This is a genomic window from Bacillus sp. CPT56D-587-MTF, from assembly GCF_058792335.1.
The window spans coordinates 1,235,202-1,292,286 of the sequence record NZ_JBYTEF010000001.1; the positions used below are offsets into that span (position 1 = coordinate 1,235,202).

A 57,085-nucleotide genomic window follows, 5' to 3' on the forward strand; every position below is an offset into this window, starting at 1 on the left:
TTCTTTATGCATGCTGCGTGTGCTATTTTATTATTCATTTTAGGTGGGAGTATACTTTGTTACAGCTTATATAGATATCTCGTAAAAAAGAAAAGGATGTCACAGAAAAAATTCTCTGCTTAAAGAGAATTTTTTTCTTTGTAAAACGATAATATATTTTTCGGTCTAGTTCTGTTCTATTCTTGTCCAAATTAACATATTTTGTACTAGTAGTTAAGGGGGGACCGGGATGAAGAGAACATTAATTGGATTGATAGCATTTCTAATTATAATGTTTCCGTTACGTATATATGCTGAAGAGTGGAATGAGCTAACAGGGTTGTTAGACGACTCGTTACAGTTAGTGAAGCGTAATGAAGATGAAAAAGCGGTACAAGTATTACAACATTTCTCGGAGCAGTTTTTAATAAAGGGGAATGAAAAGAAGCAGGAAGTAACACCAGATCAAGTTAGAGTTATTTCTTTAGCTTACGATAAGGCGCAACAATCGCTCTCTGAAGAAGGTTTAGGTAAGCAAGCTAAAATTGATAATGTGCTGGCATTACAACTTGCTGTTGATGCACAAGTATCGAAATATCAACCACTTTGGATGGAAAGAGAAAGGAAAGTAATGGATGCCTTTTCTCAAATGGAAAAAGCGATGGAAAAAGAAGATGCTGGGCAGTTTCAACAAACGTTAAATACGTTTTTAAATGAATTCAATATTATTTATCCAAGCTTAATGATTGCTTTGCCAGAAAACGAGGTCCAGCGTGTAAATGTTCATTTATCTTATTTAGATGAATTTCGTAACGTTATGTTAAAAACGAAAGGCGGCCAAATGCAATTAGGGATTATTAAAGGGGATTTGCAAAAGATATTTCACACAGTAAAAAAAGATGAAATTGCACCCTCTCTCATTTGGTTTATGACAATTACTGGGGGACTTATTTTATTCACATTAACTTATGTTGGATGGAGAAAGTATAAAGGAGAGAGAGAAAAAAGAAAAAGTAATGTACATTCTAAAAATAGATAATGCAATAAATAAAGATATGGATTGTAAGGTTTATTCATTGACAATAGTGGCAGAAGAAAATAGAATGAGAAGTACTATAATTAAAACTTCAATGGAGGTTCATGATGTTTTATTTAATTTACTTCGCGATCATAATGATCATACCGTTGTATGCACAGTCAAGAGTACGTAGTGCCTATAGCAAGTATTCACAAGTTTATTCAACATCAGGTATGACAGGAGCGGAAGTGGCTCGAAAAATTTTAGATGAAAATGGATTATACAACGTAGCTGTAGAAGAAACACCAGGTCATTTATCAGACCATTATGATCCAACCGCTAAGACGGTTCGATTATCAACAGATAACTATTATGGACATTCAGTTGCTGGTACAGCAGTTGCAGCACACGAAGTAGGACACGCAATTCAAGATGCACAAGATTATAACTTTATGCGTATTCGTCATTCGTTAGTTCCTGTGGCTAATTTTGGATCGAATATATCATGGGTATTTATTATGATTGGTATATTTGCGACAATGTCAAAACTATTGTTATTAGGTATCATTTTAATGGCAGCAGGTGTTGTGTTCCAGCTCGTTACATTGCCAGTTGAGTTTGATGCGTCAAAGCGCGCAATGCAACAAATTGAAGCGTTAGGTATTGTATCAACAGATGAATATGGGCAAGCTCGTAAAGTATTAAATGCGGCAGCATTAACATATGTAGCAGCTGCAGCTGTAGCGGTATTTGAATTATTACGTCTCGTATTAATGTATACTGGTATGCAGCGTAGCGACGACTAAAGACTATCAATTTTGATAGTCTTTTTTTGTTGTGTGGATTGAATTATATAATGTATTGCAAATAGAAATAATAGAAGTAATGCGGAAAGGTGGTGGGGGAAATGAAATATCCAGACCATTTAGTAAAACAAGTACAAGAGCGTAGTGCTCCTTATCAACTAGAAGGTTTTTTAAGTGGACAAGGTCCTGAAAATCCCAAATTTATGTTGTTAGGAGAAGCACCTGGTGAAACAGAAATTCATAATGGGATTCCGTTTAGCGGGAGGGCGGGAAAACAATTAATGGTTTTTTTAGAGCGTATCCACGTTACAAGGGAAGAAGTATATATTACGAGCGCTGTTCGGAGTAGACCTTATAAATGGCGAGAGAAAAAAGAACGAAATGGTGAAATCATACAAAAAAAGTATAATAGAACGCCAAATCAGGGAGAAATAGTTGCCCATGCGCCTTTGTTAGATTATGAATTAGAGAAAATACATCCGAAGCTTATCGTCACGCTTGGAAATATCGGTCTTCAACGTTTAACAGGAAAAAATAAAAAAATCACAGATGTACACGGGCAATTATTAAAACAGCCCATTCAAAAATTAAAGGATATGCAAAGTGCAGAGTTTACATGGTCAGAGAAAGAATATCATGTTTTTCCGACTTTTCATCCAGCTTCCATTTTTTATAATCGGAGTTTATTGGAGCTTATTCATGAGGATTTTGAGAAGCTTAAAAGACTTGTAATAAAAAACTAGAAAAGCTAAGGCGCTTTTCTAGTTATATTTAATTATGTAAAGGGTTTTTATTTTCATCTAACGTAAACCCTTCACCAACTACATCATGTACATCACTTACAGCGACAAAAGCATGAGGATCTACAGAAGTAATGATATTCTTTAATTTCACGATTTCATTTTTAGCAACAACGCAATACAATACATTACGTTCCACTTTTGTATACGATCCAACAGCTTTTAAAAAGGTTGCTCCGCGCTCCATTTCAGATAAAATTTTGGCAGCAATTTCATCGTTTTTTTCTGAGATAATAGTCGCTCCTTTGGCAGCATAAGCTCCTTCTTGCATAAAATCAATGACTTTAGCACCGATAAAAACAGCAACTAGCGTATACATGCCCTCACGGTATGATAAATAGGTAAGAATAGAGACGACGATAACGACAGCATCAAACATAAACATTGTTTTCCCCATACTCCAGCCAACATATTTGTGCGCTAGTCGTGCGATAATATCTACACCGCCAGTAGTCCCGCCATATTTAAATATTATTCCAAGGCCGATACCGATAAATGCCCCGGCGAATAAAGCTGCGAGTGTCATATCATTTTGCAAGTTTAAATGTAAGTTGAGTACTTCGTAACGCTGGAAAATCCATAGAAATAAAGATACGCTAAAGGTTCCAATTAATGTATATAAAAATGTCGTTCTGCCAAGTAACCTCCAGCCAATAAAAAATATAGGGATATTTAAAATTAAGTTTGAGTAGGAAGGATCAAACTTAAATAAAAAATACAATAATAGTGTAATACCAGTAAACCCACCCTCTGCAAGGTGGTTTTCAATATTGATATTGACAATACCGAAAGAAAATATAGCGGAACCAATTAAAATAAAAATAATATTTCGCATCTTCAATTTTGATGTCATATAGAAATCCCCCTAATTATGTAATGATTGCATTGCTCCGCTGAAACGGTAAAACATAATAATAAGTAATTTCTAGTTGCTAGTGAAAATAGTAAGAACCTGATTGATGTGGGCTGATTTTTTGTGAAAAGTGCAAAAGAAAGTTTCACTTTATCCCGCTCTAAAGGCTGATAGGAGATGAAGCAAAGAAGAGGGGCAAACCAGCCGTAGAAACCCGATTGGTGTGGGCTGATCTTTTGCAAAAATCGCAAAAGAAGTTTCACTTTACCCCGTACCAACGGCTGGTAGGAGATAAACCTCTGAAGAAAGGCAAACCAGCCGTAGGAACCCGATTAGTTCAACTAATCTTTTGCAAAAAAATCACAAAAGAAGTTTCACTTTATTATAGTCTATCCAAAAATGGGTCGCAAATAGGTGTTTGGCGGGGAATAATATTTGTCAAATCGCGATGAATTGGCTAACATGAAAGAGGAAGGATTAGAGGTGAATAGTATGGAAGCAAAAACGATGAAAGATATGCAGAAAGAAGTAGATGCATATATTGGTCAGTTTAAAGAAGGTTATTTCAGTCCGCTTGCAATGATGGCTCGTTTAACGGAAGAAATGGGAGAGCTTGCAAGAGAGGTAAATCATTATTATGGTGAGAAACCGAAGAAAACAACTGAAAAAGAAAGAAGTATTGAAGAAGAGCTTGGAGATGTATTATTTGTTATGATTTGTATGGCAAATAGTTTAAATATTGATTTAGAGACAGCACATAACATTGTAATGAATAAATTTAATACACGTGATAAAGATCGCTGGACACGTATTGATGAGGGAGAGAAAGAATAATGAAAGAAATTAAAGTAATTATCGCCGGACCAAGAGGACGTATGGGACATGAAGCAGTCCTTCTTATGGAAAGAACGGAACATTTTAATTTAGTAGCAGCAGTGGATTATAAGCATGGTGGTGAGAAGATTTCTGATTTACCTGGCATGCCAGCATTACATGCGCCGATTTACGCTGATTTACATACTTGTTTAGATGAAGTAGAAGCAGATGTGTTGTTAGATTTAACAACACCAGAAGTGGGGAAACAACACGTTACACTTGCAGTTGAGCGTGGACTTCGTTCGGTTATTGGTACAACTGGATTTACAGAAGAAGAATTGACACGTTTAACAGAGAATGCAAAAGAAAAAGCAGTAGGAACAATTATTGCTCCAAACTTTGCAATTGGTGCAGTTCTTATGATGAAATTCTCACAAATGGCAGCGAAATATTTCCAAGATGTTGAGGTAATTGAATTACATCATGATCAAAAATTAGACGCACCATCTGGTACAGCTGTAAAAACGGTAGAGTTAATTCGCCAAAATCGTGAATCAAAGCAGCAAGGTCATCCAAATGAAGTAGAGCAACTAGCAGGTGCACGAGGTGCAAATGTAGACGGTATTCACATTCATAGTGTACGTTTGCCAGGGCTTATTGCACACCAAGAAGTAATGTTTGGTGGAGATGGACAAATGTTAACAGTTCGTCATGATTCATTCAATCGTGCATCATTTATGTCAGGTGTAAAACTATCAATTGAGACAGTAATGAACCTTGATCATCTTGTGTACGGTTTAGAAAATATTATCGACTAAAGGGGAGACAACGGATGAAAATTGCCTTAATCGCACATGACAAAAAGAAAAATGATATGGTTTCGTTTGCATACGCATATAAACCAATTTTTGAACAACATGAATTATTTGCAACAGGAACGACAGGGCTTCGCATTATGGAAGCGACTGGATTAGTTGTAACAAGATATCAATCTGGCCCTCTTGGTGGAGATCAAGAAATTGGTGCAATGATTGCAAAGAACGATTTAGATATGGTGATTTTCTTCCGCGATCCATTAACAGCACAGCCGCATGAACCGGATGTGAATGCATTACTTCGTTTATGTGATGTATATGCGATTCCACTTGCAACGAATATGGCAAGTGCTGAAATGTTAATGCACGCATTAGAGCGAGGAGATTTAGATTATCGTAAGTTAAGAAAATGAGGGGAACAATTATGAGTGGATTACATATATTAGCGTTTGGTGCTCATGCCGATGATGTTGAAATCGGCATGGCTGGTACCATCGCTAAATATACAAAGCAAGGGTATGAAGTAGGTATTTGTGATTTAACAGAAGCTGATCTTTCTTCAAATGGAACGATAGAGTTGAGAAAAGAAGAAGCGAAGGTCGCAGCTCGTATAATGGGAGTAAAAACGAGGCTGAATTTAGCGATGCCAGACCGTGGTTTGTATATGAAAGAAGAGTATATACGTGAAATTGTCAAGGTGATCCGTACATATAAACCAAAACTAGTTTTTGCGCCGTACTATGAAGATCGCCATCCAGATCATGCAAATTGTGCAAAGCTTGTGGAAGAGGCTATTTTTTCAGCAGGAATCCGTAAATATATGCCGGAACTTTCACCACATCGTGTGGAGTCTTTTTATAATTATATGATTAATGGTTTTCATAAACCGAATTTTTGTATAGATATAAGTGAGTACCTCTCTATAAAGGTGGAAGCATTAGAAGCGTATGAAAGTCAGTTTTCAACAGGGAGTGATGGTGTTAAGACACCGTTAACAGAAGGTTACGTTGAAACTGTGATTGCTCGTGAGAAGATGTTTGGAAAAGAAGTTGGAGTCTTGTATGCCGAAGGATTTATGAGTAAGAAACCGGTTTTATTACATGCTGATTTATTAGGGGGATGTAAATGAAATTAAAAATAGGTATTACATGTTATCCTTCTGTAGGTGGTTCTGGAGTTGTTGGAACAGAATTAGGAAAGCAATTGGCGGAACGTGGGCATGAAATTCACTTTATTACATCGGGTTTACCATTCCGGTTAAATAAAGTATATCCAAACATTTATTTTCATGAAGTGACGGTAAATCAATACTCTGTATTTCAATATCCACCATACGATTTAGCGTTAGCAAGTAAAATGGCCGAGGTTGCACAAAGAGAAAACTTAGACATTTTACATGTGCATTACGCAATACCACATGCAATTTGTGCATATTTAGCAAAACAAATGATCGGAGAGCGTATTAAAATTGTTACAACCTTACATGGAACAGATATTACTGTGTTAGGTTCCGACCCTTCGTTAAATAATTTAATTCGTTTTGGTATTGAGCAATCGGATGTTGTTACTGCTGTCTCGCATTCATTAATTAACGAAACACATGAGCTTGTAAAACCAAGTAAAGAAATTCAAACGGTATATAACTTTATAGACGAACGTGTATATTTCAAGCGTAATATGTCTCAATTAAAGAAAGAATATGGTATAAGTGAGAGTGAAAAAGTACTTATTCATATTTCGAATTTCCGTAAAGTGAAACGTGTGCAGGATGTTGTTCAGGCATTTGCTAAAATTGTTAAAGAAGTAGATGCGAAGTTGCTTCTTGTTGGAGACGGACCAGAATTCTGTACGATTTTACAGATAGTGAAGAATTTACATATTGAAGATCGCGTTTTATTCCTAGGGAAGCAAGATAATGTTGCAGAACTACTTGCGATGAGTGATTTAATGTTGCTTCTATCAGAGAAGGAAAGTTTTGGTCTTGTTTTATTAGAAGCAATGGCGTGTGGTGTACCTTGTATCGGAACACGGGTTGGAGGTATTCCAGAGGTTATTCAACACGGGGAAACAGGATATTTATGTGAAGTTGGCGATACAACAGGAGTGGCAAATCAAGCTATTCAGCTATTAAAGGACGAGGAACTTCACCGTAATATGGGAGAACGAGCAAGAGAAAGTGTTTATGAGCAATTTCGCTCAGAAAAAATTGTTTCACAATATGAAACGATTTACTATGACGTACTAAGGGATGACAAAAATGGAAAGATTTAAAAAAGCTAGTTCTATTATTGAGACATTAAAGCAACAAGGACATGAGGCTTACTTTGTTGGTGGGAGCGTACGAGATCTTATTATCGATAGGCCGATTGGAGATATTGATATTGCGACATCTGCTCTACCAGAAGAAGTGATGGCTATATTCCCAAGAAATGTTCCTGTTGGTCTTGAGCATGGAACTGTAATTGTTGTAGAAAATGGTGAGCCCTATGAGGTAACTACTTTTCGAACAGAAAGCGAATATGAAGATTTTCGAAGACCTAGTAGTGTTCAATTTGTTCGTTCATTAGAAGAGGATTTAAAACGTCGTGATTTCACGATGAATGCAATTGCTATGACAGAAGAAGGCAAAATGGTCGATTTATTTGCTGGACAGGAAGCCATTCAACAGAGAGAAATTGTGACAGTTGGAAATGCTGCGGATCGTTTTCAAGAAGATGCCCTGCGAATGATGCGTGGTATTCGGTTTGTAAGCACGTTAGGTTTTTCATTAGAAATGAAAACGAAGCAAGCGATTGAAACGTATGGGCATTTGCTAGAACATATAGCAATTGAGCGTATTACAGTAGAGTTTGAGAAACTGTTAACTGGTACATATTGTGTGAAAGGTCTCAAAGAATTAGTAGAGACGAAGCTATTTTCTCATTTGCCATATTTACAAATGTCAGAAGAGAGACTGTTAAAAGCTACGCAGTATAAATGGGATTCTTTCGAAACGGATATTGAGGCGTGGGCATTTTTCTTATATTGTATCGGAGAAGAACATCCATCTGTCTTTTTACGTCAATGGAAGTTTTCGAATAAAAAAATAAAAGATATTGTTGCAGTTTTATTGACAATCCGTACTAGAAAGGAGAAGGATTGGGATACAGTCCTTCTTTATAAAACGGGAATTCATATCGCTGAAATGGCAGAGAGAGTATATGAAGCGATGATTGAACGCTATGACCCTACATCTGTTGAACGAGTACAATCAATGTTTCATGCATTGCCAATCCAGGAGCGTCAAGAAATGAATGTGACTGGTAATGATTTATTAAACTGGGCAAACAAAAAGCCTGGTCCGTGGGTTGCTGAGATGCTTCAGAAAATCGAAGAAGCAATCGTACAAGGAAACGTAGTTAATGAGAAAGAGCGTATAAGGGAGTGGCTACAAGGATGCAATCTACTATAAGAAAGCAGTTATTGCAAGTTTTTTCTGAAGCGGATGGCGAGTTTGTATCCGGCCAAACAATTAGTGATAAACTTGGTTGTTCAAGAACTGCTGTGTGGAAACATATGGAGGATCTGCGGAGTGAGGGATATGAACTTGAAGCTGTGCGTCGATTAGGTTACCGAATTGCAAGTAAGCCAGACAAAGTGACCGCTAATGAAATTCAGTTAGGGCTACAAACGAAGCGGATTGGTAGAACAGTGTATTTTGAAGAAACTGTTGAATCAACGCAGCACATTGCAGCAAAACTTGCTTATGAAGGTGCAGAAGAAGGAACAGTCGTTGTAGCAGAAGAACAAACAGCGGGAAGAGGTCGTTTAAGCAGAAAATGGCATTCACCAAAAGGAACAGGGATTTGGATGAGTATTATTTTACGCCCATCAATCCCAGTTCATCATGCACCGCAACTTACTTTGTTAGCGGCCGTTAGTGTTGCACAGGCAATTGAAAAATGCACGGGTGTAAACGTAGGAATAAAATGGCCAAATGATATTTTAATTCAAGGTAAAAAGGCTGTAGGTATATTAACAGAAATGCAAGCGGATCCTGATAAAATTAATGCTGTCATTATGGGCATCGGTATTAATGCGAATCAAAAGCAAGAACATTTTGATGAAGAAATTCAGCACATTGCTACTTCATTAGCGATTGAATCAGGTAAGCCGATTGTTCGTGCAGAACTTATGCAACAAATCTATTTACAACTAGAAAAATTATATGAAGAGTATTTACAAAATGGTTTCTCTGTCATTAAAATTCTTTGGGAAAGTTACGCTGTGAGCATCGGGAAAGAAATTACCGCTCGAACGATGAGAGAGACAATTACGGGGTTAGCAAAAGGAATCACAGAGGATGGTGTATTACTTCTGGAGGATCATGAGGGGAAAGTACATCATATTCATTCTGCAGATATTGAAATTAAGTAAAAGAAGTTCCTCTTTTGGAACTTCTTTTTATTTCAATAGTTTTGAGTTGAATTTGTAACATGATAATAAATTTTTTTCATATTTAAAGATCATTTCAAAATATCTTCCGCCTAGTTGGCAGGGCATGTTATTTGACGATTACTTTGCCTGCCATTCCTTTAAGAAGATGGTATCGACATATTAATTCATATGTACCAGTATTTTTAGGTTTCACGGTAATATGCTTTTCTTTTCCTGACTCGATTACGACGTCAATGCCGAGTTTTTTCACTGTAAAGGTGTGCTCGTTTTTACCTTTATTTTTCAATAGTAATGTTGTTGATCCTTCAAGCGGAATCGTGATAACATTTGGATTAAAGTAATCATCATTTAGTTCAACCTCAATCACTTTCGTTAAATCGGTGGGGGGTGTTACGACAGTAACTGAGGCAAATACATGGGAGGATCCTAAAGACATCCACCATACAATCATTACAAGCAAACTGCTGAATCGAAATAACCACCTGTTCATAGACATCTGCAATTCTCCTTTGTTAAGTACTTTCCTCAATTAACCTGCATCATTAGTTTAAGAGTTATACTATACAGTTAAATGGATTACAGAAAAAATTAACTTGGACTTTTTTAGCATGCGTTGAAAAAACATGTATCTTTTCAGGATTGAATTCTCCATAAAAACTGTATAGCATATATACTCTCGTGTTAAATTTTATATACCGTAATAAGAATAAAAAATTATTTTTTCAAAAAAATGTAGTAATTCCTTTTTGTAGTTTGCTATAATTAGTTCGAATGTGGGCAGTATCAGAGCGAACTGCACCATGATTCGAAGTCATACGAAAAATAATAACTTGGATTCTGCCTTGATCCAATAACGGACTGGGACAGAGGGATGAATAATGCCGACTAACACACAACCCTTCTGCCCTTTTATGGTCAGAGGGGTTTTTTATATGATTTCGGCCATCTCCTCTCTCCTGCATAAAGGAGGAGTAGTTTTTGAAAACAAAAACAGATTTTTTGAAGATGAAAGAGCAAGGTGAGCCGATTACAATGCTAACGGCGTATGATTATCCATCTGCTAAATTAGCAGAAGAAGCTGAAGTTGATATGATTCTAGTTGGAGATTCTCTTGGAATGGTTGTACTCGGATACGATTCAACAGTACCTGTAACAGTAGAGGATATGATTCATCATACGAAAGCTGTACGCCGTGGAGCGAAAGAGACGTTTATTGTAACTGATATGCCATTTATGTCGTATCACGTATCATTACAAGAAACGATGGTGAATGCACGTCGCATCGTTCAAGAGAGCGGGGCACACGCACTGAAGGTAGAAGGTGCTGGAGAAGTTATATCGACGATTCAATATTTGACGAACGCAGGAATTCCTGTTGTAGCGCATTTAGGTTTAACCCCTCAATCTGTAGGAGTGTTGGGTGGATATAAAGTGCAAGGAAAAGATGCGGAGAGTGCAAAAAAATTAATAGAAGATGCAAAGAAATGTGAAGAAGCTGGTGCAATAGCGCTTGTGTTAGAATGTGTACCAATGCAGTTAGCAGAACTTATTTCAGAGCAACTAACAATACCAACAATTGGGATTGGTGCAGGACAAAAAGTAGATGGGCAAGTGCTTGTTTATCATGATCTTATCTCATACGGCGTAAATCGTGTTCCGAAATTTGTGAAGCAATATACGTCTGTTCAAGAGGAGATTGTGCGTGGGATTTCACAATATGTTACTGAAGTAAAGACAAGGCAATTTCCTGAAGAAAAACATTCGTTCACAATGAAAGAGGAAGAATGCTTAGCGTTATACGGAGGAAAACAATAATGAAAATCGTAACTACAGTGCAAGAGATGCAGCAAATTACAAGCGAACTTCGTGCAAGTGGAAAGAGTATTGGTTTTGTTCCAACAATGGGTTATTTACATGAAGGCCATGCTACTTTATTACGTAAGGCAAGAGAAGAAAATGAAATTGTAGTTTTAAGTGTATTTGTAAACCCGCTACAATTCGGCCCAAATGAAGATTTAGATCGATATCCTCGTGATATTGATAGAGATGAAAATGTAGCAAAAGAAAACGGTGTAGATTATTTATTTTATCCGAGTGTAGAAGAAATGTATCCAGCAGAACAAACAACAACAGTAGAAGTTGTGAAGCGCACGGACGTATTATGCGGTCAACAAAGACCTGGTCATTTCGCTGGTGTTGCAACTGTACTGATGAAACTATTTAATATTACGGTGCCAACGCGTGCTTATTTCGGTATGAAAGATGCTCAACAAGTTGCAGTAATTGAAGGATTTGTAACTGATTTCAATATTCCAGTTACAATCGTACCAGTTGATATTGTAAGGGAAGAAGATGGTTTAGCGAAAAGTTCTCGTAACGTGTACCTATCACAAGATGAACGTGAAGAAGCTCTTCATTTATACCGCAGCCTATGTATAGCGAAAGAAAGAATTGAGGCAGGTGAACGTAATCCGGAAATCATTACAAATCTTGTGAAAGATTATATTGAGACGCATACGAAAGGCACTGTAGATTATGCGGATTTATATGCATATCCGTCATTAACAATGGTAGAGAAAGTCGAAGGAAGAATCATTTTAGCTATTGCAGTTAAGTTTGAAAATGTAAGATTAATTGACAATATAACATTAACGGTTAAATAAGGGGGAGCATCTATGTTTCGCACAATGATGAGAGCAAAGTTACATCGTGCAACTGTAACGGAGGCAAATTTAAATTATGTAGGTAGTATTACAATTGATGAAGACTTAATGGATGCAGTAAATATTGTAGAAAACGAAAAAGTCCAAATTGTAAATAATAATAATGGTGCTCGCTTAGAGACATACGTTATTAAAGGGGAACGCGGTAGTGGTGTTGTTTGTTTAAACGGTGCGGCGGCAAGACTTGTACAACCAGGGGACAAAGTAATTATTATTTGTTATGGGCTAGTTACGGAAGAAGAGATTCATACACAAGAACCAAAAATTGCAGTACTAGACGATAATAATCAAATTATTGAAATGTTAGGTGCTGAAAAAGCGGGTACGATATTATAAGTAGAAAGGCTATCTCCATTGCGGAGATAGCTTTTTTGTGCATCTTTTCATTAAGATGAGATAAAACGTGGTATAGTAACATTATATAAATTATTGTTGTTTGAAAGGTAAGAAATTGAGGTGTTACATATATGAGTAAGCGTTATGTCGTTGTTGATTTAGAGACGACAGGGAACTCCTGGAAAGATGGGAAGGATAAAATTACCCAAATTGCAGCTGTTGTAGTAGAAGATGGAGAGATATTGGAGATTTTTTCGTCTTTTGTTAATCCAAAGAGAGAGATCCCACCATTTATTACAGAATTAACAGGGATTGATGAAAGTCTTGTAAAACAAGCCCCGTTATTTCAAGATGTAGCCCCGATGATTGTTGAGCTATTACAAGGTGCGGCTTTCGTTGCGCATAATGTTCACTTTGATTGGAATTTTTTAAATGAAGAATTAAGGCAAGCTGGATATACAGAAATACATTGTCCGAAAATCGACACGGTTGAATTGGCTCAAATTCTTTTGCCGACAGCCGATAGTTATAAATTACGTGATTTAGCTAAAAAGCATGAACTAGAGCACGATCAACCACATCGTGCGGATAGTGATGCTCTTGCAACAGCGGAATTATTTTTACAATTTTTAAATGAAATTGAAAAGTTACCACTTGTCACGTTGCAATCGCTTTATGAATTAAGTGATGTGTTCCAAAGCGATATAGCTGATGTGCTTTCTGAAAATATTTTAAAGAAAGTAATGCACGGTAAAGAAGATATAGCGGAGTATGAAATACATCGAAATATTGCGCTGAAAAAGCGGAACTATTCCTTAAACCTTGGAGAAACGTGTTCATCAAAGTTTGATGCTTTCTTGAATAAAACGATGGATAAATTGGAATCACATATGCCAAAGTTTGAAAGAAGAGAAAGTCAACAACTGATGATGAAAGAGATATATACGGCGTTAAGAGATTCTCGTTTTTCACTAATTGAAGCCGGTACAGGAACAGGAAAGACTCTCGCTTATTTGCTTCCTAGTCTTTATTTTGCAAAGAGAAAAGAAGAACCTGTCATTATAAGTACACAAACGGTACAACTCCAACAACAAATATTAGAAAAAGAAATTCCGTTATTACAAAAAATAATGCCATTTTCATTTGAGGCAGCTCTTCTAAAAGGAAGAAAGCATTATTTATGCTTACATAAATTTGAGTATGCTTTGCAAGAGGAAGAAAAAAATTATGATATGGCACTTACAAAGGCGAAGATTTTAGTTTGGCTATTGCAAACTGAAACAGGTGATCGAGACGAATTAAATATTCCTGAGGGCGGAAAGTTACTTTGGAATCGTATTTGTAGCGATGCGTATAGTCCAGGCGGTATGCAAAGTAATTGGTTTAGTCGTTGTTTTTACCAGCGAGCGAAGAATAAAGCTTTATTTGCAGATATCGTTATTACAAATCATGCGTTATTATTTCAAGATTTTTCAAGTGAAGAACCGTTGTTTGCTTCATGCGAACATATTATTTTTGATGAAGCTCACCATATTGAAGAAGCCGCGAGTAGAACATTGGGTGAACAGTTCTCTTGTATGTATTTTCAATTGGTTATATCTCGTCTTGGGACACTAGAAACAGAAGATGTACTCTCCAAAGTATATAAAATGATGAAAAAATCAGAGCAAGCATCTCGTTCAACTTTCCGTATGATAAGTTATAGTTTGAAGGAACTTAAGTTTGATGCGGATGAACTCTTCCAAATGTTACGTACTTTTATATTTAAACAAACAAAGCAAGAGCAAGGAACGAATAATATGCCGCTCATCTATAGGTATAACGCAGAACTAGAAAAAGGTAAGTTGTGGGATAGTATCGTCGAATTAACAAATCGTTTTATATATGAATTAAGAAGGGTAGTAACTGCTCTTGAGAAGCAAGTGGATATATTGCAAAGTAAGTTAGAATGGGAGATGCATGTTGTAACAGGTGAATTTATGCATTTAATTGAGTTGCTGAGAAAGATGGCAGAATCATTACAGTTACTCGTATTAGAAAAGAATTCGTATGTAACTTGGATGGAGACTGAAACGAAAGGGACGATTCATTCAACAGTTCTATATGCACAGCCTGTTCATATTGGTGAAAGATTTGCTGATGAATTTTTAACAGAAAAAAAGAGTGTTATTTTTACATCCGCAACACTAACAGTTAACGATACGTTTGATTATATAAAAGAGGAACTTGGTTTACATGATTTCGCTCCAAATACTTTAAAGGTTCCGTCGCCATTTCGTTATGATGAACAGATGAAATTAATGGTGTCAACGGATGTACCTTTTATTAAGCAAGTAAGTAATGAGCGATATATTGAATCTATATCGGAACATATTGCAAAGATAGCGAAAGCCACAAAAGGCAGAATGCTCGTTTTATTCACTTCGTATGAAATGTTAAAAGAAGCGTATGCGAATTTAAAAAATAATGATGAATTAGAGGGGTATTTATTACTGACCCAAAGTGTGAATAATAGAAGTCGAAGCCGCTTAATTCGAAAGTTTCAAGAATTCGACAAATCAATTTTATTAGGGACGAGCAGTTTCTGGGAAGGAATAGATATTCCAGGAGATGCCTTAAGTTGTCTTGTTATAGTCCGTCTACCATTTACACCTCCTCATCAGCCGATGATGGAAGCGAAAGGTGAGTGGCTAAAAAATCAAGGTGAAGATGTATTTGCTAAATTAGCGCTTCCACAAGCAATATTACGTTTCAAACAAGGATTCGGCCGCTTAATTCGAACGAATACAGATACAGGAACGGTAGTAGTGTTAGATCGTCGTTTAACGAGTTCTTCCTATGGAAAACGATTTCTACAATCGATTCCTAACGTACCTCTTTATGAAGGGCCATTAGAAGAATTGTTAGTACAATTAGAAGAACCACCAAATGAATAAAAATGGAAGAAAAATACGCCTGAAGTACTTATAAACTTCAGGCGTAAAAAATGTGGGTAGGAGGAATTTTATTTTTCTTACTTCTTGTATACAAAATGTGTTGGTTTTCGACTTGAAACCTTTTTTTGCTGTACATGTCCTGCTATAATAGATGGGTGATGAAGCAGGGGTTGTAAAGAATGTACTCTTATTGTAACCGCATTGCGTTCTTCTATAATTAGAAATTTTTGTGTAACGGAGGAGTTTTTTCATGGAGAAGAAAATCGAAGTACTATCAACGACGCGTATTAAATATTCGTCGGATTTGTATAAAATTGTTGATAGTTTAAATCGTACGTTAAAAGAGCAGGACCTCATGTTCGGACTAGCATTAGACGAAAAAGATAAAGAAACAGCTGTATTTACGATTTACAGAACGTAGTGATACAATGAAAAAGTGGATCTTTGCAATCATTATTGTTATCGTTGCTAGCGGAATATATGGGGCGTATGTTTATAATAAAGCGATGGGAAAGAAAATTCCAAAAGAGTCGAAATTTGTAGAAATTGCTAAAGAAAAAGCAAAGCTTACAAAGGTGAAATCTGTTGATTATTACAACGGAAAATCTGCATATATAGTCGTGCAAGGTACAGATGAAAAGGGAGAACAACTTATCGTTTGGGTGCCTGAGAAAAAAGGGGATACTGTAGTAAGGAAAAAGAGCGAAGGTATTTCTGAAAAAGAGGCTATACAAAGAACAGTAGAGCAAGTCGGCAATGAAAGTAAGGAATCAAAAAGTAAGCCGAAAGAGATTATGAAAGTGAAATTAGGCTTTGAAAATGATGTACCACTATGGGAAGTTACATATATTGATGATGACAATCGTTATAGTTATTACTATCTTGAATTTAAAGATGGAAAATTTTTAAGACGATATAGCATTGAAAAATAGATGTAGGGGGAACTACAAATGAAATTAGCAAAGCGAGTAGCTGCTTTAACACCGTCTTCAACTTTAGAAATTACAGCAAAGGCACAAGCATTAAAAGCAGAGGGTCATGATGTAATTGGATTAGGGGCAGGGGAACCTGACTTTAATACACCAGAGCATATTATGGATGCTGCACATAAAGCGATGTTAGAAGGGCATACGAAGTATACACCAACAGGTGGATTACAATCGTTAAAACAAGAAATTGTGAAGAAATTTACTCGCGATCAAGGTATTGCGTATGATCCATCTGAAATTATTGTATGTAATGGTGCAAAGCATGCATTATATACATTATTCCAAGTATTACTTGATGAGGGAGATGAAGTTATCATCCCAACTCCTTACTGGGTAAGCTATCCAGAGCAAGTAAAGCTTGCTGGCGGTAAGCCGGTTTATGTAGAAGGTTTAGAAGACAATGAGTACAAAATTACAGCAAAGCAGCTGCGTGAGGCAATTACAGAGAAAACGAAAGCAGTTATTATTAATTCACCGAGCAATCCAACAGGAATGATTTATAGCAAAGAAGAATTACAACAGCTTGGAGAAGTATGTTTAGAACATGATATTTTAATCGTTTCTGATGAAATTTATGAAAAATTAATTTATGGTGGCGTAGAATATACTTCAATTGCCCAGCTTTCTAATGCATTAAAAGAACAAACACTTATTATTAATGGTGTATCTAAATCTCATTCTATGACAGGATGGCGTATTGGATATGCTGCAGGAAATAAGCAGCTTATTAAAGCGATGACGAACTTAGCGAGTCATAGTACGTCAAACCCTACTTCAATCGCTCAATACGGCGCAATTGCGGCATATGCAGGCTCACAAGAACCTGTGGAAACAATGCGTCAAGCCTTTGAAGAGAGATTAAACATCATTTATGATAAATTAATTCAAATCCCTGGCTTTACTTGCATTAAACCGCAAGGGGCATTTTACTTATTCCCTAACGTAAAAGAAGCTGTAGCTTTATCAGGATATGCAACAGTTGATGATTGGGCAAAAGCTCTATTAGAAGAGGAAAAAGTGGCTCTTGTACCAGGTACAGGATTTGGTGCTCCAAATAATGTTCGCTTATCATATGCGACATCTCTTGAACAAGTAGAGAAAGCATTAGAGCGTATCCATACATTTATGAAAAGTAAAGTGCAAGCTTAATTTTATATTTCATTCATGTAATATAAAAAACCTCCCCATTAATAGGGAGGTTTTTTTGACGAATTGTGGCAAAAAGAAATAGCTAAAGGTGTGTTATACTAGAGAGCGAGGTGTTTGGTGATGAAAAAGAAAATGATGTTACAGTGGTTTGAGCAGGGAAGCATTGCAATTCCAAAATTACTTATGATGCATTATAAAAAATTAGGTTTAAATGAGACGGAATTTATGGTCGTACTTCATGTACACACATTTTTAGAATCAGGTAATTCGTTTCCGACTCCATCAGAGATTTCTGAACGGATGACGATAACGGAAATGAAATGTATGGAAGTAATTCAAGCATTGATTCAAAAAGGGTTTTTATCACTAGAAGGTGGACAAAGATCAGAAGCGATGATGTGCGAAAGTTATTCTTTACAACCGTTATGGGAAAAAATATTACATTTCTTAATGGATGAATCAATAGAGGAAGAGCAAAAAGAAAAAAAACAGCTGCAAGTAAATTTATATACAGTATTTGAAAAAGAATTTGGAAGACCACTTTCGCCGTTCGAATGTGAAACGTTAGGAATGTGGGAGGACCAAGATCAACATCATCCAAATTTAATTCAAGCGGCTCTTAGAGAAGCTGTAATGAGTGGAAAACTAAATTTCCGATATATTGATCGTATTTTATTTGAGTGGAAAAAGAATGGAATTAAAACGGTAGATCAGGCTCAAAATCAAGGTCAAAAATTTAGAGCGAATCAACAAAGAGCACAACAAATGACAAAACAAGAGACGAAATTTACTGGAAAAGTGCCTTTTTATAATTGGTTGGAGCAGTAATATAGGAGGAAGTATATGTTAAATAAAACGCAAATTCGCTATTGTTTAGACACAATGGCGGATATGTATCCAGAAGCACATTGTGAATTAATTCATGAGAATCCTTTTGAATTAGTAATCGCGGTGGCACTATCTGCACAATGTACAGATGCACTTGTAAATAAAGTGACGAAAAATTTATTTCAAAAATATAAAACACCAGAAGATTATTTAAGTGTATCTTTGGAAGAGTTACAACAAGATATACGTTCTATTGGGTTGTATAGAAATAAAGCAAAAAACATTCAAAAATTGTGTCAGATGTTGCTGGATGATTACAATGGAAAAGTTCCAGAAGACCGTGACGAGTTGACGAAATTACCAGGAGTAGGGAGAAAAACAGCAAATGTAGTTGTTTCGGTAGCGTATGGCATCCCGGCAATTGCTGTTGATACGCATGTAGAAAGAGTGAGTAAACGGTTAGCGATTTGTAGATGGAAAGATTCGGTGTTAGAAGTAGAAAAAACATTAATGAAGAAAGTACCGATGGATGAGTGGGGAGTTACACATCATCGTATGATTTTCTTTGGACGTTATCACTGTAAAGCACAACGACCGCAATGTGAGGAGTGCAGACTGTTAGAAGTATGTCGTGAAGGAAAGAAGCGAATGAAGGTGAAATAAAGGATGGAGCGAGTTATAGAAATACCGAAAGAATTTCACTGTTTACCATTTTTTAAAGAAAGTGTAAATTTAATTAAGTATCATACAGACAATTCTTTTGAAGAGATAATACAAAATACTTACTTTATATTTGATATTGAAAGACAGTATGAGCCGTGGAAGGAAATTGAAAACAGCATTCCAGCGATGTTGAATGTATGGAAAAATAAGCATGAAGACATTGCTATACTGTTTCGAAATAGAAATAAGCAAGAGGCTGAGGGACCAATGATTCTTTTTGCAGCTCACTTGTTATCGGTTGTCTATTGGCTAAATGAACAACCTGTTCATAGTTTGAATGAAATGCAAATAAATACGAATAAATTAAAAGTGCAACCTGTTAATTTTATGGAAAGATATTCATTCATTATAAAGAAACCGAGTAATTATCATTCTTATATTCAATTAGCGCAGTTGTATATCGAAATAGAAAAGCTGTATGTAAAGAAAATGATAACAAAAAAGAAGTCCGCTTCTCGTTAAGAGAAACGGACTTCTTTTTTTGTATATTAGGACTCTGTTGTAACAACAGCACCGTCTGCGTGAGGTGTATCTCCTCCGGTATTTTGGTGTTGCTGTTCTTGTTGTTTCTTAGCCTCTTCTTCAGCTTTTTTCTTGGCCTCTTCTTCAGCTTTCTTCTTAGCTTCTTCTTCAGCTTTTTTCTTAGCTTCTTCTTCAGCTTTCCTTCTAGCTTCCTCATCAGCTTTCTTTTGAGCTTCTTCTTGCTGTTTACGTTGTTGTTCTTGCTGTTGTTCTTGTTGTTTCTTAGCCTCTTCTTCAGCCTTTTTCTTAGCTTCGTCTTGTTTTACTTTATCTTCATTAGCCTTTTTCTGGGCTTCCTCATCAGCTTTTTTCTTAGCTTCTTCATCGGCCTTTTTCTTAGCCTCTTCTTCAGCTTTTTTTGCATCTGGAGTTCCGCCAGGCGCAGTGAAGGATGCACCAACTGCTGGGCTTGTGCCAGTACCTTTTTTCGCTACTACAGAGAAGCTGTAAGTAACACCTGGTTTAATACCACCAAGAGTAGCTGTCGTACCACTTATTGATAGGCTACCACTTGAACCGTCAGTTGCTTTATAGCTGGCTGCATATGCATCAACTTCTGCTGGTCCAGACCAGTTTAGTGTAACTGTGCTAGCGCCATCAAAAGTGACATTCAGACCACTAGGGGCATCTACTTTAATTTGTTTAATTGCATCTTTTTTCGCACCTTTTACGTATAACTCTCCGTTTATTTCTTGTACAGAAGAAGGACGTTCAAAGCGTGATTTATCTGTAGCGAATTTGCTCATCATTACTTGGAACATTTGCTGTGCAATTTTAGTATAACGATCACTAATGTAGTTTTCTGGACCATTCTTTACGTAACCAGTCCATACAGCCATCGTATATTGTGGTGTATATCCAGCGAACCAGCTATCCCTGTTTGCATCAGCTGGAATGCCGTATTTCTTTAAATCTTTTGCATCAAAGTTTTGCGTTCCAGTTTTACCCGCTACGTCAACACCTGAAACATATGCTGTTGGTCCTGTACCACCAGAACCAGGTTTTACTACGTCACGAAGAACGTCAGTTACCATGTAAGCTGTATAGTCTTGCATAGCGCGTTGTTCTTTCGGTTTAAAGCTTTTCTTTTTCCCGTCCGGGAAGGTTACTTCTTTTACGAAGTGTGGTTTATTATAGTTACCACTATTACCGAAGGTTGCGTATGCACCTGCTACTGCTAATGGAGAACTATCGTTACTACCAATTGCAGTAGATTCATGTACTCCATTTTCAAATGTCATGCCTAAACCTTCAGCAAACTCTTTTGATTTATTAAGTCCAACTGTTTGAGCTGTCTTTAAAGCCGGGATATTTAATGACTTCTTCAATGCTTCACGAAGTGAAACGTCACCTTTAAAACTCCCTGTAGCATTTTTAATCTTTGTGCCATCCGAATAAGTATATTCAGAGTCATTTAATTGATGGTAAGTAGACCATTGAAGATTCTCAATCGCTGGACCGTAGTCGAAAATTGGTTTCATTGTTGAACCAACTTGGCGTTTTAAATCAGTTGCCATATTATGACCTTTGAAAGTGGACTTATTTTCTTTACGTCCAGCACCAATTGCTCGAACTTCTCCAGATTGTGTATCCATAAATACGAATGATCCTTGGAATTGATCGTTTGGATACTTAATAAGATTACCATCCATAATTTTTTCAGCGTAATCTTGAGCATCTTGATCAAGTGTTGTATGAATCGTTAAACCATCTGAACCGATATTTACATCAGGATATTCTTTTTCAACTTCTTTTACAACCGCATCTAAAAATGCTTGATACTTCATCTCAGTTACTTCTGAAGACGGTTGAAGGCCCTCAGTTACTGGGATCTTAACGGCGTTATTCATTTCTTCTTTTGTTATATAACCATGTCGATTCATTAATGATAATACGACATTACGACGATTTGTTGCTCGTTCAACATTTTCCTTTTTTGTTGGATCATAAATGTTTGGACCTTGGGGTAAACCAGCGAGCATAGCAGCTTCATGTAATTGCAAGTCTTTTAAATCTTTACCATAATATTTTTGCGCTGCTGTCGCAATACCGTATGAACGGTTACCTAAATTAATCTTATTTAAGTACATTTCTAAAATCTCATGTTTAGAGTATTGTTGCTCTAATTTGTAAGATAAGTACCATTCTTGTACTTTTCTTTTAGCAGTTTTGTCCATCGTTAGAAAGTAGTTTTTAACGACTTGCTGTGTAATCGTACTACCACCTTGGGAACCGAAACCACCAGTGACATTTTCCATAACTGCTTTTGTAGTTCGTTTAAAATCAATTCCATTATGATCATAGAAACGCGAATCCTCAGTTGCAAGGAATGCATTTTCAACTACTTTTGGAATTTGATCATAAGTAACGTGTGTTCGTTTTTCAGCACCGTATTCATAGAAGAAATTCCCGTTTTTATCAAGAAACTTTGTTGATAAAGGATTAACAAGTTTGGCTTTGTCTAATTTTGGAGCATCCTTTACCATAACAAAGAAAGCGGAAACGCCGGCTACAAGACCAACGATACCAAGAAGTAGACAACCTATAAGAAATTTCTTGAAAAAGGAGCCTTTTTTCTTTGGTTTTTCTTCTTTATGTGTTTTTTTCTCTTGATTTTTCACATGATTTCGTTCTGTACGAGAACGATAATTATCTGACATTATACTTTCTCCTACCTTTCATTCTCTCCCCCAAAAGTCGAAAAAAGAGCCTTAGTGATGACTCTATCACGAAAAATAAACCATGTCTAGTACACGGATATAGTCAATCCGAGGGTGATAACCGCATGATAATAAGGATCCATGCTCTTCTATTTCTTCTTTCGTAATCGACTTGCGTCCACCAGTATTTTGACGATTCCAAAATGCAATAATATGTTTTGCATCTAGTAAATAAAATTCATCAAAAAGTGTAAATTTAATAATAACAAATGCAATTCCATTATGAGCAACCACTTGCTTCATATGTTCAATTTGATGAAGGTGGAAGTTTTGAAGTGGGAAACTAGTTTTATTTTTTGTTTCCTTTGCTTCAAAATCGATGTATTTCCCTTTGTATACACCGTTGTAATCTGTTGTAGAAGGTTGTTTAAAATACGCTTCTTTTACCACTGCAGCACTTCGAGCGGGGTAATCTACTTTTACAATTTGAAGAGGTGTAGGCTTTTTATGTACACATGCAATATTATGGGTTAAGTAATATTGATTTGTTTCATTCAATTCCTCTTCAAGGGACATACCTCTATTACTATAAGTATGTGTTTTTATAGGTGTTTTTTGAGGTTGTGAAGCTTGATTATACCTTTTTCCATTTGGGTAACGAATGGTCATAGTGTGTCCACCCCCAACTTGCTAAGAATTACTTACAAAGGTGATTATATCAAAAAATGAAAAAAGATGTGACCTTTTTGATGAAAGGTATGATGACTTATTTATGTTTACATGGAATGATTATATGAAAATGAAACAAAATCGAGAAAAAAATTTTTGTACAGAGGAAGAAAAAGCAATCATTCACAATATTAAAAAGAAAACAGAAATAGCTAATGTGGACAATATTTCTCGGACACAATCTTATCAAGAATATTATTTAAGAAATAGTGAAATCAGGTGGGCCTTTTTAGCGAGTATGGTTTCGAGAAATGCGGGCTGGAATATGACTGATTTAGAAGGGAGATATTATGCTACTGTTTTACCTAGAACGGTAAAAAAACATTTATTTATTCTGTACGAACAGGCTAATTGGATTATTTTTTTAGATGCATTTCCTCAGCTATTATTGTATGAGGAAAGTAAGAAGAGACGTGCACCTCTCTTTCATTTGTTGCAATATTTCAACGTATCAATTTTTATGGAAAAAGAATGGTTACTTTTCTGGGAAAGAAGAGATATGAATAGGCTTATGACAGCGCTTATTATAAATGAACAAAATAAAATTCAAAAACCAGTCATTGAGAACACATATTTTAAAAAACATGTATTCCATACTGCACTTTTTAAAGTACAAGAAAGACTTCATATTAGTGCAGTTATCTTCCCAACAATTGAAGGGAGAATGTATGGATTTTCGGTTTATCAATTTGAAACGTTACAACAGCGCATAGAACTAGGAAAAAAATTAGCATGGTTATTGTTTCATCCAATTTATAATGGTTCGTTTTATAAGTTTGCATTGCAAACTACACATACTGGGTCTAGAGAAGATTATGAAGTTTACGCAAAGGAAACTCGAAAGTCTTATACGCCAACACTTAGAGATATTTATCCTGTTATTTTACATGAAGAAATAAAAATGAGAGATTGGTTTTGTGCAAATATGAAAATGAATGTGCTATTTGTACCTGAAGAACCTAAAGGGGAAGTTAATATAACAGAATGGTATAGAAGAAAGAGAGAACAAATCTATAGGCTATCTATCGCAAATCGTTTTGCTAAAAGGATGGATGAGTTCATGATATAATAAAAAAGAAGTCCCGTCTTCCATTTTGAAGACGGGACTTCTTAATTTGAAACAATCCTGCTATGTGTGCTACAACTTTAATCTCAAAACGTAATGCTAGTAGGAGATTAAGGGTGACTTGAAATTTAACTGTTCGTAATAAAGTCTCGCTTTATGTAGCAGGGAAGTTTGGACCATCTAGCTTTGGATTGCCAGTCTCGGGTTTATTTTGTTGTTTGTTTTGGTTTTTCTTTTTTTCATTTTTGTTCTTTGCCATTGTAATACACCTCCTTTTTGTATTGTTACCATTTCTATAAATGACATACGAAATGATTTCTTTGACGAATAACAACTAGTTTTGTCATGTGGGCAGGAGTGGTGAATCATTCGGCGAAATTACATGACAAAGGAAAAGCAAAGAAGGAGGCGTTTTGTATATGGCGATGGTTCAGAAGGAAGATGTAATGAAAAAAATGGATCAAATGTTAAGTTCTCTCGATTTGCTGGAAATGAATATAGGGATTAGAATGAATCATGCATTAAAGGATGCGAGTGCAAAAATATGCAATAAGATAGAAATAACAGAAATGCATATTGAACATATGGAAAATAAATTAGTGCATCACGAAGAGAAAGGGAATTGGGTAAAGACATTTCAAAACGTCGTAGTGAGTGCATAATAAGGTGGGAAAGAAATGAAGAATGAAGCATTAATACAGTCTTCAGAAAAACTCATGCAGTATAATAATGAAGCGAATGTAAAAAAGAGAGAACTAACCGAATACGACTTTTATAAGGATATGAAACCGTTTGTAGATATGGTAGATGAGGAATTAAAGAAGTGGAAAGAATTAGCTTATAAGTGGATTAAAGAAGAAAAGCCAAAATATATACATGTACAGCAAATTGATCAAGTATATGATAATTTACAAACGAATGTGTTGCAATGCTTTGTAAATAAAGGTAAAGGTAAACGATTCTTTGAAACACACCAAGCCATTTCGTATACTTTGCAAAATATAGTTGAGCAATGTAAATAACAAGAGGGAGAGCCCTCTTGTTATTTTTATGCTTCTGTCATTGTTGTAGGTTTTGTTGCGCCGTTTATTTCTAATTCTTTTATTAATGTTCGATAATCTGATATGCATATTTTTCCTTCGAGATACCAATGTCTCGCAAAGTCTAATAATTCATTTGCATTCTCTGTGCAATACCCCTTTTTTTGAGAAAACGCTTGTTTTAAATCCCCTAATACCATGTTGATTCCTCCCCCATGAGAATCTTCTTCTCCATTATCATAGCATGGAAGGGTTTTCTTTTTTAATTTTTTAAAAATTTAAACTTCCGACAAAAATAGACAGATACTCCATCACACATATTATTTTATAGGTACATATTATATATGTAGAAACTTATGTGAAGGAGGAGAGAATGCATGTTTCAACAACCTAACTTATATCAGCAAACGAATCCATATGCACAGCAAAATATGTACCAATATAATACGGATACATATTTACGGTATAATATGTATCCTTTCGAGCCTTATTATGGAAATCAAAATTATTATCAACCGTTTGAAGTGTCCTTTATGAATCAAGCTCAACAACCACAACAGCAGCAGCAACCTTATGTGAATCAAGCTCAACAACCACAACAGCAGCAACCTTATGTGAATCAAGCTCAACAATCACAAGCTCAGCAACCATACATGAATCAACCACAGCAGCAGCCTTATATGAATTCGCAATATTATATGCCACCACCATCTCCGTATGCTAATCAACAAGCGATGTTTTATCCACCAAAACAACCGTACCCGACGCAGGGTAAGCAAAAGCAACAACAGCCAAGTCAGTTTTCTAGTTTTGTTTCTCAATTTAAAACATCAGATGGTAACTATGATGTAAATAAAATGATGAATACAGCTGGACAAATGATGAATGCGATGAATCAAGTGACAGGTATTGTAAAGCAAGTTGGAGGCTTTTTTGGTAAGTGATGTTGAAGGATTGTCTATAAAAACAATGTAAATGAAATAAAGGACTAGACAAATTTCCTTGTAATAAATGGGTATATATAACAAACGGCTTTCTCTCTTTTCTCATACTGTAAAGTGTAATCAGATTTTTTTAACGAGAGAGGAGAGAAAAAACTATGCATCATTGTCATCCTTGCTTTGGAGGGCATAAGCCTACAGGACCTATTTGTACGACTGCTCCTGTCATTCATCCGACGAAACAATGCGTAACACACTCTTTTTCAACAACGGTGGTGCCACACATTTTCCCAACACATACAACACATGTACATCATCAACAAATTAAAAACCAAAACTTCTTCCCGCAAACAAATTCAAATGTAAATGTTGTGGACCCAATCGACCCAGGATTCGGTGGCGGATGTGGACCGTGTGGCCATGGTCATCATCATCATCACCACGGTCATCAAATATCTCCATTTGGGCCAGGACCGAATGTATCACCAGTAGGTCCAAATATCGGACCAAACGTTGGTGGAATATTTAAAAAGTAAATGATATGTTAGAACTAGCGGAATGCTAGTTCTTTTTTTGTAATTGGAGTGTTGATATGAAAGTTATTGCAGTAACAGGATATAAGCCATTTGAACTTGGAATATTTAAAAATGATCATCCAGGAGTGGAGTGTATAAAGAAAGCATTACACCGTAAATTAATCACTTTTGTAGAAGATGGTTTAGAATGGGTTATAATAAGCGGCCAATTAGGTGTAGAATTATGGGCTGCTGAAGTTGTTTTTGAAATGCAAGTAGAATATCCTGATTTAAAATTAGCGGTATTCACTCCGTTTTTAGAACAAGAAGAAAATTGGAAAGAAGATAATCGTGAATATTACGAATTTATTCTTTCTCAAGCAGACCATGTTGATAGTATCACGAAACGGAAGTATGAAAGCCCAGAGCAATTTAAATTAAAAAATCAATTTTTTATTGAAAAAAGTGATGCGCTTTTAGCGGTATACGATGAAGAAAAACCAGGAAGTCCCAAATATATTGTAGAATCAGCAAAGAAAAAAGGAGAAATAGAAAATTATCACAGTTATTTCATTCTTTTTTCTGATTTACAAGATATAATAGAAGAGGAACAGTGGAATAATGCAGAGTAATATGTAATATAGTACTCGTATATATGATTGACAAAAAGCATTGTTTCTGAAAAAATTTAGTTAATGAAAGTTTTGGTAAAAATTTGAGGTGAAGAAAATGATTTCGGATAAAATTAAATTAACAGCGAAAGATATTTTAGAAAAAGAATTTAAAACAGGTATGAGAGGTTATCAGCAAGAAGAAGTAGACAAGTTTCTTGATATGATCATTAAAGACTATGAAGCTTTCCACAAAGAGTTTGAGCAATTAAAGCAACAAAATGCTCGTTTAAAGCGTGAATTAGAGGAACAAAAACTAGCAGTAACGCAAGTTCCACAACAACCTGTACAAACACCAGTTGCACAACCGGTTTATAACAACACGAATACGGATATTTTAAAACGCTTATCTAACTTAGAAAAAGCTGTATTTGGAAGTAAGTTATACGAATGATGTAAGGTGGGAAAAGGTTTAAGCATTTTACATAGAAAAAAACGTTGCAAAATCTTTTTGTTTCCACTATACTAATGGATGTCATAACGTTTGGGTAATCGCTGCAACGCCAACGTTGTAGAGGAAAGTCCATGCTCGCACGGCCTGAGATGGCTGTAGTGTTCGTGCCTAGCCAATTCATAAGCTAGGGTATTCTGGCTGTAAGGCTGGTTTAACGGCAGGGAAAAAACCTAAGTCCTTTCGGATATGGTTTGACTACCTTTAAAGTGCCACAGTGACGAAGTCCTTGAAGAAATGATAGGAGTGGAACGAGGTAAACCCCACGAGCGAGAAACCCAAATAATGGTAGGGGAATCTTTTCCAAGGAAATGAACGACGGGAAAGGACAGGTTTTATAACCTGTAGATAGATGATTGCCACCGGAGTACGAGGCGTGGGCCGTTTGTAGTACAAAGGAACAGAACATGGCTTACAGAACGTTATGAACCAACTATGAAATAACTCAGCTCTCCTTTGTTAGAGGAGGGCTTTTTATTTGTATGAAGTTATAAAGTATGAGTTAAAATGGTTAATGAGAAAATTTTTCGTAAAATGTAATAATTAATAGGACCAATTGCTATTAATTATTGTTTGAATATACATAAGAGGTGAATGCAAATGGGAAAAGTTACTTTAATTGCAACAGCGGCAATGGGTATTGAAGCGTTAGTTGCCCGAGAAGTTCGCGATCTTGGTTATGAATGTCAAGTAGAAAACAGCAAAGTAACATTTGAAGCAGATGAAAAGGCGATTTGTCGTACGAACTTATGGTTACGTACTGCGGACCGTGTAAAAATTAAAGTTGGCGAATTTAAAGCAACGACATTTGATGAGCTATTTGAAAAAACAAAAGCATTAAACTGGGGAGATTATATTCCAGAGAATGGTGAATTCCCTGTTATCGGTAAATCTTTAAAATCTGAATTATTCAGTGTTTCGGATTGCCAACGTATCGTTAAAAAAGCTGTCGTTGAAAAATTAAAAACAACATATAAACGTACAACTTGGTTTGAAGAAGATGGTCCGTTATTCCGTATCGAGATTGCAATGCTCAAGGATATTGCAACATTAACAATTGATGCGAGCGGTGTTGGGCTTCATAAACGTGGATACCGTATGGATCAAGGGGAAGCTCCGTTAAAAGAAACATTAGCTGCGTCTTTAATTAAATTAACAAACTGGAAGCCAGATCGTCCATTTGTTGATCCATTCTGTGGATCAGGTACAATTCCGATTGAAGCAGCATTAATTGGACAAAACATTGCACCAGGATTTAACCGTGGTTTCGCATCTGACGAGTGGGGCTGGGTAGGGAAACAAAACTGGCGTGAAGCTCGTCAAGAAGCTGAAGATTTAGCGAACTATGATCAACGATTACAAATCATTGGATCAGATATTGATCATCGTATGATTCGAGTTGCTCAAGATAACGCAGAAGAAGTAGGCTTAGGCGATTTAATTACATTTAAACAAATGCAAGTAAAAGATTTCACAACAAAAGAGGATTATGGCTACGTTGTAACGAATCCTCCATACGGAGAACGTTTAAGTGAAAAAGCACTCGTTGAACAACTGTATAAAGAAATGGGACAAGTATTCCGCCCATTAGATACATGGTCAGCGTATGTATTAACAAGCTACGAAGCATTTGAGAAGTGTTACGGAAAAGATGCGTCGAAGAAGCGTAAGCTGTTTAACGGATTTATCCGTACAGATTACTACCAATACTTCGGAAAACGTCCACCTCGTAATTCATAGTATAAAACTCCTCTAGCGCGCATATACTGGCTATTATGTAATGCGTAAAGGAGGAAGTCATATGGATAATTTTCAATTATCAATGATTCAAAAAGCTATTCACCGTACGTATGATGAGCTCGGAAAAGAAGTGGATAGTCAAGGTGCGATTGTAGATGAAATACAAAAAGCACAAGAAGAATATTTGTCAGCTCTTTCACATGAAACAGCGATTGATAAACGGTATTTAAAGTCATTAATATAGAAGAAAATTTTCCTTTTTCGAAAGGAAAATTTTTTTTCGTGAATTTCTATGTATTGCAACAGGGGAAAGTGGCTGCACACATATGCGTAGCAGTTGCTATTATCTTTTTATAGAAAAACTTTTTGGTTGGAGGCTAAGGATGTTTACTGAGAAGAGATTACCATTTGAAGTAGGAAAACAAGATAATTTTTATGATAAGTTGAATGAGTGGATTGGAGATGTGTTTTACGACATCCTTCCGGAAAAAGGCTTTGAAGAGCGTGATGAACAAATTTTTATGGCGTTTCAGTTAGAACGCGCTTTCCAAGAAAAGAAAGTTATGTTCGCAGAAGCTGGTGTAGGAACAGGGAAAACAATTGTATATCTTCTATATGCAATTTGTTACGCGCGTTATACTGGGAAACCAGCTATTATTGCTTGTGCAGATGAAACGTTAATTGAGCAGCTTGTGAAAGAAGAAGGGGACATCGCTAAGTTATCTGAAGCATTAGGGCTATCTGTTGATGTAAGGCTTGCAAAATCAATGGATAATTATTTATGCTTACGTAAACTTGAAGATGTTATGAGTGGACGAGCTCCAGAAGTAATTGAAGACGTATATTACGAGTTACCACAGTTTGTATTCGATCATGGTACGATGCAAAACTTTACTCACTATGGTGACAGAAAAGAATTTCCACTTTTAAATGACGAAGAATGGTCAAAAGTAAATTGGGATTACTTCCAAGATTGCTTTACTTGTGATTCTCGTCATCGTTGTGGACAAACTCTTTCTCGTGAACATTATCGTAAAGCAGCAGATTTAATTATTTGTTCTCAAGATTTCTATATGGATCATATTTGGACGTACGATGCTCGTAAGCGTGAAGGGCAAATTCCATTATTACCAGAAAGTAGCTGCGTTGTATTCGATGAAGGACATCTTGTAGAATATGCAGCTCAAAAAGCTTTAACATACCGTTTAAAGCAAACGATGATGGAGCAACTATTAACGAGATTGCTACAAAACGATATTCGTGAGGAGTTTGCACATTTAGTAGAAGAAACAATTTGGCAAACTGAACGATTCTTTGATGTGTTACAAGAGAATAAAAAGGAAATTGCCGGTTCTGATCGTCTAGAAATTACTGTGACAGAAAAAGTAACAGCTGAAGCGAAACGACTTTATGCAAAAATCGGTGAAGTTGGAGATGCATTAGTATTCGAAAGTGAAATGCATACAGTAAACACGTATGATTTAAATATTGTTGATGAGCATTTAGATGTATTAGAACATTCACTTCGTCTGTTCATGCACGAGAAAAATGTAATTACTTGGGGTGAAGAAGGTGATGGTGCCTTCACGTTAGTTATTATGCCGCGTGCAGTTGAAGAAGTGTTACAAGAGAAAGTATTCTCGAAGAAAATACCGTATATTTTCTCTTCTGCGACATTATCGAACAACGATTCATTCGCTTTCACAGCTAATAGCCTAGGGGTAAAAGATTACTTGTCATTCTCAGTTGCTTCACCGTTTGATTACGAAGAGCAAATGACAGTAAACTTACTATCACATACGAAAGAAAATGAATGGGAAAGAAAGTGTCAATATACACTTGAAAATATACAAAAAACAAATGGACGTACGCTTGTATTATTCCGTACAACGCAAGAGCTTGCAGCGTTCAAAGAGTATGTAAGTAAAGAGCAAATGTCGGTTCCGTTCTTATATGAAGGAGATCAGGAAATTAGCCAGCTCGTTTCTCGTTTCCAAAATGAAGAAGAGACTGTACTTTGTGCGGTTCATTTATGGGAAGGTTTAGATATTCCTGGTTCATCATTATCGCACGTTATTATTTGGTCTTTACCATTCCCTCCAAACGATCCTGTGTTTGAAGCGAAACGTAAGCACGTAAATGATCCATTCTGGGATGTAGATGTACCATATATGATTTTACGACTTCGTCAAGGAATTGGGCGTTTAATTCGTACAAGTGAAGATAAAGGTGCTATATCAATTTTCTTATCTGATTCAGAAGATGAGAAAGTAGTTGCAGCTGTGAAAAATGTACTGCCAGTAGAAGGTAAAGAATTATAAGGAGAAAGCTTGGCGCTTGCCAAGCTTTTTTTCTATTATAAAAGGAATTTATGTTTCTGTGTCGAATTAAATTTGAGGTAGAAAAAGGAGGCTTTTATACGATGACAGTTGCTACATATGAAGTAGAAAAACAATTTTTAACATACGTGAAGAAGATACAAAATTACGGAGAAGCATTAAGTTTAATGTTTTGGGATTTAAGAACAGGTGCACCCAAAAAAGGTGTAGATCAGCGTTCAGAAGTAATTGGTATGCTTTCGTCAGAAGTGTTTGCTATGTCGACTTCAGATGAGATGGGAAACTATTTAACAGAGCTTGAAGCTTTAATACGTGAAGATAAACTTTCTGAAACAACGAAGAAAATGGTTGAAGAGTGTCGGAAAGAATATGATAGAAATAAAAAAATTCCACAAGCTGAATATGAGGCTTATGTGAAATTAGAAGCGAAAGCAGAGAGTATGTGGGAAGAAGCTCGTGAAAAATCTGATTTCGAAATGTTCCGCCCATACTTAGAAAAAATTGTTGAATTTAAAAAGAAATTTATTACATATTGGGGTTATGAAACATATAAATATAATACATTATTAGACATGTATGAGCCAGGTATTACAGTAGAAGTTTTAGATCACGTATTTGGTCAACTTCGTGAGCGCATCGTGCCGCTTGTAAAAGAAATCTCTGAGTCTAAAAAAGGATTAAAAACAAGTGCTTTATCGGAACAATTTTCAAAAGAAAAACAAAAGAACTTTACATTAGAACTATTAAAGCAATTGAATTATGACTTTGAAGCAGGTCGTCTTGATGAAACAGTGCATCCTTTCGAAATTACATTAAATAGAGGGGATGTTCGTATTACGACACGCTATGATGAAAAAGATTTTCGTATGGCTGTTTTTGGAACGATTCATGAATGTGGTCATGCAGTATATGAACAAAATATTGCAGAACAATTTGAAGGTACACCACTTTGCAGTGGTACATCTATGGGTATTCACGAATCACAATCATTATTCTTTGAGAACTTTATCGGCCGTAATAAATCATTCTGGAAGAAAAATTATGATTTATTAAAAGAGTATAGCAATGGTCAATTTGATGATATGTCAGTCGATGAATTTTATGATGCAATTAACGAATCGAAGCCGTCATTCATTCGTATAGAAGCAGATGAGCTTACATACCCGCTTCATGTTATGGTGCGTTATGAATTAGAGAAAGAATTATTTGATGGTACATTACAAGTGAAGGACTTACCAGCAGCTTGGAATGATAAGATGGAAGCATATTTAGGAATTCGTCCGGAAAATGATGCACAAGGTGTATTGCAAGATGTTCACTGGGCTGGTGGCTCATTTGGATACTTCCCATCTTATGCGCTTGGTTACATGTATGCAGCGCAATTTAAGCAAAGAATGTTAAAAGACATTCCGAACTTTGATGCATTATTAGAAGAAGGAAACGTAACACCGATTCGTGAATGGTTAACAGAACATATTCACCAATATGGTAAAACGAAAAAGCCGCTTGAAATTTTAGAAGATGTAACAGGTGAAGGCTTAAATGCAAACTACTTAGCCGATTATTTAGAAGCGAAATATAAAGAGATTTATGAGTTGTAAAAAAAAGAGCTGCTTAATTGCAGCTCTTTTTTAAAGGGGGATGGGAGAATGGACTATACATATACAGTAATGACGCAAGAAGAAGCAGAAGAAATTGCATACAACTGGCATTATGAAGGGAAATATTCCTTTTACGATATAGAGGCAGATGAAGAAGATTTAGCTGAATTTTTACATGATGAAAGTAGAGGGAATCATACATTTTCTGTGAAGGAAAATGGCACTCTCATTGGTTATTTTACTGTTTGTAAAATAAATGACGGAACGGTTGATATTGGTCTTGGAATGAGACCTAATATAACTGGGAACGGATTTGGTTTACAGTTCTTAAACGCTATACTAGCTTTTAGTAAAGAAAAATATGGATGCAAGTATATAACACTATCAGTAGCTATATTTAATGAGAGAGCGATTAAAGTGTATAAAAGGGCAGGATTTGAAGTAGTTGGAACGTTTATACAGAAAACAAATGGTAGTTGTTTTGAGTTTTTGAAAATGAATTATATATGTAAAAATGATTAAAAAACAGAAGAATCTCCTTCTGTTTTTTTATGCAGAAATAAATCATACTTTTTGTAATTGGAAGTTTTGAAATTTTGGAAGAGGATGTGTATGATTGAAGTTTAATAGTAAATAGCAAGTTTAGTAAGGAGAGACAGCATGAGTATAATTAAAACGAAAAATGAAATAGAGTTAATGCATGAATCGGGAAAATTACTTGCTTCATGTCATAGAGAAATTGCGAAGATGATGAAACCAGGTATTACTACAAAAGAAATTAATACGTTTGTTGAAGCATATTTAGAACAGCATGGTGCAACGTCTGAGCAGAAAGGGTACAACGGATATCCATATGCGATATGTGCATCTGTAAACGATGAAATGTGTCATGCGTTTCCGGCCGATGTTCCTTTAACTGAGGGTGATATTGTAACAATTGACACGGTAGTAAACTTAAATGGGGGTCTTTCAGATTCTGCTTGGACGTATAGAGTTGGAAAAGTTTCTGATGAAGCAGAAAAGTTGTTGTTAGTAGCTGAGAATGCTTTGTATAAAGGAATTGACCAGGCGGTAATTGGTAATCATGTAGGAGATATTGGCTATGCAATTGAAAGTTATGTAACAAATGAAGGTTTTTCTGTTGCAAGAGACTTTACGGGACATGGAATCGGTAAAGAGATTCATGAAGAACCAGCAATTTTTCATTTTGGGAAACAAGGACAAGGACCTCAGTTACAAGAAGGAATGGTAATTACAATTGAACCGATTGTAAATATAGGTATGCGATATTCTAAAGTAGATTTAAATGGGTGGACTGCACGAACGATGGACGGGAAATTATCAGCTCAATATGAGCATACAATTGCGATTACAAAAGATGGGCTAATCATTTTAACGAAGTTGTAATTGGAAATGAAAGAGTTTGCAAAACTCGAACAAAAATAGTAGTTTTTAAAAATTTGTACGTGTTTTTTCGATAAATGCTTTTCAAAGCATAAAAAGTACGTTATAATCCTTCTATAAAATAAATAGTTAGCTACACTCATATAATCGCGGGGATATGGCCTGCAAGTTTCTACCGAAGTACCGTAAATACTTTGACTATGAGTGAGGACGAATATAATTGCTTGTTTAGCATTCTTTTTTTGCGAAACTCCAAAAGCGCGTCTCTCACTTGTAACGAGTGGTGGTGGCTTTTGGAGTTTTTTTATTGCATAAGAGGGGGAACAAACATGAAAGTATTACAAGAAAAGATTTTGAACGAAGGAAAGGTTTTATCTGGTGACGTATTAAAGGTAGATGCTTTTTTAAATCATCAAATTGATCCAGTACTTATGCAAGAAATCGGAAAAGAATTTGCTAAACGTTTTAAAGAAGAGAACATTACAAAAATCGTGACGATTGAATCTTCAGGCATTGCACCAGCAGTTATGGATGCATTAGAGCTTGGTGTAAAAGTAATTTTTGCACGAAAACGTAAATCGTTAACGTTACAAGATAATATGTACGTTGCAAACGTATATTCATTTACAAAACAAGAAACAAATGAAATTTCATTATCTCGAAATCATATCGATGAAAATGATCGCGTGCTAATCATCGATGACTTTTTAGCAAACGGTCAGGCTGCTTTAGGTTTAATGAGTTTAGTAGAGCAAGCTGGAGCGAGTATTGCAGGGATTGGAATTGTTATTGAAAAAGCATTTCAAGATGGAGGAAAGAAGCTTCGTGAACAAGGCGTTCGTGTTGAATCACTAGCAGAAATTGCATCACTTGATAACGGCACAGTTACATTTGTACAGCAAGAAACTGCGGAGGTGAAATAAACGATGAAGCAGCATCCATTTAAAATTGCATCGCTTGGTATGCAGCATATGCTTGCAATGTATGCTGGAGCAATTATCGTTCCGCTTATTGTGGGCGGTGGACTTGGTTTAAATCAAAAAGAGTTAACATATTTAGTCTCAATTGATTTATTAATGTGCGGCGTTGCGACAATTTTACAAGCATTATCAAATCGCTTTTTCGGTATAGGACTTCCCGTTGTACTTGGTTGTACATTTACAGCCGTTGGACCGATGATTGCGATTGGAAAACAATACGGTGTGTCTTCAATTTATGGAGCAATTATTGCTGCTGGGTTATTCGTTGTTATTTTTGCGAAATTATTTGGAAAACTTGTAAAACTGTTTCCACCTGTTGTAACAGGATCTGTTGTTACTGTAATTGGAGTTACACTTGTTCCAGCAGCAATTAATGACATGGCTGGAGGAGTAGGAAGTAAGGATTTCGGTAGTCTTGAAAATTTAGCATTAGCATTTGGTGTGTTATTATTTATCATCATTATGTATCGTTTCTTTGATGGATTTATTCGTTCAATCTCTATTTTACTAGGTCTATTGTTCGGTACTATCGTTGCAGCGTTTATCGGGAAAGTAAGTTTGCAAGCGGTTGGAGAGGCGGATTGGTTCCACGGTATTCAACCATTTTACTTTGGTACACCAACATTTGAATTAACACCAATTATTACGATGATTCTCGTTGCTTGTGTAGGGATTGTAGAAGCAACGGGTGTATACTTTGCATTATCTGATATTTGCAATAAAAAATCGGTGAAAAAGAATTAACAAAAGGCTATCGCGCAGAAGGATTAGCGATGGTGTTAGGTGGCATTTTCAACGCGTTCCCATATACAACATACTCTCAAAACGTAGGACTTGTTCAATTAACTGGAGTAAGAAATCGCGTTATTATTTATACTTGCGGTGGTATGTTAATCGCACTTGGTTTCATTCCTAAAATCGCAGCTATTACAACAATTATTCCGAAATCAGTACTGGGCGGTGCGATGTTAGCGATGTTCGGTATGGTTATGGCATATGGTATTAAAATGTTAAGTAGCGTTGACTTCGGAAGACAAGAAAACTTATTAATCGTTGCATGTTCTGTCGGAATTGGGCTTGGCGTAACAGTCGTTCCTACATTATTTTCACAACTCCCAGAAAGCATTCGTATTTTAACAGATAACGGAATTGTACTTGGAAGTGCGTCAGCAGTACTTTTAAATATCGTATTTAATATGGTGCCGCAGCGCAAAGTGAAAGTAGAAGAAGAGCCAGTATCTATGCAAAGTGCAGTAAGAGAAGCGTAAAAAAGCAAGGTCTCGTTATGAGACCTTGCTTTTCTCAGAGTGTTGGGAAACCCTTTAGGGTTCCCAACACTCTGGAATCTTTTTTGATTTTAGCGAATAAAAACAACATAAAATAATAGAATTTTAAAAAATAGCCCTCCACCTGACCCTTTTTGGTCAGGTGGAGGGCTATTTTTTTCATGTTTTGACAAGCTGCGGTGAGATAAGCTTGCATTTGGACAGACTTCAGCCCTCGAAACCGGGCATAGCGGTAGCCATGTAGTTCTTTGGCGTCTGCAAAGCTTCGCTCTATAGTGGAACAGCGTACTTTATACAACCTTTTCCCTGTAGCTGTTAGCTTGTTTTTTCTAGCAATATCCTTATATTTCTCCCACACATGATGAGTGATAACTTTTTGTTTTTGTTTCTTTGAAAAGCACACCTCACGTAACGGACAAACAGCGCAGTCTTCTGGATTCGATTTGTATTGACGGTATCCTTCACGATCAGTTGTTACATATTCTAGAATACATCCCATCGGACAAGCGAAAACATTCATTTCTTCTACATATTTAAATTGGCTTTTCGGTACTTCTTTATTCCGTTTTCCAAATCGGCGATACCCCATCACCATAAATATATTCCGTTCTGATAGTTTCTTACAGATATATCCTGTAAAATAGCCAGCATCAAGGGCAACAGCTTCTACTTTGAAGTCGAATTTATCAATCTGAGCTTGGAGGCGTGCTAAATACGGCTCGGAATCTGCCATATTTCCAGCCGTTACATAGGTATCTGTAATAATATTGTACTTCGCATCAGTCGTACGATGATCCAAGAAATGAAAACCATTTGGTTTTCCATCTCTCATTAAAAATCCACTATCTGGATCCGTTGTACTTATACGAGTTTTTTTGGTAGGGGTATCACTTTCCTTTCTAGGTTTTAATTCTTTTTTCCATGTACCTCACGATCTTCGATTACCGCAGCTTCTAGCTCGTCTATATAAAACTTTGCTTTTTCTTTTTTATATTTATGTACAAATTTATTTTTATTGGCATTGGCCTTAATATGTGTAGAATCTGTCATCAGTGCACGTCCTCCTACCATCCGGTGCTCCGTCGCTTGTCTCACAATCTCATCAAAAATTTCTTCGAAAATATTTGTATGAATAAAACGAGTACGACGATTCCAACTGATTGTAGAGTGATCCGGAATAGTATCCGATAGAGAAAACCCTAAAAACCAACGGTAGGCAATATTCGTTTTAATTTCCTTTTCCAATTGACGCTCAGAACGAATACCGTAAAAATATCCAATAAACATCATCTTAAATAAAACAATAGGATGAATGGACGGGCGTCCATTGTTTTCACAGTAATAAGGGCGTAACTTCTCTTCAATAAAATCAAAACTAATTGTCGCTTCAATTGCACGAAGGAAATGATCTTGTGGAACCAACTCTTCTACAGAAACAGATACACGCTCATCACGATGATTTTTTAAAGCACCCATCATAAAAAATCTCTCCTTTTCCTCTTTTTTATCAGTGTTGACACATAAAAAGAGGTTCAGACACAAAAACAGGCTGTGGAGAAGACTTTCTCCACAGCCTGAAAAAAGCAAGGTCTCGTTATGAGACCTTGCTTTTCTTTTTAAGTGGCATCATTTTCCCGTAAGTACCAAGACGCCAAATGTACTCAAGTGGTCCGTATTGGTAATGTGAAAGCCACCAGCGGCTAATAAAGATTTGTAACGTGTAGAAACTAATGCAGAATAGTGGTCCAACCCATAGTGGAGCCAGATAATCATTTTTAAACAATAGCCCGAATACAAGTAATGTAACAATTGTATGCGAGATGTAATTTGTTAATGCCATTCGTCCAACGTATTGGAATGGACGTAATAACGTTTGCCATTTTTCTTTTTGTAATAAACGCATTAGTGTGAAAATGTAGAATATGAATAACGTTTTTCCGCTAAACATTGTAAAGACCTGCATATAAATTGGTTCATAAAATGGTTTTGATAAGAAGTAACGAACCATGAAGAACCACATTGGTAATGTAAAAAGGAACATAATAATTTGCCATTTTTTAAGCTTTGGATCTAACTCTTTCGCGCGGCGGAAAATATCCTTTTTGCCGGCGTATAAACCAAGTAAAAACAGCCCAACTGTTTCTGGGAGCATAAGTAAATTTAAGCCAATTCCATCAGCGTAAAATGCATGGAAACGATTTTGTATTTGTGACAGCCAGTCTTCTAATGGCATGATAGGTAAGGAAAAACCTAGCTCTTCCTTTGGTACCAATGCAACCGTAATACCAGCCATTAGCATAATGAATTGAAAAATACTCAATAAAACGATAGCCCATATTAAAATAGTACGAGGTTCTCTCTTATAAAATAAAAATAAGAAAAATCCAGCAATCGCATAAGTATGTAAAATGTCTCCGTCCCATAAAAGAACGTAATGTAAGAAACCGAATAATAATAAAATAAGTAAGCGGCGAACAAATAAAATTTTTGGATGATCTGTTTTCGCTTCAGCACGACTCATAAAAATATAAAAACCTAATCCGAATAAAAACGAAAAAATTGTATAAAATTTCGTTTGAATAAACATATCGTAAAATAGGCGAATGTAGCTGTCTATCCCTTCGTAAATTCCTGAAAGATCACGTGAGTCAACCCCGGCGATAACAGGCCAATTCACAAGAAAAATACCTAGTACAGCTATTCCTCTAATAATATCAATGGAGTGTATCCTCTCGCCTTGTGTGAGATTTTGTGTCATTTTTTTCCTCCTTGTTAAGTAATTCCCTTTTATTATACGAAATGTAAGGTGGAGGGGATAGGGGATATTTCCATTTTTTTTAAACTGTTAAGTTATGTAGGATGAGATATAATAAGAGTGCACAACAAGTTTTAACCTTTTTCAAAACAGGCAGTAAAGCTCCTTCTTATAAGGAGCTTTCTTTATGAAAAGTGTTGATAATGATTCTCTTTAATGATAAACTGTATTCAAAAGTGATAATCATTATCAAAAAAAGGTTGGTGCGTAAGTATGGTATATGCATTAGTAGCAGGTACAGTCGCTGTATATGCAGTTATTGCGAAGTATGTTTTAAATGGAGTAGGAACAGCAAAATGAGTGATATGACATAAAATCCCTTTCATTTGTAAAAAGAATGAAAGGGATTTTTTATTTTTAATGAGAATATGCTGAAAATTTAGTATGATAGTAAAGTGAAACTGTAATCAATGGGTAGGTGTAACTCTCACTGGTTATGAGCTCGCAAATAGCGGGGAAAAGTATATACATCTTGGATAAAGGGGAACAAGGGGATGACAAACATAGTACAGACAAACGGTATGAAAAAACTTGTTTGTTTTTATGAAGAGTGGCAAAAACACGGCGATGCAGAGAATAGTTTAAAGTTGTTTGAGGTAATTCAAAAATATAAACAAGAACAGCTTATGATAGCGTTCTGCGGTCACTTCTCTGCAGGGAAATCAACGATGATGAATCATCTATATAAAGCGCAGTTGTTACCGACAAGTCCAATTCCGACAAGCGCTAACGTTGTCAAAATTGAAAAAGGAATGGATCGTGTTGTTGTAACGGTTAAATCTGGAGAGCAGTACGAATATGACGGTGCATATTCAGCAGAAGAATTAAAACAAATTTGTAAAGACGGCGATGAAGTAATTGGTGTTCATATTTATCGAAACGACGCGCCGATTCCTGAAGGGGTTATGTTAGTTGATACACCAGGGATTGATTCAACAGATGATGCCCATCAATTAGCGACAGAGTCGACACTTCATCTGGCAGATGTCATTTTTTATATGATGGATTATAATCACGTCCAATCGGAAGTGAATTTACAATTTGTTAAAGAATTGAAACAACGTAATAAAACGGTTTATCTCGTTGTAAATCAAATAGATAAACATAAAGAAAATGAATTATCGTTTGAGAATTATAAAGATAGTGTAAAACAATCATTCTCTAACTGGGATATTGAAGTAGATGGTGTTTATTATACGTCATTACGAATGATGAACCATCCACATAATGAAATTAGAAGCTTAGAAGCGTTAATTACTTCTATTATGAAAGAAAAAGAGCAGTATGTAAGGACTGGAATGGAGCGAGAAACAGAATATTTAATGGGAGAACATTTCTCGTTTATTGTTTCTGAAAATGAAAAAGCTCTCTTGAAATATGAGGAAGAGTTAGCATCACCACTTTCTATTTCAGAGGTAGTTGAAAAGAAGGAAGAGTTAACGGAAGCGAAAAATCGTGAGGCAAGTAAAGAATCTTATGTGAGAAATGAATTTATAAAAGGTTTACAAGCTATATTAGATAACGCATATTTAATGCCGTTTGAAATGAGAGAATTGGCAAATGCATATTTAGAAACGAAATTAACAAAATTTAAGGTCGGTTTGCTATTTGCGAAAGGAAAGACGGAGCAAGAAAAACAAAGACGTGTAGAGGCGTTTTATTCTGCCCTTCAAAAGACTGTTGAAACGCAGCTTGATTTTCATGTGAAGGAATTTATTGTAGCCTTCTTAAAAGAAGAAGGATTGTTCACGGAGGAAATTGGGAAAGACATATATGGGTTAGAAATTGCTTTCGGACCAGAAATGTTGGCCGAAGTAATTAAACAAGGTGCAGGTTTCACAGGTGATTACTTACTTCTTTATACAGCGGATGTAGCGAATGAACTGAAGAAACGTTATTTTATAAAAGCACAGCAAATTTTTGATAAAAGTGCGGTCGTTTTAAAGCAAAAGGTGAGGGAAGCAGTTGCTCGTATTGAAGAAGAGATTGAAACATATACGATGTTGCAAACGGCGAAAGAAACACAATTACAATACAGTAACAATTTGGAGGCATATGAAGACTATTTACGAAATGTTTGGCACGATCATGTTGCTACGCCTGAAGGGCTGCAAATAGATGAGATATTGCAAAGGGAAAAGCAAATTGTTAGTGAGAAATTTACACTACAAGAGCAGGAAATCGTAAGCGATAACGTAGCGGTTCATGAAGAAGAGCTGAAAGGAACGGCGGCTTTAAATATTCAGCGGATATTAGAGAAAGTGAAAAAAGCTGAAACGATATTAGAGCCATTGCCAGCGCTGAAACATGTACAGCAAGAGGTAATAGAGAAAAGAAGACGTGTGGAAACAAAACAATTTACAGTAGCGTTATTCGGGGCATTTAGTGCTGGAAAATCATCATTTGCCAATGCCTTACTCGGTGAGAAAGTACTTCCTGTATCACCAAACCCGACGACGGCAACGATTAATCAAATTTTGCCGGTTACAGAGGAAAAACCACACGGAACAGTAATTGTTCAGTTTAAATCAAAGCAAGCGTTATTAGAAGATATGAAAGCTGTTTATAAGCTGTTTCATTATGAGATTGCTACGTTAGATGAAGCGTTAGCACAAATTGATAAAGTTATGAAATATCCTTCACCAACTGGGAAGCAAAAAACAACATTTAGCTTTTTACGAGCGGTACAAAAAGGATATGATGCAGTTTCTACTTATTTAGGAGAACAAGTACAAGTTACATTAGAAGAGTTCTCTGATTATGTAGCGAATGAAGAGAAATCATGCTTCGTTGAGTATATGGAACTTTATTATGATTGTGCTTTAACAAGGCAGGGAGTAGCGCTTGTAGACACACCTGGAGCGGATTCTATTAATGCTCGCCATACGGATGTTGCATTCCAGTATATTAAAAACGCAGATGCTATTTTATTTGTAACATATTATAATCATGTATTCTCTCGTGCTGACCGTGAATTTTTAATTCAGCTTGGTCGTGTAAAGGATACTTTTGCCCTTGATAAAATGTTCTTCTTAATTAATGCGGCGGATTTAGCAGAGTCTGAAGAAGAACTTGAAATGGTAAAAGGTTATATCGCAGATCAGCTGCTGCAATACGGTATTAGAAATCCGCGTTTATTTGCAATTTCAAGTTTATGTGCGCTTGAAGAGAAACAAGGAAAGAATGTTGAAAAAGAGAAGTATGGTATTTTACAAAACTCTGGGATTACGAAGTTTGAGGAATCATTTACGTCCTTTATGATGAGAGATTTAATGCTTGTTTCTGTGCATGCTCTATATGGTGCTTTGCAAGGGGCAGATCAGCTTTTAGTAAACATGATAAAGGGTGCAAAACAGGGGAATGAAGAGAAAGAGAAGCAAACGAAAAAATATGAAGCAGAGCGTGATCAACTACTTCATATCATTTCATCATATAGTGTACTTGCTGAAGAACAGGCGATGCAAAATGAAGTGAAAGAGTTGCTTTATTACGTGCAACAGCGTCTATTCCTGCGCTATAACGATGTGTTTACTGAATTTATTAATCCGGCGTCACTTCGAACGGATGGAAATGTGAAAACACAATTGCAACAGTGTGTTATGGAATTAGTAGCATTTATTCAGCATGATTTATTGCAAGAAATGCGTGCGACATCATTACGCCTTGAAAAATGGATAGACGAAGCGATGAAGCGTGCAAAGGACGAAATTGTAGTGAACTGTAAAGTAGAAAATGAATCAATTTCTATGAATGGAATAGTGGAGTATGAATATAAAGATATTACACATAAAGAACCGTTCCCTTCAGTTGAAATAAAAGATTTCAAAAAAGCACTGGCACATTTTAAAAATGAGAAAAGCTTTTTTGAAAAGAATGACAAAGCTTTTATGCAAGAAGACGCTAAATCTGTATTAGAACCGTTCGTATCAAACTATGTAGCTGATGAAAAAGATTTATTTGTTCATCATTATAAGCAAGAGTGGGATATGAAGTGGAACTTATTCCAAAAAGTGATGCAGCAAGATGTGATGAACTATTATGAAAGTATATTGTTTGCATTGGCTGAAACGATCGATGTATCTCTATATGAACAAAGTAAAGAACAATTGCAAAAGCAGTTAGTAGAGATTGAAAAAGAAATTTATGTTATATAGTCGTTATGAGAAAAAGATTCGTTCAATTTTCTTTTGCAGTACAGTATCTAAAGATTTTACAAATCCAGCAAATTCATCGGTAGAAATCATATGAGTAAGAACGAGTCGTCTGCCATCTGGTGTTTCACCGCATAAGACGAATGAAGAAAATTCATATGTTTTGTTTTCAACTACTAATTTTGGATAGGAATACGTGTCGCTTTTCTTCTTCTTTCCATCAATAGAGATGACGTTGCATTTTTTCTCATTGTTGTCCATGGTGAATCCCTCCTTTCTATTACTTATGGTAGACAAGGAGGGTTTAGAACAATAGAGAAGGGGGAATTTTTTATGTCTGTTGTAATAGAACGTATTCCAAAAGAGGCTATACCGAAGTCTTTATTGCTACTTGCTGATCCAAGTGAACGGCAAATAGCTACATATGTACAAAGAGGATTAACATACGTAGCTAAGCAGGGGGGGAGCGTTATCGGTGTATATGTTCTTTTGGAAACAAGGCCAAAGACGATGGAAATCATGAATATTGCGGTTGCAGAGCATTTACAAGGAAAAGGGATTGGGAAGAAGCTATTAAGGCATGCTGTAGAAACTGCTAAAGGATATGGTATGTCAAAACTTGAAGTTGGTACAGGCAATTCTAGTGTTTCACAACTTGCTTTATATCAAAAATGTGGATTTCGTATTTTTTCTATTGATTTTGATTACTTTTCGAAGCATTATGAAGAAGAGATTATTGAAAATGGGATTGTATGTCGTGATATGATCCGGCTTGCAATGGAATTGAATAAAAACGTATAACTATTTAGGGGGAAGAGAAGATGGAAGTACATAAAGCAATTACAGCACATTCTCGTAAACAAAATGAAAGTGTAAAAGCATGTTTACAATTAGATGCACAGCGTGAAGCGGCTATTGAAGCTGCCGTATCTCTTGCGTCAAATGGGAAAGAATTTTCGGTTGATGTCATTAATGTTGTAACGAAGCAAATTAATGATCTTGCAAAAAATGGTGTTACCTTGCAGCGTAAATATGTTACAGAAGAAATGGTTATGGAGTATGTAAGTCGTTTGAAAGAGAAAGAAGGTCGTTAAAGATGATAGTTACAGTCGAATGGTTACGTGAGCATATAGAAGATGAGAATGTCCGTATAATCGATTGTCGTTTTGATTTAGCGAATCCTAATTGGGGTAGAGAAAAGTATGAAGAAGGACATATTCCTCATGCGTTATATTTTGATTTGAATTTAGATTTATCAAGTCCTATAGCAGAACATGGTGGCCGCCATCCTTTACCAAATATTGAGGAGTTTGCAGACAAGCTTTCGGAGGCTGGTATTGATGAGCATACGACAGTAATTGCGTATGACAGTCAAGCCGGTGCAAATGCTGCTCGTTTATGGTGGTTATGTAACTATGTAGGACATGAGAAAGTATATATATTAGATGGTGGTTTCCCCGCTTGGAAAGAGAATGGACTACCGACAACAGCGGAAATTCCTGTTGCTATACGAAAAACATTCAAAGCTAATATACAAGATCATATGCTTGTAACGATGGAAACGGTCAGAGAGAATATCCGTGCAGGTGCGGATGTTACATTAATTGATTCAAGAGAGCCGAAACGTTATGCTGGTGTAGAGGAACTTGTCGATCATAAAGCAGGACATATTCCAACAGCGGTAAACCATTTCTGGAAGGATGGAATGTTGCAATCAGGACAATTTAAGAATGAAGCTGGGCAACAAGAACGATTCCAAAATCTGTCGAAAGATAAGGAAACAATTGTATATTGTGGTTCTGGTGTTACGGCATGTCCAAATATCGTTGCATTAAAATTGGCTGGATTCCAAAATGTAAAATTGTATGCAGGTAGCTGGAGTGATTGGATTTCTTATCCAGAAAATCAAATTGCAAAAGAAGAAGATTAATCACTTGCATGCAAAAATAATTTGTATTAAAATAAGGTCACAAGCAAGAGATTGCTCGAAAAACTTTGTATTTTACACATTAGAAACAATGTGATAATATAACGACAAGTAAATAATGCATCCTGCGGTGTGCGTAACTTATTTATGTCTAAAACCGATGTTAGTTATACGGAAGCTCAATATTTAGCGACCATCATCAAGCCTTCCTTGTGGAGGAAGATGTACGGTAACTGTGAGGGCATCCACCTGCGAGTAGCGGGTTTTTGGACATTTACGAGGAGCGGCACGTGCGGGGGTCTTATTTCAACTAACCTTATATAAAATTCCTACGGTGTACGTAGCTTATGCATGTCTTAAACCAATAAGTTCAATATTTAAATGTAGCTAACATGCCATCTTTTTAAGAAGGAAGTTACAAACATTTGTGAGAGCATCCACCTGTGAGACCAGGTTTATGGACATCTAGAGAGAACGGCATATGTGGGGCTATATAAAAACCTTACGTTTTATACGTAAGGTTTTTTTGTTGCATAGATATATCAATATTATCTTGATTCACCTGTGAAGTTTCCGTAATAAATGTAGCACTTTCTGTCTTCATCAATCTCTCTTGAATCTAAGGAGAACTCCATAGACATGCCGTCTCGCTGAATATATATAATATCTGAATGAAGAGATGGTAAAATTTCTTCATAGTTCCATACATCTTGACTATCTACTATGTTTGAACTCGTTTCACTTAGTTCTCTAATTTCAAAACCGATGTAGGAGTATGTAGGGTCTGAAGGGTCATTTGCGAAAACTTCTTTTTGAATATAAATAACTGCTGTTCCGTCTGGATCAACCGAAGTTGCAGTAACAACATAAGTATTTTTCTCTTTAATAAAATATTCACAAGTCATGCGTGCGATAATTTCAGAATTAGAAATATTGGCGTAGTTCCATAAAGCAGGATACCCTTTCGTTTCATCATTAAGTCGATATTCTAAGCGCATTTAATCCCTCTTCTTCCTTTTTCTTCTACTTTATCATGCCATCCTATATAATAGGAATAGAATTTAAAAAGGGGAGTGCGAAGGTGACAAAAACGAAATGGCTAGTAGGTGGTGTCGTAACGTCTTTAATGACTGGCACTTTATTTGGTTGCGCACAAGATCTTCCCCCAAAACCAAATGATAATAGTTGTTCTGATTGGGATTGGGATGATGAACTTGGGGTATGGCAGTGTGATGATAGTAGTTCAGGTTATCGTGGGCATTATTTCTATGGTGGGCGATACTATCAAAATAAATCCACTTTTAAAAATTCATCGGCGTTTAAATCGTATCAATCGTCTGCTGAATTTAAAGGTGGAATTGGAAGCGGTTCAAAGGGAGGATTTGGGGGCTAAAATATGTCGCAATACATAAGGGATCGAAAAGAATTTTATTTGAAATATCCGGATTTTTGGTCGGATTTATATGAATGTGAGTATAGTTTGTTTCATGTTTTTTCTATAACAAATCAGACTTTGGACCAATTACACTTAGCGACTGAACGAATGGGGAAAATATTTTTTAAGACTGCTAGACTGCTGCGTAATTTAAGTGACGAACAGCTTCTAGATCTTGGCTTTCCATCCGCGAGTTTATCTTTCATTAGAATGAAAGGGCTCTATCCTGAATCTGTAATTTCGCGATTTGATTTTGCTGTAACAGAGGATAACAAAATCAAAATGCTTGAGTTTAATAGTGATACACCAACTTTTATTGTGGAATGTTTTCAAATGAATGGGAAAGTATGTGGAAATCTAGGCTATGATGATCCAAACTCGGATCAAGAACGATTGCTATCTTCTGGTGTAACGAAAGCAGTAATGGAAGCGACAAAGGGATTAGATAATCCAAATGTTGTTTTTACAGCACATCATGAACATATCGAGGATTGGAATACCACTATGTATTTAAGTCAGCTATGCCATGTTGAAAATAAAGTAGTGCCAATGTCAGAACTTAGAATTACAAAGGATGCTCTAGTCGATAAAGATGGGGCGAAGATTGATGTTTTATATCGCCAAACATATCCGATAGAAGATTTAATTGAGGATCAAGATCCTGAAACAGGAGATTTGGTAGGTGTGGAACTGTTACAACTTGTAAAAGCCGGAAAGCTTTTTATAATAAATCCTTTGTCAGCATTTTTACTTCAGCCAAAATCAATTCAGTGTCTTATTTGGGGGTTAGCAGAAGAAGAGGCCTTTTATACAAATGAGGAACAACAGTGGATTAAAGAATATATGTTACCTACATATTTAGAACCAGATTTATTTTTAGGAAAAGGTTCTTTCGTTCAAAAACCTTCATTTGGGAGAGAAGGAGATACAATTACGATTCGCGATAAAGACGAAAATATTATGCTTCAAAATGCACACCAAACATATAAAGCGTCACTGCCGATATTTCAAAAGTATATCGAACTGCCAGTCGTATCCTTGGAAACAGAAAAAGGGATCGAGAAACTGTCATATGTGTTTGGTTCGTTTTTAATTGCTGGAAAAGCGAGTAGTATCGGTATTCGTGCGGGAGAAAAGATTACAGGAAATGAATCGTACTATTTACCGGTAGGTATAAAAAGGAGGGGAAAAAATGATTAATTTTTTATTATATTTAGTAGTAACACTCGGCCTTTTATGTATAGGTCTGTTCTTGATGGAAGTGACAACGAAAGTAAAGGAATTTAAGTTAATGGCTCAAGGAAATAAGGCGGTAAGCTATGTGCTTGGAGGACGATTACTTGGGTTAGCTGTTGTTTTATATTCGACAGCAGCTAATTCAATTTCACTTCTTGATATGATTTCGTGGGGAGCAGTTGGGATTTTGGCTCAAATTATCGTCTTTTATTTAGCTGAGTGGCTTACACCACGCTTTAATATAAACAAAAGTCTCGAAGAAGATAATCAAGCAGTCGGTCTTTTTCTTATGTTTTTATCAATTTCAATTGGGATTGTAATTGCTGGTTGTATAACTTATTAAAAACTTTACGTTTAAACGTAAAGTTTTTTATTTTATTCCGTAAAAGCCCGATTGGTGAGGGCTAATAATCAGTGGGGGATGAACAAAACCCCCACTGATTAAAGTTACACTTTATATACGTTAGTTTGCCATACCTTTTGAAAAAATTGTAGGCTACGGTTGACATCTATTTTAAATAAGAGTAACATTTTCAATGTAATGAAAATAAGTCTCTGTTAGGTGAGGCTCCTGTATAGAGAAATGCTACTGCCCAAAAATGTCGAGAGACGCCAATGGGTCAACAGGAATGATCGAATTAAGGTTTTTCTTAACGTAGCTGGTAATGTACCTATGCTATACAGTGCTAAAACTCGGTGAGGGAGAGGTCCGTAGATTTCTAATTATATTAGAAATCGTTTATTTGTGTATGTAATGGCCGCTACTCTCTTAAGGGTAGGGGTCTTTTTTGTTACCAAGCTATGAGTAATTTCATAGTATAAACTATAAAATTAAACGAGGAGGTGAGGAGCATGTCAAATTCTGACTCGGTTCCGTTACCCATATACTTCAAATCAAAAATATATGATGTAGGCAGGAAACGATTTGTTCCTCCCTCTATATTTATCACAATGTAGCGTTTATAAAACGCGAGAAACTTTCACAGTAAAGTGGATAAATTGAGAAACAAAGCGTTTCTTCCTATGTTGTAAAGGAGGAGACGATAATATGTTATATGCAAACAAAACTGTGGGTAACACGTCATATAAACTAAGTAAAAAATCAATAAAAGAACAAACAATGCTCCAAAAAAATAAAGATTTATTAATTGAAATTGCAACAAGAGATGTCAAATCTGTATTTGCATATTTTAAAACAACAAGAGACGGACTATCAATGAAAGAGGCACAAAAACGTATTCAAGTATATGGCCGAAATGAACTAACTTCAAAAAGAGCACTTCTCGCAGAAGTCATGATGAAGCTTGGTGGCATGATTCCAGGTTTTTCAAAACAACGTGTGTGTGATGAATTACAACGTGAAACGATTACTGTATCTAGAGTAGAATGTTCTAGTAGTACAGGGCTAAATAGTGAACTGAAAATGATGGAGATACCAGTGCAAGAACTTGTACCTGGAGATATGATTTTTCTTTCGGCTGGAGATGCTGTGCCAGCTGATGTACGTATTATTTATGCAGATGATTTATTAGTGAATGAGTCTGTGTTAACGGGAAACGAAGCGAATATAGAGAAGTTTGAGAGCTGCTATCACCTTGAACGTAAACGATTTATTCCATTAAAACGGATGAAAGATTATAATCCACTTGAGCTTGAAAATGTATGTTTTAAAGGTTCGCATATCGTTAGTGGAAATGCAAAAGCTATCGTTGTTTCTACTGGAAAAAATACGTATTCAGGCATATTGCATACTTGTTGTAGTAGAACGTCTTAATGTGTTAATGGTGCTAAATATACAAAAACAATGTATAATAGACAAAGTTGAGCAAAAACGTAGAATGGTAATCTATTTATATAACCTTACGTGATAACGTGAGGTTATTATTTTTTTAATAGGAGAGGAATTATGAAAAAAGTATTATTAGTTGATGGTATGGCACTATTATTTCGTGCTTTTTACGCAACAAGTGTCTACGGACAATTTATGAAACGACAAGATGGAACCCCTACGAACGGGATTCATGGTTATATGAAACACTTGTTAACAGCTACGCAAGCGATCGAACCAACACATATCGTTACATGCTGGGATATGGGAAGTACGACATTTAGAACAGAATCGTTCTCGAATTATAAAGCAAATCGTGCAGCGCCACCAGAAGAATTAATTCCTCAATTTGATTTAGTGCAAGAAATGACTGCGAAATTATCCATTCCAGTTATCGGTATGAAAGGCTACGAAGCGGACGATTGTATCGGTACGCTTGCAAAACAATACTGCAATGAAGCTGAAGTTTATATTTTAACTGGTGATACAGATTTACTTCAACTTGTTGATAAGAACGTTACAGTTATGCTTCTGCGTAAAGGAATTGGAAATTACGAATATTACACACCGGAGAGAATCATGGAAGAAAAAGGTGTAGAGCCGTGGCAAATCGTCCATGCAAAAGCTTTCATGGGAGATACAAGTGATAATTATCCAGGTGTAAAAGGTATCGGTGAAAAAACAGCGTATAAGCTTATTCAAGAGCACGGAACAGTATCCGCTGTACTAGAAAATGTAGAATCATTAACAAAAGCGCAGCGTACGAAGATTGAAAGTGATTTAGAGAACTTAAATATTTCGTTGCAATTAGCACAAATTCACTGTGAAGTTCCAATTTCATGTTTACTAGAAGAGGGATTACACACAATGGATGAAGAAAAACTTAGATTTGTTTGTGAAGAAATGAATTGGGGAAGACCTGAAATATTAATAAATATGCTATAAATAGTTTGGAAAGAGGGATGTTGCATAAGTCGAACTTTGACTTGGTGACACCTTCTTTTTGTTTTTGTAAACAGTATGATAGTAAATAAAATTATGTCGAACTCAATTTTAAATATATAAATGTTTCGACAAGATATAATGATAAAAGTTGATGAAAATAGTAATTTTTATAATGAAGTGAATTAATTTCAACATAGTTTTAGAGAGTCTTTTTTTTTCGTGTTCACAAAGTTGTCAGAAAATAAACGGAATTTTCATATGAAGTTCAAATAGAATTCACAACAATCAATTATTATAAGGACACACAGATAATTCTTTATCTTTTATATAAACCATCCCCCAAGGAGGACAATGAAAATGAGAAAAAAAGTGAGAAAATCTTTTAAACAATTATTAATTGAAAATAAACAATTACTATTAAATAATAAAGAAAATATGAAAGAAATTGAAGAGAGAATTGAGAAACGACATGTAGCATATAGTGGTGCTAGTAATTAAATAAAATAAAAAAGATAGCCTATGCAGGCTATCTTTTTTATTTTATATTGAAAAAACGCTATTCATCTCTTTAATTTATGTAAATTTGCAAGATATTTTTATAGCGTTTTTCTATCAATATTACTCATTTTTCGAGGTTGAAATTGGTATATACCAATTTTTGAGATTCGCTATTCATAATATTACAAAAAATGTTACAATACACTCAAATTTATACTATAAAATCATTTTAATATGAAAAATTGGAATGAAAAGAAAGGAGAGGAATATGAATAAAGATGTCGCTTTGAAATGATTATTATCATTTCATTAGGAGTTGATGTAAAAAGATGAAGAGATACGAGGAATTGGATTCTATAAGAGGGATTTCTTCATTAATAGTAATGATCGGTCATCATTTAATGATTTTTTCAGCATTTCAAAATTACAGTTATGAAGATAATAAACCATTTGTTGTGTATCTATTAAAAGAAACGCCTGCTCGTCTAATTTTTAGTAGTGGTAATGAATCTGTTATTATCTTTTTTGTTTTGAGCGGATTTGTTTTGTATGAATCTATTCAAAAAACCTATAGTAGTTATGGATCATACCTTTTAAAACGTATATGCAGAATATACATTCCCTATATTGTAGCACTAATTATAGCTATTATATGCCAGACTACAATTAGTGGATATGGTATTTCTTATTTAAGTGAATGGTTTAATCGCTCGTGGACGATTGAAAGTTCTTCAAGTTTAATAGCGCAACATATTTTATTGGTTGGGAAATATAATACAGATGCATATAACGGTGTGATTTGGTCACTTGTCCATGAAATGCGAATATCAATAATTTTTCCGCTAATTTTGATGATTTGCTTACGAAAAACGTTGAGGTGTTCATTACTATTATTGTTTAGTTTTAGTATATGTTCTGTCGTAATATTATTTTTGTTTCGCTCGGGCTTAACATTAACAAGCTATGCATTAACATTGCATTATACGGTGCTGTTTTTACTAGGGGCACTAATTGCGAAGTATAAAAATAAATTAATAGTTTTTTATAGTAATTGTACTAAAAACACGAAAATTGCATGGTTTTTATTTGCGATTTTACTTTTTATGTACGAAGGACTTATTGGAGAAATGAAAGTGCTCAATAATTTCATATTTCGAGACTACGTAGTGGCGATAAGTGCAAGTCTATTTGTCATATTAAGCTTGTCAATATCAACTTTGTCGTCCTTGCTACGCAATAAATACTTGTTATATTTGGGGAAGATTTCTTACAGTCTTTATTTATACCATATTATATCGTTGTTTTCCCTTATATACATGCTCCATGAAATATTACCGTTGCCTATTATTTTAATTTTTTCACTTGTTTTTTCGTTTATACTTGCAATACTTTCGTATATATATGTAGAAAAATTTGCATTCAGAGTCGGAAAGTATGTAACAAAACAAGTGGATAGAAAGAAGAGAGGGGTATCTGTAAAGAGTGACTTGCAGGATGTTATTCAGAAAAGGGCGGTGAAATAATTGAAGCAAGAAATGAGTATAAAAGATTTTCAACAATTATTGAAAAGAAGATTCGTAACGATTATTTTAACGATGTGTTGTTTAACCGCTTCTTTAGTTCTTATCTCTATGTATGTTTTAAAGCCGTCATATCAATATTCAATGCAAATTCTTGTTGGGAATTTAGATGAGTTTAATAAGGAAAATTCAACAAATAAAACACAAGAAAATAAGCAGCTAGTAACATCGTATGTTGATATTTTAAAAAGCCCATTAATTATTTCAACAGTCAAAAAAACTTTGGGATTAGAGCAATCAAGTTATGAATTAGCACAAAAAATTTCGGTGGTGAATATGGACAACTCACAAATTGTAACTGTTACAGTAAAAGATTCCAATCCGAAAGTCGTGAAAGACATTGTAAAGACATTGGCAGAGCAATCACAACAAAGTTTTCAACAGTACACAAATGTACAAGGTGTGAAAGTGTTGACGGATCCTGAGTTACAGGAACAGGCTGAAAAATTGTTTCCAAAATTTCAACTGATCATTCCTATTTCCTTAATTGTTAGTTTTTTTGTTGGGATAGGTTTAGCTGTATTTCGAGATTATTTTGATGAACGTATATACACGGAACAAGATTTAGAGAAAATAACAACAGTCTCTGTTATTGGTCACATAAATATGAAATCGAATAGAAAAAAGAAACCTACAGAGGTTGATAAACAATCATCTATATATCGAGGTGAACATGTCGATGTTTAGGACAAAGAAACAGCTGCCATTCGATCTGCATGATGATCTGATGAAAGAGCAGTTTTATACGGTGTATCACGATCTGGAAAAAACTGGAAAACAACTGTTCACAGTTAGTTCAACGAAGGACAGAGGGGTTGTTGCCTCGCTTATAGTAAATATGGGTCTAGTGTTTGCGGAAATGAAGAAAAAGGTGTTACTTATTGATGTGAATTTTTCTGACCCTAAATTAAATGTATTATTACAAAGTGATCACATGATAACAGTAAACGATATAATAAGCTCTTCCCCCTACAATTATGAATCTTTTTCTAGTAATTTGTCTAAATACTTATATTGTATTCCTGCAAAAAAAACAGTACACACAGGGACGCCCTTAGTTGCTATGGATGAATTTGATAATGCGATTGCTAAGTGGAAAGAAGATTTTGATTACATTTTCTTTTATTCTTCTGAAGTATTTGAACTTCCTGCTACGCACATTATTGCAGAGAAATGCGATGGAGTGGTCTTAGCAGTTAAAAAGCGAAAAGATTCACTACGTACAGTGCAAAAAGTAATAGAGGATATAAATAGGAAAGAATGTGAATTAATAGGTATAATTTTATATTCTTGAATGTGGGGGTAACGATCCATGATTCGTGAAACAAATCAAGCCAAGTTGTATACGATTCCGGCTCAAGAAAAGCCTAGCATATTGAATCGAAGTGTAAAACGCTTGTTTGATATTATATTTTCACTCATATTGTTACTATTAACGATACCAATTATGTTGTTCTTTTGTATTATGATTACTTTAGAAACATCAGGGGCTCCAATTTACTTTCAAGAACGTTTAGGTATAAACGGGAAGAAGTTTAATGTATTTAAATTAAGATCAATGGTAAAGGATGCTGAAATAAATGGCCCACAATGGGCAAAAGAACATGATTCAAGAATTACAAAAGTTGGATTGTTTATAAGAAAAACGAGAATTGATGAATTACCACAACTTTTAAATATTTTAAGAGGAGATATGTCTTTTGTAGGTCCTAGACCAGAGAGAGAGTTTTTTTATAATGAATTTGATGCGTATATTCCAGAATTTAAGGAACGTTTAATAGTAAAACCAGGATTAACAGGATGGGCACAAATAAATGGAGGGTATAATCTTGATCCAAAGGAAAAGTTGAGGCTTGACATGGAGTATATTGAAATGAAAACATTTCGGATGGACATCCGTATTTTATGTAAAACCGTTTTAATTGTATTGAACGGTAATGGTGCAAGATAAATATGTAAGTAGGTTACTTGCAAAGGAGAACTTGTATGGATAGATCTATTCTAAACAATATTATCCATCTATTTTATAGTACAATTTTAGCTAACCTTCTTCAGGCCGTCAGTTTAATTGTTTTAGCAAACTTTTTTAACGCACAACATTATGGGATGTTTAGTGTTGCCATAGCAGTGACGTTTGTTATGTTATTCTTTACAGACTTAGGACTTAGTAATACGTTTCTTCGAGAAGGGGCAAAGGATGGAGCAGATTTAGAGCAGATTTTATCATCGTATATAAAAATAAGGATGATTCTACTTATTTTTATTTCTATCATCGGTTATATTGCTATTCATTATATGTATGCGGATAAAAATTTAATTTATATGATGATAAACGTAATGTTTTTCATGTTAATAGGATTAACTTGGCAAAACATAGGGATTGCCTATTTTCAACTGACGGAACGTATGAAGTATATAGCGCTCATAAAAGTTGTATCAGCATCAGTTGTCATTATAATTACATGTTTTTGTATTTTCGGAGAGTTACCGGTGTATGTAACAGCTCGCTTATATGCTTTTGGGTATATGATCGGTGGTTTATTCAGTATATATATCATGAGAAAAAAGACGAAAATGAATATGAAAGTCGTAATTCATAAAGCGTTATTTTGGCAATTAACTCCCTTTATTATTAGCGGTTTTTTAATAATGAGTACGCCACAATTAGCACCTATCTTGCTTAACTATACATTGCCATTAAGTATGGTAGGTGTTTTTGCTGTGGCGTACCGGATGCCGGCAGCTTTATATCAAGTACCAGGGGTAATTGCAGGTGCATTTTTTCCAGTGCTCTTTAAGCATTATAACCAGAATAATATAGAAGAGCATACGAAATTAAATTTACTTCAAATTAAATCAATGGCGATTGTAGGAATATGTATGACGATCGGTTTATATCATTTAGCACCATACTTTATTTCTATATTTTTTCATGAAGAATGGAGCAATGCAGTAGAGCCACTCCAAATATTATCATTTCTTATTGTGCTACAAAGTTTAAATATTGCCATTGCTGACGGTTTAACGACGAGTGGATGTCAAAATAAGAGAACTGTTGTGCAGTGTGTAGCATTGGTGATAGGTGGGGTTATGCTGTATAGCTTTAGTAGTCTTGGTGGAGTGATAGGAGCGGCATACGCTATGGTTTTATTTGAAATAGTCGCTTTAGTGGGATATATAGCAGTGAGTGTAGTGAAGAAAAAAATTGTATTCCAAATTGTAATACCGTATACAATTTATTTTGGTGTAACCTTTATTGGAGTGCAATATATATTGCATACATATCATTTAATTGCGCTTGTTCTTAATATACTAATTGTACTAGCTGCCATATTCCTATATGATTATGAGCTAAAAAAACTTCTTCTTTCTTTTATAAGAAAAATACGCAAAAAGGATTATATTACGAAACAGGGGATATAGCCTATGGAAAATAATATGAAAGTATCGATGGGATGGATTATTCTTCTAATATTATTTGTTATGTTAAGTAAATACAATTTATATATTGGATTTT

At 35.5% G+C, this 57,085-nt stretch carries 60 protein-coding genes, 3 other RNA genes, 2 pseudogenes and 2 riboswitches (2 of these 67 only partly in view); of the genes and pseudogenes, 55 read left to right on the forward strand and 10 right to left on the reverse strand.

All coding sequences use genetic code 11. From position 1 onward, the window contains the following. The 4 genes from lit to AC3WVZ_RS06510 form a co-directional block, all read left to right on the forward strand. Window positions 1–123: the 3' portion of a lipoprotein intramolecular transacylase Lit gene (lit, locus tag AC3WVZ_RS06495; RefSeq protein WP_000414378.1), read on the forward strand. The gene continues 564 nt to the left of window position 1, outside the view; the window shows 123 of its 687 coding nt (coding positions 565–687); its start codon lies beyond the left edge, outside the window; the stop codon is at window positions 121–123. A 106-nt stretch (window positions 124–229) separates the two neighbouring features. Then, on the forward strand, window positions 230–1,018 hold the full coding sequence (gene ypjB, locus AC3WVZ_RS06500) for a sporulation protein YpjB (RefSeq protein WP_000831584.1): 789 nt from the start codon (window positions 230–232) through the stop codon (window positions 1,016–1,018). A gap of 101 nt (window positions 1,019–1,119) precedes the next feature. Beyond that, on the forward strand, window positions 1,120–1,803 hold the full coding sequence (locus AC3WVZ_RS06505) for a zinc metallopeptidase (RefSeq protein ID WP_011109966.1): 684 nt from the start codon (window positions 1,120–1,122) through the stop codon (window positions 1,801–1,803). A 101-nt stretch (window positions 1,804–1,904) separates the two neighbouring features. Beyond that, entirely contained in the window at window positions 1,905–2,546 is a 642-nt protein-coding gene (locus tag AC3WVZ_RS06510; protein WP_000876873.1) for a uracil-DNA glycosylase, read from the forward strand. Between the two features lie 28 nt (window positions 2,547–2,574). Here AC3WVZ_RS06510 and AC3WVZ_RS06515 read toward each other — a convergent pair whose 3' ends face one another. Beyond that, window positions 2,575–3,456, reverse strand: coding sequence for a YitT family protein (locus AC3WVZ_RS06515; RefSeq protein WP_000202121.1), 882 nt, complete (start codon window positions 3,454–3,456; stop codon window positions 2,575–2,577). A 492-nt stretch (window positions 3,457–3,948) separates the two neighbouring features. Here AC3WVZ_RS06515 and AC3WVZ_RS06520 point away from each other — a divergent pair, with 492 nt between their 5' ends. The 7 genes from AC3WVZ_RS06520 to AC3WVZ_RS06550 are packed head-to-tail and all read left to right on the forward strand — an operon-like array spanning window position 3,949 to window position 9,503. Continuing rightward, window positions 3,949–4,290 carry a nucleotide pyrophosphohydrolase gene (locus AC3WVZ_RS06520; RefSeq protein ID WP_002108639.1) on the forward strand — a complete coding sequence of 114 codons (342 nt, stop codon included), beginning with the start codon at window positions 3,949–3,951 and terminating at the stop codon, window positions 4,288–4,290. Continuing rightward, window positions 4,290–5,090 carry a dihydrodipicolinate reductase gene (dapB, locus tag AC3WVZ_RS06525; protein ID WP_000658813.1) on the forward strand — a complete coding sequence of 267 codons (801 nt, stop codon included), beginning with the start codon at window positions 4,290–4,292 and terminating at the stop codon, window positions 5,088–5,090. Before AC3WVZ_RS06520 ends, dapB begins: the two co-directional genes overlap by 1 nt. A 14-nt stretch (window positions 5,091–5,104) precedes the next feature. Continuing rightward, entirely contained in the window at window positions 5,105–5,500 is a 396-nt protein-coding gene (mgsA, locus tag AC3WVZ_RS06530) for a methylglyoxal synthase (RefSeq protein ID WP_000684765.1), read from the forward strand. An 11-nt stretch (window positions 5,501–5,511) separates the two neighbouring features. Further along, window positions 5,512–6,216 carry a bacillithiol biosynthesis deacetylase BshB1 gene (bshB1, locus tag AC3WVZ_RS06535; protein ID WP_000015673.1) on the forward strand — a complete coding sequence of 235 codons (705 nt, stop codon included), beginning with the start codon at window positions 5,512–5,514 and terminating at the stop codon, window positions 6,214–6,216. Next, window positions 6,213–7,358 carry an N-acetyl-alpha-D-glucosaminyl L-malate synthase BshA gene (gene bshA / locus AC3WVZ_RS06540; protein ID WP_000768305.1) on the forward strand — a complete coding sequence of 382 codons (1,146 nt, stop codon included), beginning with the start codon at window positions 6,213–6,215 and terminating at the stop codon, window positions 7,356–7,358. The genes bshB1 and bshA overlap by 4 nt, the downstream gene beginning before the upstream one ends. Continuing rightward, window positions 7,345–8,538: a CCA tRNA nucleotidyltransferase gene (locus tag AC3WVZ_RS06545; protein WP_000439321.1), complete on the forward strand. Its 1,194-nt coding sequence runs from the start codon at window positions 7,345–7,347 to the stop codon at window positions 8,536–8,538. Before bshA ends, AC3WVZ_RS06545 begins: the two co-directional genes overlap by 14 nt. Then, on the forward strand, window positions 8,523–9,503 hold the full coding sequence (locus tag AC3WVZ_RS06550) for a biotin--[acetyl-CoA-carboxylase] ligase (RefSeq protein WP_001192063.1): 981 nt from the start codon (window positions 8,523–8,525) through the stop codon (window positions 9,501–9,503). The genes AC3WVZ_RS06545 and AC3WVZ_RS06550 overlap by 16 nt, the downstream gene beginning before the upstream one ends. Before the next feature lie 127 nt (window positions 9,504–9,630). On the opposite strand, the gene AC3WVZ_RS06555 is transcribed toward AC3WVZ_RS06550, so the two are convergent. After that, entirely contained in the window at window positions 9,631–10,020 is a 390-nt protein-coding gene (locus AC3WVZ_RS06555; protein ID WP_065212122.1) for a cupredoxin domain-containing protein, read from the reverse strand. Window positions 10,021–10,502: 482 nt separating this feature from the next. Between AC3WVZ_RS06555 and panB the strand changes: the two genes are divergently transcribed. The 10 genes from panB to AC3WVZ_RS06605 all read left to right on the forward strand — a co-directional run bounded on the left by panB (window position 10,503) and on the right by AC3WVZ_RS06605 (window position 19,670). Further along, window positions 10,503–11,339, forward strand: coding sequence for a 3-methyl-2-oxobutanoate hydroxymethyltransferase (panB, locus tag AC3WVZ_RS06560; protein ID WP_000851108.1), 837 nt, complete (start codon window positions 10,503–10,505; stop codon window positions 11,337–11,339). Further along, window positions 11,339–12,187, forward strand: coding sequence for a pantoate--beta-alanine ligase (gene panC, locus AC3WVZ_RS06565; protein WP_000707025.1), 849 nt, complete (start codon window positions 11,339–11,341; stop codon window positions 12,185–12,187). Before panB ends, panC begins: the two co-directional genes overlap by 1 nt. 12 nt (window positions 12,188–12,199) lie before the next feature. Beyond that, on the forward strand, window positions 12,200–12,583 hold the full coding sequence (gene panD, locus AC3WVZ_RS06570; protein WP_000490184.1) for an aspartate 1-decarboxylase: 384 nt from the start codon (window positions 12,200–12,202) through the stop codon (window positions 12,581–12,583). A gap of 131 nt (window positions 12,584–12,714) precedes the next feature. Next, window positions 12,715–15,519, forward strand: a complete 2,805-nt coding sequence (gene dinG / locus AC3WVZ_RS06575; RefSeq protein ID WP_065381958.1) for an ATP-dependent DNA helicase DinG — start codon at window positions 12,715–12,717, stop codon at window positions 15,517–15,519. Window positions 15,520–15,769: 250 nt separating this feature from the next. Beyond that, window positions 15,770–15,940: a YpmA family protein gene (locus AC3WVZ_RS06580; RefSeq protein WP_000412179.1), complete on the forward strand. Its 171-nt coding sequence runs from the start codon at window positions 15,770–15,772 to the stop codon at window positions 15,938–15,940. Between the two features lie 7 nt (window positions 15,941–15,947). Further along, entirely contained in the window at window positions 15,948–16,451 is a 504-nt protein-coding gene (locus AC3WVZ_RS06585; RefSeq protein ID WP_000758741.1) for a cell wall elongation regulator TseB-like domain-containing protein, read from the forward strand. A gap of 18 nt (window positions 16,452–16,469) precedes the next feature. Then, a complete protein-coding gene (aspB, locus tag AC3WVZ_RS06590; RefSeq protein ID WP_000761571.1) occupies window positions 16,470–17,657 on the forward strand; it encodes an aspartate transaminase AspB in 1,188 nt (395 codons plus the stop codon). 120 nt (window positions 17,658–17,777) lie between these two features. Then, window positions 17,778–18,485, forward strand: coding sequence for a DNA replication protein DnaD (dnaD, locus tag AC3WVZ_RS06595; protein WP_000728542.1), 708 nt, complete (start codon window positions 17,778–17,780; stop codon window positions 18,483–18,485). 15 nt (window positions 18,486–18,500) lie between these two features. After that, window positions 18,501–19,148 carry an endonuclease III gene (nth, locus tag AC3WVZ_RS06600; protein ID WP_000933030.1) on the forward strand — a complete coding sequence of 216 codons (648 nt, stop codon included), beginning with the start codon at window positions 18,501–18,503 and terminating at the stop codon, window positions 19,146–19,148. 3 nt (window positions 19,149–19,151) lie between these two features. After that, the gene (locus AC3WVZ_RS06605; RefSeq protein ID WP_000442650.1) at window positions 19,152–19,670 is read left to right on the forward strand and encodes a YpoC family protein; all 519 of its coding nucleotides are present in this window, start codon (window positions 19,152–19,154) and stop codon (window positions 19,668–19,670) included. Between the two features lie 26 nt (window positions 19,671–19,696). On the opposite strand, the gene AC3WVZ_RS06610 is transcribed toward AC3WVZ_RS06605, so the two are convergent. Together AC3WVZ_RS06610 and recU are read right to left on the reverse strand one after the other, a co-directional pair. Further along, entirely contained in the window at window positions 19,697–22,390 is a 2,694-nt protein-coding gene (locus AC3WVZ_RS06610; RefSeq protein ID WP_001283092.1) for a PBP1A family penicillin-binding protein, read from the reverse strand. Window positions 22,391–22,456: 66 nt separating this feature from the next. Further along, window positions 22,457–23,059, reverse strand: a complete 603-nt coding sequence (gene recU / locus AC3WVZ_RS06615; protein ID WP_000155598.1) for a Holliday junction resolvase RecU — start codon at window positions 23,057–23,059, stop codon at window positions 22,457–22,459. A 103-nt stretch (window positions 23,060–23,162) separates the two neighbouring features. Between recU and AC3WVZ_RS06620 the strand changes: the two genes are divergently transcribed. Next, complete coding sequence (locus AC3WVZ_RS06620) at window positions 23,163–24,188, forward strand: DUF2515 domain-containing protein (protein ID WP_000495658.1); 1,026 nt, start codon at window positions 23,163–23,165, stop codon at window positions 24,186–24,188. A gap of 151 nt (window positions 24,189–24,339) precedes the next feature. Here the strand turns inward: AC3WVZ_RS06620 and AC3WVZ_RS06625 are convergent, their stop codons facing one another. Next, window positions 24,340–24,519: a hypothetical protein gene (locus tag AC3WVZ_RS06625; RefSeq protein ID WP_001987054.1), complete on the reverse strand. Its 180-nt coding sequence runs from the start codon at window positions 24,517–24,519 to the stop codon at window positions 24,340–24,342. An 85-nt stretch (window positions 24,520–24,604) separates the two neighbouring features. Here AC3WVZ_RS06625 and AC3WVZ_RS06630 point away from each other — a divergent pair, with 85 nt between their 5' ends. Together AC3WVZ_RS06630 and AC3WVZ_RS06635 are read left to right on the forward strand one after the other, a co-directional pair. Continuing rightward, a complete protein-coding gene (locus tag AC3WVZ_RS06630; protein ID WP_233936202.1) occupies window positions 24,605–24,847 on the forward strand; it encodes a hypothetical protein in 243 nt (80 codons plus the stop codon). A gap of 15 nt (window positions 24,848–24,862) precedes the next feature. Further along, complete coding sequence (locus AC3WVZ_RS06635) at window positions 24,863–25,207, forward strand: YppE family protein (protein ID WP_000786939.1); 345 nt, start codon at window positions 24,863–24,865, stop codon at window positions 25,205–25,207. Window positions 25,208–25,233: 26 nt separating this feature from the next. Here the strand turns inward: AC3WVZ_RS06635 and AC3WVZ_RS06640 are convergent, their stop codons facing one another. After that, complete coding sequence (locus AC3WVZ_RS06640) at window positions 25,234–25,425, reverse strand: YppF family protein (protein WP_000242652.1); 192 nt, start codon at window positions 25,423–25,425, stop codon at window positions 25,234–25,236. Window positions 25,426–25,602: 177 nt separating this feature from the next. Between AC3WVZ_RS06640 and AC3WVZ_RS06645 the strand changes: the two genes are divergently transcribed. From AC3WVZ_RS06645 to pbuX, 13 genes and pseudogenes are all read left to right on the forward strand, one after another. Next, window positions 25,603–26,169, forward strand: coding sequence for a YppG family protein (locus AC3WVZ_RS06645; protein ID WP_000487610.1), 567 nt, complete (start codon window positions 25,603–25,605; stop codon window positions 26,167–26,169). 155 nt (window positions 26,170–26,324) lie between these two features. Beyond that, window positions 26,325–26,702 (forward strand): CotD family spore coat protein, encoded by a 378-nt coding sequence (locus AC3WVZ_RS06650; protein ID WP_233936204.1) that lies wholly within the window; start codon window positions 26,325–26,327, stop codon window positions 26,700–26,702. 56 nt (window positions 26,703–26,758) lie between these two features. Further along, entirely contained in the window at window positions 26,759–27,313 is a 555-nt protein-coding gene (locus AC3WVZ_RS06655) for an SLOG family protein (RefSeq protein ID WP_000862908.1), read from the forward strand. Between the two features lie 97 nt (window positions 27,314–27,410). Then, the gene (gene gpsB / locus AC3WVZ_RS06660; RefSeq protein WP_000622431.1) at window positions 27,411–27,746 is read left to right on the forward strand and encodes a cell division regulator GpsB; all 336 of its coding nucleotides are present in this window, start codon (window positions 27,411–27,413) and stop codon (window positions 27,744–27,746) included. Between the two features lie 86 nt (window positions 27,747–27,832). Further along, window positions 27,833–28,223, forward strand: an RNA gene (rnpB, locus tag AC3WVZ_RS06665) — RNase P RNA component class B. A 180-nt stretch (window positions 28,224–28,403) separates the two neighbouring features. Then, window positions 28,404–29,543, forward strand: coding sequence for a THUMP domain-containing class I SAM-dependent RNA methyltransferase (locus AC3WVZ_RS06670; protein WP_000521224.1), 1,140 nt, complete (start codon window positions 28,404–28,406; stop codon window positions 29,541–29,543). Between the two features lie 61 nt (window positions 29,544–29,604). Beyond that, window positions 29,605–29,787, forward strand: coding sequence for a DUF3921 domain-containing protein (locus AC3WVZ_RS06675; RefSeq protein WP_000368570.1), 183 nt, complete (start codon window positions 29,605–29,607; stop codon window positions 29,785–29,787). Between the two features lie 139 nt (window positions 29,788–29,926). Further along, the gene (locus tag AC3WVZ_RS06680; RefSeq protein WP_000493709.1) at window positions 29,927–31,864 is read left to right on the forward strand and encodes an ATP-dependent DNA helicase; all 1,938 of its coding nucleotides are present in this window, start codon (window positions 29,927–29,929) and stop codon (window positions 31,862–31,864) included. 101 nt (window positions 31,865–31,965) lie between these two features. Further along, a complete protein-coding gene (gene ypwA / locus AC3WVZ_RS06685) occupies window positions 31,966–33,483 on the forward strand; it encodes a carboxypeptidase M32 (RefSeq protein ID WP_233936206.1) in 1,518 nt (505 codons plus the stop codon). 48 nt (window positions 33,484–33,531) lie between these two features. Next, on the forward strand, window positions 33,532–34,005 hold the full coding sequence (locus AC3WVZ_RS06690; protein ID WP_000386779.1) for a GNAT family N-acetyltransferase: 474 nt from the start codon (window positions 33,532–33,534) through the stop codon (window positions 34,003–34,005). A 138-nt stretch (window positions 34,006–34,143) separates the two neighbouring features. Continuing rightward, window positions 34,144–34,890: a type I methionyl aminopeptidase gene (locus AC3WVZ_RS06695; protein ID WP_233936207.1), complete on the forward strand. Its 747-nt coding sequence runs from the start codon at window positions 34,144–34,146 to the stop codon at window positions 34,888–34,890. Window positions 34,891–35,006: 116 nt separating this feature from the next. After that, a riboswitch (purine riboswitch) is annotated at window positions 35,007–35,108 on the forward strand. Window positions 35,109–35,216: 108 nt separating this feature from the next. Beyond that, on the forward strand, window positions 35,217–35,810 hold the full coding sequence (locus AC3WVZ_RS06700; RefSeq protein WP_233936209.1) for a xanthine phosphoribosyltransferase: 594 nt from the start codon (window positions 35,217–35,219) through the stop codon (window positions 35,808–35,810). A 3-nt stretch (window positions 35,811–35,813) separates the two neighbouring features. Then, window positions 35,814–37,135 (forward strand): annotated as a pseudogene (pbuX, locus tag AC3WVZ_RS06705) (xanthine permease PbuX). 127 nt (window positions 37,136–37,262) lie between these two features. Here the strand turns inward: pbuX and AC3WVZ_RS06710 are convergent. Together AC3WVZ_RS06710 and AC3WVZ_RS06715 are read right to left on the reverse strand one after the other, a co-directional pair. After that, window positions 37,263–38,632: pseudogene (locus AC3WVZ_RS06710) on the reverse strand (IS1182-like element ISBth7 family transposase); the annotation flags it as partial. 115 nt (window positions 38,633–38,747) lie between these two features. Next, complete coding sequence (locus AC3WVZ_RS06715; RefSeq protein ID WP_000193191.1) at window positions 38,748–39,911, reverse strand: DUF418 domain-containing protein; 1,164 nt, start codon at window positions 39,909–39,911, stop codon at window positions 38,748–38,750. A 551-nt stretch (window positions 39,912–40,462) separates the two neighbouring features. Here AC3WVZ_RS06715 and AC3WVZ_RS06720 point away from each other — a divergent pair. Further along, window positions 40,463–44,122 (forward strand): dynamin family protein, encoded by a 3,660-nt coding sequence (locus tag AC3WVZ_RS06720; protein ID WP_048538185.1) that lies wholly within the window; start codon window positions 40,463–40,465, stop codon window positions 44,120–44,122. A 3-nt stretch (window positions 44,123–44,125) separates the two neighbouring features. Here AC3WVZ_RS06720 and AC3WVZ_RS06725 read toward each other — a convergent pair whose 3' ends face one another. Further along, window positions 44,126–44,380, reverse strand: coding sequence for a DUF3931 domain-containing protein (locus AC3WVZ_RS06725; protein WP_000369740.1), 255 nt, complete (start codon window positions 44,378–44,380; stop codon window positions 44,126–44,128). Window positions 44,381–44,452: 72 nt separating this feature from the next. Between AC3WVZ_RS06725 and AC3WVZ_RS06730 the strand changes: the two genes are divergently transcribed. The 5 genes from AC3WVZ_RS06730 to ssrS (AC3WVZ_RS06750) all read left to right on the forward strand — a co-directional run bounded on the left by AC3WVZ_RS06730 (window position 44,453) and on the right by ssrS (AC3WVZ_RS06750) (window position 46,540). Then, window positions 44,453–44,920: a GNAT family N-acetyltransferase gene (locus AC3WVZ_RS06730; RefSeq protein WP_000117689.1), complete on the forward strand. Its 468-nt coding sequence runs from the start codon at window positions 44,453–44,455 to the stop codon at window positions 44,918–44,920. Between the two features lie 20 nt (window positions 44,921–44,940). Beyond that, window positions 44,941–45,213: a YpbS family protein gene (locus AC3WVZ_RS06735; protein WP_000451818.1), complete on the forward strand. Its 273-nt coding sequence runs from the start codon at window positions 44,941–44,943 to the stop codon at window positions 45,211–45,213. A 2-nt stretch (window positions 45,214–45,215) separates the two neighbouring features. Then, window positions 45,216–46,049: a sulfurtransferase gene (locus tag AC3WVZ_RS06740; RefSeq protein ID WP_000637556.1), complete on the forward strand. Its 834-nt coding sequence runs from the start codon at window positions 45,216–45,218 to the stop codon at window positions 46,047–46,049. 116 nt (window positions 46,050–46,165) lie between these two features. Beyond that, window positions 46,166–46,349: non-coding RNA, 6S RNA (ssrS, locus tag AC3WVZ_RS06745), on the forward strand. Between the two features lie 20 nt (window positions 46,350–46,369). Next, a non-coding RNA gene (gene ssrS, locus AC3WVZ_RS06750) (6S RNA) lies at window positions 46,370–46,540 on the forward strand. 54 nt (window positions 46,541–46,594) lie between these two features. Here the strand turns inward: ssrS (AC3WVZ_RS06750) and AC3WVZ_RS06755 are convergent. Continuing rightward, window positions 46,595–47,044, reverse strand: a complete 450-nt coding sequence (locus AC3WVZ_RS06755; protein ID WP_001235523.1) for a hypothetical protein — start codon at window positions 47,042–47,044, stop codon at window positions 46,595–46,597. 83 nt (window positions 47,045–47,127) lie between these two features. On the opposite strand from AC3WVZ_RS06755, the gene AC3WVZ_RS06760 reads away from it, so the two are divergent. The 12 genes from AC3WVZ_RS06760 to AC3WVZ_RS06815 all read left to right on the forward strand — a co-directional run. Beyond that, window positions 47,128–47,439, forward strand: coding sequence for a hypothetical protein (locus tag AC3WVZ_RS06760; RefSeq protein ID WP_000169030.1), 312 nt, complete (start codon window positions 47,128–47,130; stop codon window positions 47,437–47,439). Between the two features lie 3 nt (window positions 47,440–47,442). Further along, the gene (locus tag AC3WVZ_RS06765) at window positions 47,443–48,681 is read left to right on the forward strand and encodes a glutathionylspermidine synthase family protein (protein ID WP_000084933.1); all 1,239 of its coding nucleotides are present in this window, start codon (window positions 47,443–47,445) and stop codon (window positions 48,679–48,681) included. Further along, complete coding sequence (locus AC3WVZ_RS06770; protein WP_000606868.1) at window positions 48,674–49,060, forward strand: DUF350 domain-containing protein; 387 nt, start codon at window positions 48,674–48,676, stop codon at window positions 49,058–49,060. Before AC3WVZ_RS06765 ends, AC3WVZ_RS06770 begins: the two co-directional genes overlap by 8 nt. 204 nt (window positions 49,061–49,264) lie before the next feature. After that, window positions 49,265–49,430, forward strand: a riboswitch (M-box (ykoK) riboswitch). Between the two features lie 335 nt (window positions 49,431–49,765). Further along, on the forward strand, window positions 49,766–50,491 hold the full coding sequence (locus AC3WVZ_RS06775) for a P-type ATPase actuator domain-containing protein (protein ID WP_000964949.1): 726 nt from the start codon (window positions 49,766–49,768) through the stop codon (window positions 50,489–50,491). A gap of 132 nt (window positions 50,492–50,623) precedes the next feature. Continuing rightward, window positions 50,624–51,490: a 5'-3' exonuclease gene (locus AC3WVZ_RS06780; RefSeq protein WP_000757073.1), complete on the forward strand. Its 867-nt coding sequence runs from the start codon at window positions 50,624–50,626 to the stop codon at window positions 51,488–51,490. Window positions 51,491–51,847: 357 nt separating this feature from the next. After that, on the forward strand, window positions 51,848–51,988 hold the full coding sequence (locus AC3WVZ_RS06785; protein ID WP_167316532.1) for an FbpB family small basic protein: 141 nt from the start codon (window positions 51,848–51,850) through the stop codon (window positions 51,986–51,988). Between the two features lie 329 nt (window positions 51,989–52,317). Next, window positions 52,318–53,511, forward strand: a complete 1,194-nt coding sequence (locus AC3WVZ_RS06790) for an acyltransferase family protein (RefSeq protein WP_000833042.1) — start codon at window positions 52,318–52,320, stop codon at window positions 53,509–53,511. Continuing rightward, window positions 53,512–54,255: a YveK family protein gene (locus tag AC3WVZ_RS06795; RefSeq protein ID WP_065382081.1), complete on the forward strand. Its 744-nt coding sequence runs from the start codon at window positions 53,512–53,514 to the stop codon at window positions 54,253–54,255. Next, a complete protein-coding gene (locus AC3WVZ_RS06800) occupies window positions 54,242–54,862 on the forward strand; it encodes a CpsD/CapB family tyrosine-protein kinase (RefSeq protein ID WP_233936210.1) in 621 nt (206 codons plus the stop codon). Before AC3WVZ_RS06795 ends, AC3WVZ_RS06800 begins: the two co-directional genes overlap by 14 nt. An 18-nt stretch (window positions 54,863–54,880) precedes the next feature. Further along, window positions 54,881–55,519: a sugar transferase gene (locus tag AC3WVZ_RS06805; RefSeq protein WP_000617653.1), complete on the forward strand. Its 639-nt coding sequence runs from the start codon at window positions 54,881–54,883 to the stop codon at window positions 55,517–55,519. A 35-nt stretch (window positions 55,520–55,554) separates the two neighbouring features. Next, entirely contained in the window at window positions 55,555–56,991 is a 1,437-nt protein-coding gene (locus AC3WVZ_RS06810) for an oligosaccharide flippase family protein (protein WP_000376138.1), read from the forward strand. A gap of 3 nt (window positions 56,992–56,994) precedes the next feature. Next, window positions 56,995–57,085: the start of an O-antigen ligase family protein gene (locus AC3WVZ_RS06815; RefSeq protein ID WP_000429874.1), read on the forward strand. 1,124 nt of this gene lie beyond the right edge of the window; the window shows 91 of its 1,215 coding nt (coding positions 1–91); its start codon is at window positions 56,995–56,997; the stop codon falls past the right edge of the window.

Excerpts from the sequence above, each read along its gene's own strand:
- AC3WVZ_RS06810 (WP_000376138.1), top strand. The coding sequence starts at position 55,555 with ATGGATAGATCTATTCTAAACAATATTATCCATCTATTTTATAGTACA.
- panC (WP_000707025.1), top strand. The coding sequence starts at position 11,339 with ATGAAAATCGTAACTACAGTGCAAGAGATGCAGCAAATTACAAGCGAA.
- AC3WVZ_RS06555 (WP_065212122.1), bottom strand. The coding sequence starts at position 10,020 with ATGTCTATGAACAGGTGGTTATTTCGATTCAGCAGTTTGCTTGTAATG.
- AC3WVZ_RS06800 (WP_233936210.1), top strand. The coding sequence starts at position 54,242 with ATGTCGATGTTTAGGACAAAGAAACAGCTGCCATTCGATCTGCATGAT.
- AC3WVZ_RS06725 (WP_000369740.1), bottom strand. The coding sequence starts at position 44,380 with ATGGACAACAATGAGAAAAAATGCAACGTCATCTCTATTGATGGAAAG.
- panD (WP_000490184.1), top strand. The coding sequence starts at position 12,200 with ATGTTTCGCACAATGATGAGAGCAAAGTTACATCGTGCAACTGTAACG.
- AC3WVZ_RS06735 (WP_000451818.1), top strand. The coding sequence starts at position 44,941 with ATGGAAGTACATAAAGCAATTACAGCACATTCTCGTAAACAAAATGAA.
- AC3WVZ_RS06720 (WP_048538185.1), top strand. The coding sequence starts at position 40,463 with ATGACAAACATAGTACAGACAAACGGTATGAAAAAACTTGTTTGTTTT.
- AC3WVZ_RS06715 (WP_000193191.1), bottom strand. The coding sequence starts at position 39,911 with ATGACACAAAATCTCACACAAGGCGAGAGGATACACTCCATTGATATT.
- AC3WVZ_RS06690 (WP_000386779.1), top strand. The coding sequence starts at position 33,532 with ATGGACTATACATATACAGTAATGACGCAAGAAGAAGCAGAAGAAATT.
- AC3WVZ_RS06765 (WP_000084933.1), top strand. The coding sequence starts at position 47,443 with ATGTCGCAATACATAAGGGATCGAAAAGAATTTTATTTGAAATATCCG.
- AC3WVZ_RS06585 (WP_000758741.1), top strand. The coding sequence starts at position 15,948 with ATGAAAAAGTGGATCTTTGCAATCATTATTGTTATCGTTGCTAGCGGA.
- AC3WVZ_RS06650 (WP_233936204.1), top strand. The coding sequence starts at position 26,325 with ATGCATCATTGTCATCCTTGCTTTGGAGGGCATAAGCCTACAGGACCT.
- AC3WVZ_RS06605 (WP_000442650.1), top strand. The coding sequence starts at position 19,152 with ATGGAGCGAGTTATAGAAATACCGAAAGAATTTCACTGTTTACCATTT.
- bshB1 (WP_000015673.1), top strand. The coding sequence starts at position 5,512 with ATGAGTGGATTACATATATTAGCGTTTGGTGCTCATGCCGATGATGTT.
- AC3WVZ_RS06580 (WP_000412179.1), top strand. The coding sequence starts at position 15,770 with ATGGAGAAGAAAATCGAAGTACTATCAACGACGCGTATTAAATATTCG.
- ypjB (WP_000831584.1), top strand. The coding sequence starts at position 230 with ATGAAGAGAACATTAATTGGATTGATAGCATTTCTAATTATAATGTTT.
- ypwA (WP_233936206.1), top strand. The coding sequence starts at position 31,966 with ATGACAGTTGCTACATATGAAGTAGAAAAACAATTTTTAACATACGTG.
- AC3WVZ_RS06695 (WP_233936207.1), top strand. The coding sequence starts at position 34,144 with ATGAGTATAATTAAAACGAAAAATGAAATAGAGTTAATGCATGAATCG.
- AC3WVZ_RS06700 (WP_233936209.1), top strand. The coding sequence starts at position 35,217 with ATGAAAGTATTACAAGAAAAGATTTTGAACGAAGGAAAGGTTTTATCT.
- AC3WVZ_RS06515 (WP_000202121.1), bottom strand. The coding sequence starts at position 3,456 with ATGACATCAAAATTGAAGATGCGAAATATTATTTTTATTTTAATTGGT.
- AC3WVZ_RS06775 (WP_000964949.1), top strand. The coding sequence starts at position 49,766 with ATGTTATATGCAAACAAAACTGTGGGTAACACGTCATATAAACTAAGT.
- AC3WVZ_RS06635 (WP_000786939.1), top strand. The coding sequence starts at position 24,863 with ATGAAGAATGAAGCATTAATACAGTCTTCAGAAAAACTCATGCAGTAT.
- nth (WP_000933030.1), top strand. The coding sequence starts at position 18,501 with ATGTTAAATAAAACGCAAATTCGCTATTGTTTAGACACAATGGCGGAT.
- AC3WVZ_RS06655 (WP_000862908.1), top strand. The coding sequence starts at position 26,759 with ATGAAAGTTATTGCAGTAACAGGATATAAGCCATTTGAACTTGGAATA.
- dapB (WP_000658813.1), top strand. The coding sequence starts at position 4,290 with ATGAAAGAAATTAAAGTAATTATCGCCGGACCAAGAGGACGTATGGGA.
- AC3WVZ_RS06675 (WP_000368570.1), top strand. The coding sequence starts at position 29,605 with ATGGATAATTTTCAATTATCAATGATTCAAAAAGCTATTCACCGTACG.
- aspB (WP_000761571.1), top strand. The coding sequence starts at position 16,470 with ATGAAATTAGCAAAGCGAGTAGCTGCTTTAACACCGTCTTCAACTTTA.
- dnaD (WP_000728542.1), top strand. The coding sequence starts at position 17,778 with ATGAAAAAGAAAATGATGTTACAGTGGTTTGAGCAGGGAAGCATTGCA.
- AC3WVZ_RS06785 (WP_167316532.1), top strand. The coding sequence starts at position 51,848 with ATGAGAAAAAAAGTGAGAAAATCTTTTAAACAATTATTAATTGAAAAT.
- AC3WVZ_RS06510 (WP_000876873.1), top strand. The coding sequence starts at position 1,905 with ATGAAATATCCAGACCATTTAGTAAAACAAGTACAAGAGCGTAGTGCT.
- bshA (WP_000768305.1), top strand. The coding sequence starts at position 6,213 with ATGAAATTAAAAATAGGTATTACATGTTATCCTTCTGTAGGTGGTTCT.
- recU (WP_000155598.1), bottom strand. The coding sequence starts at position 23,059 with ATGACCATTCGTTACCCAAATGGAAAAAGGTATAATCAAGCTTCACAA.
- AC3WVZ_RS06620 (WP_000495658.1), top strand. The coding sequence starts at position 23,163 with ATGTTTACATGGAATGATTATATGAAAATGAAACAAAATCGAGAAAAA.
- AC3WVZ_RS06770 (WP_000606868.1), top strand. The coding sequence starts at position 48,674 with ATGATTAATTTTTTATTATATTTAGTAGTAACACTCGGCCTTTTATGT.
- AC3WVZ_RS06790 (WP_000833042.1), top strand. The coding sequence starts at position 52,318 with ATGAAGAGATACGAGGAATTGGATTCTATAAGAGGGATTTCTTCATTA.
- AC3WVZ_RS06805 (WP_000617653.1), top strand. The coding sequence starts at position 54,881 with ATGATTCGTGAAACAAATCAAGCCAAGTTGTATACGATTCCGGCTCAA.
- AC3WVZ_RS06550 (WP_001192063.1), top strand. The coding sequence starts at position 8,523 with ATGCAATCTACTATAAGAAAGCAGTTATTGCAAGTTTTTTCTGAAGCG.
- AC3WVZ_RS06670 (WP_000521224.1), top strand. The coding sequence starts at position 28,404 with ATGGGAAAAGTTACTTTAATTGCAACAGCGGCAATGGGTATTGAAGCG.
- AC3WVZ_RS06680 (WP_000493709.1), top strand. The coding sequence starts at position 29,927 with ATGTTTACTGAGAAGAGATTACCATTTGAAGTAGGAAAACAAGATAAT.
- AC3WVZ_RS06645 (WP_000487610.1), top strand. The coding sequence starts at position 25,603 with ATGTTTCAACAACCTAACTTATATCAGCAAACGAATCCATATGCACAG.
- AC3WVZ_RS06545 (WP_000439321.1), top strand. The coding sequence starts at position 7,345 with ATGGAAAGATTTAAAAAAGCTAGTTCTATTATTGAGACATTAAAGCAA.
- AC3WVZ_RS06630 (WP_233936202.1), top strand. The coding sequence starts at position 24,605 with ATGGCGATGGTTCAGAAGGAAGATGTAATGAAAAAAATGGATCAAATG.
- AC3WVZ_RS06640 (WP_000242652.1), bottom strand. The coding sequence starts at position 25,425 with ATGGTATTAGGGGATTTAAAACAAGCGTTTTCTCAAAAAAAGGGGTAT.
- AC3WVZ_RS06730 (WP_000117689.1), top strand. The coding sequence starts at position 44,453 with ATGTCTGTTGTAATAGAACGTATTCCAAAAGAGGCTATACCGAAGTCT.
- AC3WVZ_RS06780 (WP_000757073.1), top strand. The coding sequence starts at position 50,624 with ATGAAAAAAGTATTATTAGTTGATGGTATGGCACTATTATTTCGTGCT.
- AC3WVZ_RS06520 (WP_002108639.1), top strand. The coding sequence starts at position 3,949 with ATGGAAGCAAAAACGATGAAAGATATGCAGAAAGAAGTAGATGCATAT.
- AC3WVZ_RS06740 (WP_000637556.1), top strand. The coding sequence starts at position 45,216 with ATGATAGTTACAGTCGAATGGTTACGTGAGCATATAGAAGATGAGAAT.
- mgsA (WP_000684765.1), top strand. The coding sequence starts at position 5,105 with ATGAAAATTGCCTTAATCGCACATGACAAAAAGAAAAATGATATGGTT.
- gpsB (WP_000622431.1), top strand. The coding sequence starts at position 27,411 with ATGATTTCGGATAAAATTAAATTAACAGCGAAAGATATTTTAGAAAAA.
- AC3WVZ_RS06610 (WP_001283092.1), bottom strand. The coding sequence starts at position 22,390 with ATGTCAGATAATTATCGTTCTCGTACAGAACGAAATCATGTGAAAAAT.
- AC3WVZ_RS06755 (WP_001235523.1), bottom strand. The coding sequence starts at position 47,044 with ATGCGCTTAGAATATCGACTTAATGATGAAACGAAAGGGTATCCTGCT.
- AC3WVZ_RS06505 (WP_011109966.1), top strand. The coding sequence starts at position 1,120 with ATGATGTTTTATTTAATTTACTTCGCGATCATAATGATCATACCGTTG.
- dinG (WP_065381958.1), top strand. The coding sequence starts at position 12,715 with ATGAGTAAGCGTTATGTCGTTGTTGATTTAGAGACGACAGGGAACTCC.